This window comes from Achromobacter sp. D10 (assembly GCF_035282245.1).
Classification (GTDB): Bacteria; Pseudomonadota; Gammaproteobacteria; order Burkholderiales; family Burkholderiaceae_B; genus Achromobacter; species Achromobacter insolitus.
Window position 1 is genome coordinate 1 of sequence record NZ_JAYJLE010000014.1, and the last position, 54659, is coordinate 54659.

Genomic DNA, 54659 nt, shown 5'->3' on the forward strand with positions numbered 1-54659 from the left:
CGCCTCTCTTAGCAGCTATCGAAATATCAGGGTTAACCCTAAGTTTTCGGCAACTGCCAAGCCTGAAACTTTAACACAACTTTTGCAGATTATGCAACCGGCTTTTGCCTGACTTGCATTCTTTCCTGCAACATCGCAGCGGCTTTCGCCAGAGCGCTGATCCTGAAATCCAGGGGTTGGTTATTGCAACAGCTGGTTGGCGACATAAGGGTAAACCCTTTGTTTACATCGCCAGCCAAGCCCAAGACTATAGCACGATTTTTGCAAATTGCGCAACTGGCTTCTGCCTGATTTGCTGCAATTCATGCAATAACCGCATCGCTTTCATTTCTGACCGCTTGCGGCAGGCCGGCTTGGTTGCCCGTGTCGCCCTGTGTGCTTGCTTGGCCTTCGCGCCTCAAAAACCGACCGAATCGCGAAGGAGCGAGACTATAGCACGGAAATTTGCCCATTCCATGAAGATGGCACCCATTTTTCAAAAAGATGAAGTTTTCTGGGGACGGGCTTAAGTGAGGGGCGCTCCTTCCCTATATATAGAGAGCCAGGCAGGAGAGGAGGAATCCAACAGAGGCCGGCGGCAAGTTGCCACTCGCGGCACGCACGCTTATATATATAGAGCAATACGCAAGCCTCCGCGGCCACACCAAAAGATCAGAGCCTCAGCTCTGTCGTCTCTTTGATCTGCTGAAGCGCGAAGAACGAGCGCATGTCGACTACTGCGGGATGGCGCATCAAGGTGTCCATGGCGAATCGGGAGAAATGCGCGAGATCGGCGACCTGTATGCGCAGCAGGTAATCCATGTCGCCAGACATGGCATAGCACTCGACCACCTCCGGCCACAGCTGCACGTCGCGGGCGAAGTCGCTCATGGGCGCGTGACTGGATCCGCTGTGCTTGTTCAAGCGGATGTTCACGTACGCAAGCAGGCCCAAGCCAACCTTCTTCGCGTCGATAAGCGCCACGTACTTCTTGATGAAGCCCTTCTCTTCCAGCCTCCGGACTCGTCGCAGACAGGGACTGGGCGAAAGCGACACACGGTCGGCCAGTTCCTGGTTGCTGAGCCGCCCATCCCGCTGCAACTCGGCCAAAATCCGTATATCTGTCCTATCTAGCTCAATGTCAGACATTTTTAGCCCTGAATATTTTTTCTACGGCAATATTATTGCTCAACCAGCTAGCTTTCGCGACACGTTTGCAATTGTCTGCCCGTCGTTCCTTCCTACAATCTCCGTCTAGACTTGAAGAACAAGTCGTCCTTAAAAATGATGCAAGGGAGCAGACTTATGAGCAGCGCTTTCCAACCCTGGGACAACCCGATGGGCACCGCCGGGTTCGAGTTCATTGAATACGCCGCGCCGGACCCCGCCGCACTGCGCAAGGTGTTCGAGCTGCTGGGCTTCAAGGCCATTGCCAAACACCGCCACAAGGATGTGACCCTGTATCGCCAGGGCGGTGTGAACTTTCTGATCAACGCCGAGCCGGATTCTTTCGCCCAGCGTTTCGCGCGCCTGCATGGACCGTCGATCTGTGCGATCGGTTTTCGCGTGCAGGACGCCAATGCCGCCTACAAGCGCGCCCTGGAGCTCGGCGCCTGGGGCTTCGATTCGCATAGCGGCCCGATGGAACTGAACATTCCGGCCATCAAGGGCATCGGCGATTCGCTGATCTACCTGGTGGACCGCTGGACCGGCAAGGACGGCCATGGCGGTATCGGCGACATCAGCATCTATGACGTGGACTTCGTGCCGGTGGACCCGCAGAACGCCCAGGCCGACCTGAATCATCGCGGTGCCGGCCTGACCCTTGTGGATCACCTGACGCACAACGTGCACAAGGGCCGCATGGCAGAGTGGGCGGAGTTCTACGAGCGCCTCTTCAATTTCCGCGAAGTGCGCTACTTCGACATCGAGGGCAAGGTGACGGGCGTGAAGTCCAAGGCCATGACCTCCCCCTGCGGCAACATCCGCATTCCGATCAACGAAGAAGGCACGGAAGAAAAGGGCCAGATCCAGGAATACCTGGACCTGTACCGAGGCGAAGGCATCCAGCATATCGCCATGGCCACGGAAGATATCTACGCCACTATCGAGGCGTTGCGCCAGAATGGCGTGGTGTTCCTGGATACGCCGGAGACCTATTACGAGTTGCTGGACCGCCGCCTGCCGAACCACGGCGAGGACGTAGCGCGCCTGCAAAAGAATCGCATCCTGCTGGACGGCGCCCCCGGCGGCGGACTGCTGCTGCAGATTTTCACTGAAAACCAGATCGGCCCGATCTTCTTCGAGATCATCCAGCGCAAGGGCAACGATGGCTTCGGCGAAGGCAATTTCAAAGCCTTGTTCGAGTCGATTGAACTTGACCAGATGCGCCGAGGCGTCGTGAAGACCGTCGAGTAAAGACTTCCCCCGCCAGCGTCCGGTGCTCGGGCATCGACGCTGGCCTTGAAACCTCACCCCAGGGTGAGGTTTTTTTTGCCTGCTACTTCTGCAGTCGGTCCTGGAATTGCTTACGGAACTTGGCGACCTTCGGCGCAATCACGAACTGGCAATAGCCTTGCTCTGGATGCAGGGCAAAGTAATCGCGGTGATAGTCTTCAGCCGGCCAGAATTTGGCGGGTGCCAGCAGGTGCGTCACGATAGGCGCATCGTAGATTTTCTGGGCTTCGACTTCGGCGATGACCGCTTGAGCCTGTTCGCGCTGCGTTTCGTTCTGCCAGAAGATGGCCGATTCGTACTGCGGACCGACGTCGTTGCCCTGACGGCCAGGGGTGGTGGGATCGTGGGTCGCGAAGAACACGCGCAGCAGATCGCTGTAAGACAGTTCGGCGGGATCGAACTCGACGCGAGCCACTTCGATGTGACCTGTATCCTTGCCGCAAACCTGTTCATAGCTGGGGTTGTCCACATGCCCGCCGCTGTAGCCGGGCAGCACGCTCCTGACGCCGCGCAGATCGGTGAACACCGCTTCGACGCACCAGAAGCAGCCGCCGCCGAGTACGGCGACTTCATTGCCCGGAGAGGGTTGTTCTGACATGACGGTTCCTTATTGATAGGCGGCCGCGAACTGCGGCCAGACGCCCGGATTTCATGCGTGGGCGCAGAAGAATAAGACTACTGCTTGGGCGGCGCCAGCGACAAGATCCATTCAGCAAGCGCGCGGGCATCATCCTGGCTGACCTGGGTTTGCGCAGGCATGGGCACCGCGCCCCAGGCGCCTCTGCCGCCCCCGCGTATCTTGCCGGCCAGGTAATCGACCATGGCGTCGCCCTGCCCCGCATAGCGCTCGGCCACACTCTTGAGGGGCGGCCCCACGCGCTTGGCTTCGACTTGATGGCACGCCATACAGGCCTTGTTTTTGGCCAGGTCCAGCCCGGTGGTTTGCGCTTGCGCCGCCCCCGCGCCCAGGACGCAGGCGGCGGCCAACAACAGACTACTCTTCAAATGCATCGGTAACTGCCCCACGGCTCGCGGTGCTGGCGAGCTTGCCGAACTTGGCAAGCACACCGCGTGTATAACGCGGCCGGGGCTGAACCCAGGCCTGGCGACGAGCCGCCATCTCTTCGTCGCTGATATTGAGCTGCAACAGCAGCTTGTGGGCATCGATGGTAACCGAATCGCCCTCGCGGATCAGCGCGATAGGCCCTCCGACGAAAGCCTCCGGCGCGACATGGCCAACCACCATGCCCCAGGTTCCGCCCGAGAAGCGTCCGTCCGTGATCAACCCTACCGTTTCACCCAGCCCCTGGCCGACCAGCGCGGAGGTGGGCGCCAGCATTTCGCGCATGCCTGGGCCACCCTTGGGGCCTTCGTAGCGGATGACCACGACATCGCCATCGCGGATCTCGCGCGCCATGATGGCCGTCATGGCGTCGTCTTCCGAGTCGAAGACACGCGCGGGTCCGGTGATGACCGGGTTCTTCAGACCGGTGATCTTGGCGACGCAACCTTCTGGCGAGAGATTGCCTTTCAAGATGGCGAGATGGCCCTGGGGATACAGCGCCCGATCCAGCGACATGATCACGTCCTGGTCCGCCCTGGGCGCGTCAGGCACGGCGGCCAGCGTTTCCGCGATGGTCTTGCCTGTGATGGTGATGCAGTCTCCATGCAGCAGGCCTGCATTGAGCAATAGCTTCATGACCTGAGGAATGCCGCCGGCGCGATGCAGGTCCGTGGCGACGTATTTGCCAGAAGGCTTCAGGTCGCACAGCACGGGCACGCGCTCGCGGATACGTTCGAAATCGTCGATGGTCCAAGGGACTTCGGCGGCATGGGCTATTGCCAGGAAGTGCAGGACGGCGTTGGTGGAACCGCCCGTGGCCATGATGACGGACACTGCATTCTCAATGGATTCGCGCGTGATGATGTCCCGCGGCCGCAGCCCTTGCCTGACGGCCTCGACCAACACACGCGCCGACTCCGCGGCGGAGGCGACTTTTTCCTCGTCCTCGTTGGCCATGGTGCTGGAGTAAGGCAGGCTCATGCCCATGGCCTCGAACGCGGAGCTCATGGTGTTGGCCGTATACATGCCGCCACAGGATCCCGAGCCCGGAATTGCGCACTTTTCGATCTGCTTGAAATCTTCTTCGGGCATGCGGCCCATGGTGTATTCGCCCACGGCCTCGAACACGGAAACGATGGTCAGGTCGTTGCCCTTGTAGTGGCCAGGCTTGATGGTGCCGCCATAGACATAGATGCCGGGCACGTTCGTGCGCGCCAGGGCAATCATGCCGCCGGGCATGTTCTTGTCACAACCACCGATCACCACCACGCCGTCCATCCACTGGCCTTGCGCGGCTGTTTCGATGCAGTCTGCAATGACTTCGCGGGACACCAGCGAATACTTCATGCCCTCGGTGCCCATGGACATGCCGTCTGAAATGGTGGGCGTGCCGAATACCTGCGGATTGGCGCGGGACGCGCGAATGGCATCGATGGCGGCATCGGCCAGGCGCTGCAAGCCGCTATTGCACGGCGTGATCGTTGAATGGCCATTGGCCACGCCGATCATGGGATTTTCGAAATCCGTTTCCTGGTAACCCAGCGCGTAATACATGGCGCGGTTGGGCGCGCGCGCGACACCGTGGGTGATGTGGCGGGAACGTTCGTTATGCGGCATGGTCTGTCTCCTGTCGGCCGTCGGGGCTCGGACGTGGCGACCGCCCCGGGAAGCTGGCTCGCTTGCGCGCGAATCTTCAATGCTCGCCGGTTATTATCATTCAACTTTATTGTGTCGGGCAGAACATGCTGCAATATCCCCAATTTGATCCCGTCGCCCTGCAGATCGGGCCGCTTGCCATCCACTGGTACGGACTGATGTACCTGGTGGGCTTCGCCCTGGTGTACCTGCTGGGACGCCGGCGCATCACCTCCGGCCACACTACCTCGCTGAACGTGAAGGACCTGGAAGACCTGATCTTCTACAGCGTGCTGGGCGTGGTGCTGGGCGGGCGGCTGGGCTATGTGCTGTTCTACAAGCCCTCGTATTACTTGTCCCACCCGCTGGAAGTGCTGTACCTGTGGCAAGGCGGCATGTCGTTCCACGGCGGCCTGATCGGCGTGATCGTGGTGATGCTGCTGTTCGCACGCAAGAAGAAGCTGCCGTTCTTCGCGGTGAGCGACTTCATCGCGCCGCTGATCCCGCTGGGGCTGGGCTTTGGGCGCCTGGGCAATTTCATCAATGGCGAACTCTGGGGCCGCCCCACCGATGTGCCGTGGGCAATGGTGTTTCCGGGCAGCGGCGATGGCCTGCCGCGCCATCCGTCGCAACTCTATGAGCTGGGCCTGGAAGGCATCGTGCTGTTTGCGCTGCTGTGGTGGTTTTCCAGCAAGCCGCGCCCCCTGGGGCAAGTGAGCGGGCTCTTCCTGATGGGTTACGGAACGTTCCGCTTCCTCGTGGAATTCACCCGCGAGCCTGACAACTTCCTGGGCCTGCTCGCGGGCGGATTGAGCATGGGACAGTGGCTGTCCCTGCCGATGGTCGCCTTGGGCGCCATCATGTTCAGCCTTACTGCAAAACGATCGTCCCGTTGACCGCAATGCTGACCGTGACGTTGCCCGCTTCCAGCGGCACGTCCGGGCTATAGCCGCCGGAGGCGTCCTTGGCCATGGCGGCGGCGCCCATCATGCGCGGCACGGGCACTGCGCCGCCCGAGCCGCCCAGTTCGAGCTTGGACAGGCGGTAACCCGAGAAGCCGAAAGCGTTGGCCGCGGCCAGCGCGCGGTCCTTGAAGGCCTGCGCGGCTTCCTTGAGCAGCTTGCGCTCTTCGGCCTCGCGCGCCTCGCGCGACAGCAAGAAGCTGATGTTGGAGATGGCTGTCTTGTCGGACAGCTTGGAAGCCAACGCAGCCGCGGCTTCGAAGTTCTTGGATTCCAGAATCACCTCGCCCTGGCCACGCCAGGAACTGATCTTGCCTTTGCTGGAGGTGTTCGGCCAGACGTTGTAGCCGCCGGTACGCACCTCGACGTCCTTGACGTCGCGCGCGCGCTTGATCACGTCATCCAGGGCGGCAGTCAACTTCTTGCCCGCGGCCGGTTGATCCTGCGCTTCAACTTCGGCCGACAAGGAAATGCGGACCGTGTCTTGCTTGACCTCGGAAGACGCCGTGGCCTGCAGGGTCAATTCCGGAGCGCGGCTGGCAGAGGCTTCGGCGGCGGCGGGAGCCGGGGTCTGCGCGTGGACGAGCGGCGCAGCACTCAGAGCGGCCACGGTTGCGCACGCCGCGCCGAGTTTGGTCAGCGAGAAAACAGGGTGTTTGAACATGGACTGGTCCTAGGAGGGAGGACGGAGGGGAGAGATGAGGCGCCCGAGGCGGACCTGCTCTTGTGGCAGGCCCGCTGGGATAGATGCCCCGCCTGTGCCGTCAAGGCCGGCATCTCGAACCCTGAGGTTCAAGGTGGTCGCGTTCCGAAGAGCGTCGGGTTCGTCTACAGGAGACGATCACTCCAGCTCTGCACTCCCGCAACCAATATGCCATAAGACATAGGTTCAGAGAATGTATGGCCTAGTCACGAACACGGCAGGGACAAACTGAAAATACTTGAGTACTGCTTCATGAACTGTCAGAGCAGTTTTTCCTGACCCGACAAGGCGTCATCGAGTACTGCGTTCATGTCCTCGATTCTACGCTTGAAGTCGCCGACCGCCAAACCGCCCAGCGGACCATCGGGTGCTTTCATGGCGAGCAGCTCGCCCGCGACTTGCAACGCGGCCATCACGGCGATGCGTTCATTGCTGGAGACCTTGCCCGTGCCCTGGATGCGCAGCATCAGCTGGTCCACATGGCGCACAGCGGCCAACAGGGTCGGCTTTTCTTCGGCGGAACACGCCAGGGAATAGTCGCGTCCCAGTATGGTGACATCTACGCGTTCCATCAGTGTTGCTCTCCAGACGGTGCGCCCGGCAAGCGGGCCAGCACGGCGTCAATGCGCTCACGGGCCGATGCGGCGGCCACGCGCAAGCGCTGTAATTCGGTGTCGCGGGTCTGCAAGTTGCCTTGCAATTCGGTCTCGCGGGCGGAGAAACGCGATTCGAGCGATTGGCGCTCGGCGGTTTCGCGGGCCAGTTGCTCGCGCAGCGCAGCCTCGGCCTGCTGGGCCTGCTCGAGCATGGCGGAGACCGCGCCATCGTGATCCTGAAGCTTGCTCTGCAGCGTGACGATTTCGGCCTCGCGCTCGGCGGCGCGTTGCTTGAGCACGCGTTGCTCAGCTTCGGTTTCATTCAGGCGTTGGCGCAACGCGTCACGCTCTGCGTGGAGTTGGCGGGTGCGTTGCACCAGTTGCCCTATGCGGGCGGCGAGTTGGTCTAGATCTTGCAGCATGGGCGCTATCGTAAACCATCCTGAGTTGAACGGGGTCCCTTCACGCAAGGTGAGAAACCCGGCAATATTCAGTAGGATTTATCCCTCCCTCATCCGAACGCCACGCATCCGGCCGATCCTGCTTTCGTCTTTCTTTCTATAAACTTTCACTTAGCTTTCAAAAAGCCCTCAAACTTCCTGGCCCGTTACAACTCGGGGTCGGGAGTTCCCGAATTCTAGGGAAAACCCCAGCCTTTCACCGACCTTACAGGGTTTGCAGCGTGCCGGGCGTCCATTACCATTCGCCCTTTCAAGAATCCTAGCCTTACCTTTCATAAGAACAAATGGCACCCTGAAGTGCCTTTTTTGTGCCTGTCACTCGCCTGTCGGCGGGATTGGCCACAGACCTTTTTATCTACATGCTGTAAACAGGAGCCAACCAATCATGCAGCTACGCAATCGACAGGACTTCTGGTCGGGGGTGATGTTCATCGCCCTTGGACTGGGATTCGCCTGGCAGGCCAGCAGCTACCAAATGGGTACTGCCGCCCGAATGGGCCCAGGGTATTTTCCTTTCTGGCTAGGCATTGTTCTGGCATTGCTGGGCGCCATCGTGCTGCTTGGCTCGCTGTCCAAGAAGGCCCACGAGACCCACGTCGACAAGTTCGACTGGCGCATCGTTTTCCTGGTGGTCGGATCGGTCGTGCTCTACGGCTTCATCCTCAAACTGCTGGGCATCTACATTTCGGTATTCGTCCTGGTTGTCGTCAGCAGCCTGGCCAGCCATGAGTTCAGCTTGAAGGTCGCCGTCGCCAACGCGATCTTCCTGGTGGTGTTCTCGTATCTGGCATTCGTCAAGGGGCTGGGGCTGATTTTCCCGCTGTGGCCGTCCTTTCTGGGCATGAACTAAGGAGCCTTCGGTCATGGAATTGTTTGACAACCTCATGCTGGGCTTCTCGGTCGCGTTCACGCCCGAGAACCTCGCCTACGCCTTGCTGGGCTGCATCCTGGGCACGCTGATTGGCGTGCTCCCGGGCATCGGCCCCGTCCCGACCATTGCAATGCTGCTGCCGATCACGTACGTGCTGCCCCCGGTGGCCGGTCTGATCATGCTGGCGGGTATTTATTACGGCGCCCAATACGGCGGCTCCACGACGGCAATTCTTGTGGCATTGCCAGGGGAAACGTCCGCGGTGGTGACCGTGCTGGACGGTCACCAGATGGCCCGCAACGGCCGCGCTGGCGCAGCACTGGCAATCGCCGCGCTGGGTTCGTTCTTCGCAGGTTGCGTGGCCACGCTGCTGCTGGCCGCCTTCGCGCCCCCGCTGGCTGAAGTCGCGTTCAAGTTCGGCCCCGCCGAGTACTTCTCGCTGATGTGCCTGGGCCTGGTCGGCGCCGTGGTGCTGGCCTCGGGTTCGCTGCCCAAGGCAATCGCGATGATCCTGCTGGGCCTGCTGCTGGGCATGGTGGGCACCGACGTGAACTCGGGCGTCGCCCGCTTCGACTTCGGCATCCCCGAGCTGCAGGACGGCATCGACTTCGCCATCGTGGCCATGGGCGTGTTCGGCTTCGCCGAAATCATGACCAACCTCGAGCAGAAGGAAAACCGCGTCGACATCACCGACAAGATCGGCACGCTGTATCCCAACAAGCAGGAATTCAAGGAAGCTGCTCCCGCCGTGCTGCGTGGCACGGCCCTGGGTTCGGCCCTGGGCATCCTGCCGGGCGGTGGCGCCGTGCTGTCGTCGTTCGCGTCCTACACGCTGGAAAAGAAGATCTCGAAGAATCCGGAACGCTTCGGCAAGGGCCACCCGGCCGGCCTGGCTGGTCCGGAATCGGCGAACAACGCTGCCGCGCAGACTTCGTTCATCCCGCTGCTGACGCTGGGTATCCCGGGCAACGCCGTGATGGCGCTGATGGTCGGCGCCATGACCATCCACAACATCCAGCCCGGCCCGCAAGTCATGACGAGCCACCCCGAGCTGTTCTGGGGCCTGATCGCCTCGATGTGGATCGGCAACCTGATGCTGGTGGTGCTGAACCTGCCGCTGATCGGCCTGTGGGTCAAGCTGCTGAAGGTGCCCTACCGCATCCTGTTCCCGGCGATTCTGGTGTTCTGCACGATCGGCGTGTACTCGTTGAACTACAACACGTTCGACATCTTCACCACCGCCATCTTCGGCATCATCGGCTACGTGTGGTCCAAGCTGAAGTGCGAAGGCGCACCGCTGCTGCTGGGCCTGGTGCTGGGTCCCATGATGGAAGAGAACTTCCGTCGCGCCCTGCTGCTGTCGCGTGGCGACTTCACGACCTTCGTGACGCGTCCGCTGTCGGCCTCGCTGCTGGCCGTCGCCGTCTTCCTGGTGATCCTGGTGGCCCTGCCTGCGATCCGCAAGAAGCGCGAAGAGACCTTCGTCGAAGAAGACTAAAGCGCAGCCTGCCGCTGCATCGCGGCAGCCTCGCCCTGAAAACCCCCGGGTTCCGCCCGGGGGTTTTTCTTTGCGCGCGCAAAATGCCTCCCTCAAATGAAACCAGGCAATACAAACCGATACGGGTTATGTTCAAAGGCCGTTCAGCTACGTTAAGCTAGGGGTTTACCCCACGCGACGATTCGAGATGAATTTCAACTGGAACAACCCCTATCCCTCCACCCGCCGCCCCGTCTTCGCGCGCAACGTGGTCGCCACCTCGCAACCCTTGGCCGCTCAGGCCGGCCTGCGGATCCTGGCGCAGGGCGGAAACGCCGTCGATGCGGCGATCGCCGCGGCCGCCACGCTGGCACTGACGGAACCCGTCAGCAACGGACTGGGATCGGATTGTTTCGCGATCGTCTGGGATGGCTCCAAGCTGCATGGCCTGAACGCGTCGGGCACGGCGCCCGCGGCGTGGAACATGGACTACTTCCGGCGCAAGCATCAGGGTGCCATTCCGGCCCGCGGCTGGGACAGCGTGACCGTGCCGGGTTGCGTGGCCGGCTGGGGCGCACTGCATGAAAAGCTGGGCCGCCTGGCTTACGCCGACGTCTTGGCGCCCGCCATCGAATATGCCGAGCGCGGTTTTGCCGTGTCGCCGATCGTGCAGGAAAAATGGGCGGCGCAGGCTGACCTGTTGCAGCCTCAGCCTGGCTTCGCCGAGCATTTCCTGCCTCGTGGCCGCGCGCCTCAGGTTGGAGAGCACTTCGTCCTGCAAGGCGCGGCGGCCACGCTCAAGCGCATTGCCGCCAGCGGCGGCAGGGACTTCTATGAAGGCGAGACCGCGCACAAGCTGGTGGCGCATGCCCAAGCCCACGACGCCGCACTGACGCTGGCCGATCTGCGCGATTACGCGCCGCAGTGGGTCACTCCGATCAGCCAGGCCTACCGCGGCCATACGCTGCACCAGATTCCCCCCAACGGCCAGGGCATTGCAGCCTTGATCGCCCTGGGCATCCTGCAGAACTTCGACGTGGCCGCCCGCCCAGTGGATCACGCCGAAACGCAACACCTGCTGATCGAGGCGATGAAGCTGGCCTTCGCCGATGTGTACGCACACGTGGGCGACGCGCGTCACATGCGCGTGACGCCCGAACAGATGCTGTCGCCGGACTACTTGGCGCAACGCGCACGCCTGATCGATCCCAATGCGGCGCAGGCCCACGCCAGCGGCCATGCGCCGCGCGGCGGCACCGTTTACCTGACGGCCGCAGACAAGTGCGGCATGATGGTCAGCTTCATCCAGTCGAACTACATGGGTTTTGGCTCCGGCGTGGTGGTGCCCGGCACGGGCGTCAGCCTGCAGAACCGCGGCCATTGCTTCAGCACGGACCCGGACCATCCCAATGCGGTAGCGGGCGGCAAGCGTCCCTTCCACACCATCATCCCCGGCTTCCTGATGCGCAACGGCGCGCCTGTCATGAGTTTTGGGGTCATGGGAGGCAATATGCAGCCCCAGGGGCAGGTCCAGGCGCTGGTCCGGATGCTGGACTACGGGCAGCAGCCACAGGCCGCCTGCGATGCGCCTCGCTGGAAGTGGAACCATGGGCTGTCGCTGGATGCGGAGGCCGGCCTGGCCTCCACGGTTGCCGAGGGGCTGCGCGCCCGGGGCCACGTGCTCGAGAGCATGGCGGATCCCTACATGGACTTCGGCTCGGGCCAGTTCATCTGGCGTCTGGGCGATCCGGCCGTGGACGGCTATGTCAGCGCAAGCGACAGCCGTCGCGACGGACTCGCCGCAGGCTTTTGATTGCGTTAAGGTTAGGGCCTGTTTACAGGCGCCAGCGCCCCTGATGCCCCTAACCTCATAAAGCGGAGTCCCCTGCATGGCAACGATCGGTACCAAGAGCTACGACGCTGTCGTAGCCCAGAAAGTCACTTTCCTCGGATTGGGCGTCATGGGCCTGCCCATGGCCGGCCACCTGGCGCGCGCAGGGCATGACGTCACGGTCTACAACCGCACGCCTGCCAAGGCCCAGGCCTGGGTCGCGGAATTCGGCGGCAAGAGCGCCGCTACGCCTCGCGAAGCGGTCGCTGGCGCGCAGATCGTCTTTGCCTGCGTAGGCAACGATGACGACCTGCGCAGCGTCGTGCTGGGCCCGGACGGCGCCTTCGCCGGCATGGCGCCCGGCGCGGTATTCGTGGACCACACCACCGCGTCGGCCGACGTCGCGCGCGAACTCTATGCGCAAGCCAAGGACCTGGGCCTGAATTTCGTGGACGCTCCGGTGTCGGGCGGCCAGGCCGGCGCAGTCAATGGTGTGCTGACCATCATGTGCGGCGGCGAACAGGCCGTATTCGACGCGATCAAGCCCGTGGCGCAGAGCTTTGGCCGCGCCGTCACGCTCGTCGGGCCGCCGGGGGCTGGGCAACTGGCCAAGATGGTCAACCAGATTTGCATCGCCGGCGTGGTGCAGGGCCTGTCCGAAGCCGTGGCTTTCGGCCAGGCGGCCGACCTGGACATGAAGCTCGTGTTGGACGTGATCAGCAAGGGCGCGGCGCAAAGCTGGCAGATGGAGAACCGCGGCGGCACCATGGTCGATGACAAATTCGACTTCGGTTTCGCGGTGGACTGGATGCGCAAGGACCTGGGCCTGGTGCTGGCCGAAGCCCGTCACAACGGCGCGCGCCTGCCCCTGACTGCGCTGGTGGACCAGTTCTACGGCGACGTGCAAAAGATGGGCGGCGGCCGCTGGGACACTTCCAGCCTGATCAAGCGGCTGCGCGACTGAGCCTGACGCTTGCAGCAAGAAAAAAGGCGAGCCGCCAGGCTCGCCTTTGCTTTTGACGCCCGCGCTTACGCGGCCAGGCTGTCCTGCTGCGCGGCAGGCAGCAACGCATCGATGCGTTGCTTGGCTTGCGCCATGCCTTCCAGCGCGGCCACTTCACCCATGGCCATGCCTTCAGCGGCAATGAAAGTGACGTCATCCATGCCCAGGAAGGCGAGCATCTGACGCAGGTAAGGAGTCAGCGTGTCAGACGGCGTGCCCTCGGCCTTGCCGCCGCGAGCCGTCAGCACGAACACCTGCTTGCCCTTTACCAGGCCTTCCGGCACGCCTTCGGCGGTGTAGCGGAAGGTGATGCCGGCGCGGGCCAGATGGTCAAGATAGCTCTTGAACTGTGCGGGCATGTTGAAGTTGTAGACCGGAACGGCGAAGACGATGCGATCGGCTTGCATCAATTCGGCGACCAGTTCGTCGCTCATTTCAACCAGGCGTTGCTGTTCCACCGTACGGGCATCAGCCGGGGTAAACAGCGCGCCGGCAGTGTCGCCGTCGAAGTACGGAATGGGCTGCGCGCCAATGTCGCGGACCTTGATGACCGCGGCCGGATTGGACGCCTTGACGCAGTGGATCAGGTGATCGGCCAATTGCTTGCTGTTGGAACGATCGCCGAGAATAGAGGAAAGGATAACCAGGGTCTTCATTGCAAATTTCTCCAGTGATGGCCCGCTCACTGCGGGCGGTCAGGATCCGTAAGCGTTAGTCAGATCCCGAGTGCATGGACGTCACTGTAGACCGCTTAATTGTTCACATAAATCCGGTTATGATGAACTATTCGTTCCAGGAATAGAACAATCATGCAAGATCTCAATGACCTCTATTACTTTTCCCAGGTCGTCGAACAGGGGGGCTTCAGCGCCGCAGCCCGGGCGCTGGACATTCCGAAATCCCGCCTGTCGCGCCGGATCTCGCACCTGGAGGAAAGCCTGGGCGTGCGCCTGCTGCAACGCACGACGCGCCGCTTGCGCCTGACCTCGGCTGGCGAACGCTACCTGCACTATTGCCGCGAAATGGCCGCCTCGGCGCGCGCGGCGGACGATGCCATGCGGCAATTGCAGGCGGAGCCTACGGGCCCCGTGATCGTCAGCTGCCCCGTATCCATCGCGCAGGATGTGCTGTCGCCGCTATTGCCCGAATTCCTGGACGCCTGGCCGGCCGTGTCGGTGCAGTTGCTGGTGACCAACCGCCGCGTGGACCTGATCCGTGAAGGCGTAGACCTGGCGCTGCGCGTGCGCACCAAGCTGGATACGGACGCCGAGCTCGTCGTGCGTCACTTCGGTACGGCTCGCGGCACGCTGGTCGCCAGCCCCAGCTACCTGCAACGCCACGGCACGCCCGACACTCCCCAAGACCTCGCCACGCACACCACGCTGAGCTTCAGCGACCCGCAGAACGAGGTGCGCTGGCCCCTGCGCAACGACAAGGGCGAAGAAGTCCACGTGGAATTGAAGCCGCAATTGTCATGCAACGACTTCATCGTGTTGACCGAAGCGGCGGTGCGCGGCCGCGGCATCGCCCTGCTGCCTTCGATTGCCACGCACGAACAATTGCGGCGCGGCCAGCTGGTACAGGTTCTGCCCCAATGGCAATCGCCCGAAGGCATCGTGCATTGCATCTATCCGTCACGGCGGGGCATGATGCCCGCCGTACGCGCCCTGCTCGATTTCCTGTCTGAGCGCCTGCCCGCGATGTATCAACGGCTGGAAAAGGCGCCGCCGCTTCCGGCTCAATAGCCCCGCGAACGGTCCACCACGCCAGTGATGGCTTCGCCGCGCCGCAGTTGCTCGACCTTGCCCGCGATCTGCCGGATGCTTTCATCGCGCAAGGTGCGCGCCGCGATGTGCGGCGTGACGTGAACGCGCGCATCGCGCCAGAAGGCATGGTCCTTGGGCAGGGGTTCGGTATGGAAGACATCCAGCGTGGCGCCGTCGATCTCGCCTTCTTCGAGCATCTGCACGAGGTCGTCCTCGACCAGGTGTTCGCCCCGGCCCACGTTGACCAGATGCGCATGCGGCAGAAGCTGGGACAGCGTGTCGCGATTGAGGATGCCGATGGTGTCCGGCGTAAGCGGCAGGACGTTCACCAGGAAGCGCGTGCGGGCCAGGAATGCCGGCAAGGCGGCTTCGCCCGCAAAGGATTCCACGCCGGGGATGTCGCGCGGCGACCGCGACCAGCCCGCCACGGGATAACCGAACTCGGCCAGAGTCTGCGCCACGCGTGCGCCCACCTGCCCCAACCCCAGCACGCCCACCGGCCAGTCGGCCTGCCGTGAACCTTCGCGGGTGTCCCAGTGCTGGCGGGCCTGTGCGTGGTCGAAGGCTTCGAAATCACGCGAGACGCGCAGCAGCGCGTACAACGCATATTCGGCCATCTGCACCGCCATGCCTGCGTCTTCCAGGCGGACGATCCGCACCTGCGGCGGGATCTCGGGCATTTTCAGCAAGGCGTCAACGCCGGCACCCAGGTTGAACAGTGTCGTCAGGCCGGTCTCGTGCTTGAAGAGTTCGGCTGGCGGCTTCCAGACCAGGGCGGCTTCTGCGCCCGAGGGCGGCCCGTCCGGGTTCCACACGGAAATGCGGCATCCGGGCATCGCGGCTTCCAGTAACGGAACCCAGGTGGCGGGATCGTGGTGGGGACAGGCGAAGAGTAGGTGCATGATGGCTATGTATGCTGGCTCGGGAAGCCTAAAGCATGAGGGATGCCGCCGCACAAATCAAACGGCCCGGCATGATGCCGGGCCGCTCGCAAACCTGCAGAAAAGCGCTTATGCCGCCTGCGGTACCTCCGGCTTGCCTTTGCCCTTGTTCTTGTTGCGGCGCAGGAAGGCCCACACCTGCAACAGGACGAGCAAGGCGCTCGCGCCGATGAACCAGGCGCTGATCGGGCGTTCCACGAATACCGCGAGGTCGCCGCGCGACAGCAACAGCGCGCGACGGAAGTTCTCTTCCACCATCGGCCCCAGCACGAAGCCGAGCAGGATGGGCGCTACCGAAAACTCCAGGGTCATCAGGATGGCGCCGATCACGCCGAATGCCAGCACTTCCCAGATCTGGAAGAGGCTGTTCTGCGTGCTGAACACCCCCACCGCGATGAAGAACAGCGCGGACGGGAACAGGTAGCGGTACGGCACCTGCAGCAGTTTCACCCACACACCGATCAGCGGCACGTTCAGCACCATGAGCAACACATTACCGACCCAAAAGCTGGCGATCAGGCCCCAGAAGATGTCCGGATGCTCGGTGATGAGCTGGGGACCGGGCTGGATGCCCTGGATCAGCAGCGCACCCAGGATCAGCGCCATCACTGCGTCGCCGGGAATGCCCAGGCTCATCGTCGGAATGAAGTCGACCTGCGTCTTGGAGTGCGACGACGCTTCGGGCGAAGCCACGCCGGCGATCATGCCGGTGCCGAACTTCTCGGGCGTCTTGGATATCTTGCGCTCCAGCGCATAGGCCACGAAGGTGGTGATCGTGGGCCCCGTGCCGGGCATCGCGCCAAACAGGGTGCCCACGGCCGTGCCGCGGACCATCGGCCAGAACGCGGTCTTGAGCTCCTGTTTGCTGGGCCGCATATCGCGCAGGCGCAGCTTGGCGCCGCTGCCGATGATGGTCATCCGGTTGACGCTCATCAGGAAGTCGGCCACGCCGAACAAGCCCATGGAGATCGCCACGAGTTCCAGGCCATCGGACAGATCCAGCAGCCCGAACGAGAATCGGATGGTACCGGTGTTCACGTCCGTGCCCACGACACCGCACATCAAGCCGAACAAGGTCATCGCCACGCCCTTGAGCGGAGAACCGCGCGACATCGTAGCGCCGGCCAGCAGGCCCAGCAGCATGATCGAGAAGATCTCGGTAGGGCCGAACTTGAAGGCGACTTCGACCAGCAGCGGCGACGCGAAGATCATGACGATGATCCCCACCGATGCGGCGAAAAATGAGCAAATCATCGTGATGCCCAGCGCCGTGCCTCCCTTGCCCTGCTTGGTCAGCGGATAGCCGTCCAGGCAGGTAACCGCGTGCGGCGGATGCGAAGGCAGGTTCAACAGAATTGCACCGATGGCGCCGCCGTACTGCGAGCCGTAGAAAATACCCGCCAGCATCAGGATGGCGGGCACCGGATGCATCACATAGGTCAGAGGCAGCAGAATGGAAATGGCCGACAGCGCGCCCATGCCGGGCAGCACGCCGATGAGGTTGCCCACCAGCACGCCGAAGAACGACCACATCAGGTTATGCCACTGGAAAGCGACGCCGAAGCCGTACCAGAGGTCCATCAAGGATTGGGAAATCATGGCGCATCAACCCCAGCGAAACAGCGGAAGCTGCAGTTGCAGCGCCCACCAGAAGACAACGACCGCGATGACGGTCATGGCGATCGAAAGCAGCAGAGCCTGCTTGATCGTGTTGTTGCGGTCGCCCAGCGCCGAAATGAAAACGATGGCGAACGTGGCGGGCAGCAAGCCGCCGTAATGGCCCAGCAGCAGGAACGCCAGGATGCCCAGCAGGATGCAGGCACCGCCCCGGAAATCAGGCAGGCCGTGGGCATGGCCGTCGCCAGGCGCAGGCGCCGCCGATTCGCCGGAGCGCGCGGAAATGGCGATCAGCACGCCGGTCAGAGCCAGCAGGCCTCCGAGCGCAGCTGGGAAGAATCCTGGACCCATGTGACTCAGGGTCCCGATGTGATAGTCGGTCCCGCCGTAAATCGCCCCCAGCCCGATGAGGACCATCAGCGCTCCGCCGTAATAGTCCTTTCTATTGATTGTCTTTTGCACTTCATCCTCCTTCATGGTGCGGCACCGCGCCTGACCAGGATGCGCAGCTCGAAACGAGCGCCACCCGGTGCCCGGCGACAGGCCCGGACGCAGATTACGGAAGGAAGCTGCTAATCCGCTTTCTGTGCGCTGTCGCGTTCCTGAATTCGGGGGTTATCCCTGAAAGGAAGCCGGACCACGCGTGAAAAAAGAGGTTGAAAGCGGAAATGCGGAGAAGTTATTGATCGCCCTTGAGGTCGACATCGACCGGGCGCGGATACTGCGACACCGTGGAAGCTAGCGGCAGCCACAGTACGGACGCAAGGCCGACGCCGCCTTGCGCGTTCGGCTCGCCATCGCGTAGTTCGATGTCTCCGTCATTGCGGCGCGCATAGGCGCGAGCAATCGCCAGGCCCAAGCCCGAACCGGAGGAGGCGACCGGTTTGTCGGTACCGACACGCTCGAAACGCGCGAAGGCGCGCTGGCGCATGATCGGATCCAACCCCGGTCCGTTATCGGAAACGGCCACCTCGGCTCGATTGTCGCGGCAGCAGACCGACACGGTGATGCGCGCGCCCACGGGCGCGTAGTGGATGGCGTTGTGCACCAGGTTGGACAGAGCCTCGTGCAGTTCGGCCTCATTGCCCGACACTGGCGCGGGCATTTCCTGCCCTTCTTCCGAGCCTGCCTGCACCCAGCCCAGGTCCTGCTGCTTTTCGTGCGCCAACGGCAGGTATTGCAGCACCACTTCGCGTGAGACCGCGTTCATATCCAACAGTTGGCGCGGCTGCTGATCGGCCTGGTTGGCGTGCGCCAAGGCCAGCAATTGCTCGGTCAGGCGGCGCGTGCGGCCCAACTGGTCGACGATGCCCCGCAAGCCTTCCTGCGCGCGGGCGGGATCACGTTCACGCAGGGCGTACTGCGCCTGCGTCAGCATGATGGCCAACGGGGTGCGTAGCTGATGTGACGCATCGGCCAGGAACTGTGATTGCTCGTCAAGGACGCGGCGGTAGCGCGCGATATGGTGGTTGACGGCATCGACCAGCGGCGCCACTTCGCTGGGCACGCGCGATGCATCCAGCGGCGTCAGGTCTTCGGGGCGGCGCGCGCGGATATCGTTGCGCAGCCGGCGCAAGGGCTTCAGTGCCCATGAGACGCCCCACCAGACCAGCAATGCGACCAGCGCCAGCATGCGCGTGTCGCGCAGGATTTCCTGGCGCCGCGCGTTGTTCTCGGCTTCGATGCGCTTGCCCGTGCTTTCGGCCACGACGACCAGCACCTGGCGGTGTTGCCCCTGGTAATACAGATCCCGCACCACCGACACAACGCGCACGGGGTCGTTGCGATACACGCTGTCGTAGAAAACCGGCTGGCTGTTGGACCGCGGCCAGGTAGGCGGACGCGGCATTTCCGGCATGCCCAGCAAGGTCTTGCCCGGCTCCGTCGGCACCGCGGCGCCGTCAGGCAGCGGCGGGTCGATCTCTTCGATGCGGAAATACTTGCGCAGGCCCGCCCGGGACTCGAGCATCACCTGCGCGTACAGCGGCGTGGCGACCTGCAAATTGCCGTCAGGCGTGAATTCCAGACTGCTTTCCAGCACCCGGGCCGGTTCCACCAGGGCGCTGTCGTAGGCCTCGTTGGTGATCTCGGCCAGCGTGCGGTAGTCGTTCACGCTGTCCACGACCAGCAGCATGATCACGCCCGGCAGCAGCAGAATGATCAGCAGCGCGCGGATGCCCACGCGCGGCAACTCGGATAGCCGCAGCCTCACTCAGGATTCCGTGGACTCGCTGGCAACGCTTTCCAGCATATAGCCCAACCCGCGCACGGTAACGATGCGCACGTCGCTACCAGCCAGCTTCTTGCGCAGGCGGTGCAGCACAACCTCGATAGCGTCCGGATTGGCTTCGCTGTCATGGGTGAACACCTTGCCGAACAGCTGGGACTTGTCCACCGGATAGCCGCTGCGGGTCAACAACGCGGCCAGGGCGGCATGTTCGCGCGGGGTCAGGAACAGCAGCGAGCCGTCCAGCGTGAAGGCGCGGCTTTCGCTGTCGTAGGACAGCGAACCGCACTGCAGGCGCGGATGCTGGCGACCGCGGCTGCGGCGCACCAGCGCCGTCAGGCGCGCTTCCAGTTCTTCGAGTGCAAACGGTTTGGTGAGGAAGTCGTCCGCGCCCAGGTTCAGGCCGCGCACGCGGTCCTGCAGGGCGCCCTGGGCGGTCAGAAGCAGCACGGGGGTGCGGTCGTCACGGTTGCGCATCTCGCGCAGGACCACCAGACCGTGCTTGTCGGGCAGGCGCAGGTCCATGACGATAGCGTCGTATTCCGTGCCCGCCATGAAAGCTTCAGCGGTGCGCGCGTCGGCCGCGTGATCGGGCACGAACCCGCTCTGGGCGAGCGCGCGCATCAACCAGGACGCCATGTCCCGTTCGTCTTCAACCAACAATATGCGCATGACCGTCCGTTCCTTCGGGCAGATTCTCTGCCGCCCGTTGCCCGTGCACCCGCTGGCGCAGGTAGCGGGTTTCGTGATGGCGCCGGAAGAGGATAGCCGACAGCTCGTTCAGCGCCTGGGTGTAGACATCGCGCTTGAACTCGATCACCGCATCCAGGGGCACCCAATACTGGCTCCAGCGCCAGGCATCGAATTCCGGATGCTGCGTCGCGCGCAAGCAAACGTCACTGTCACGTCCTACCAGGCGCAACAAGAACCAAATCTGTTTTTGTCCTTTATAGTGGCCGCGCCACTCACGCCGGACGAAGTGATCGGGCACGTTATAACGTAACCAATCGCGTGTACGCCCCAAAATACGGACATGCTCGGGCTTCAGGCCCACCTCTTCATGGAGCTCGCGATACATGGCCTGCACCGGGCTTTCGCCGTACTTGATGCCGCCCTGGGGGAACTGCCAGGCATGTTCCCTGATACGCTTGCCCCAAAAGACCTCGTTTCTACCGTTGACGAGAATGATGCCGACATTGGGGCGGTAGCCTTCGCGGTCAAGCATGGGCCACCCCCACCGAATTCAATACAATTACGGTCGATTATACGTATCTGCTGCCACCTTTAAACATGCGCGCATCCAACTACCACATCAACACCCTCAAAGAAGCCCCTTCCGAAGCCGAAGTCGCCAGCCATCAGCTGATGACCCGCGCAGGGATGATCCGCAAGCTCGCGGGCGGCATCTACACCTATATGCCCCTGGGGCTGAAAGTCATCCGCAAGGTCGAGGCCATCGTCCGGGAAGAAATGAACGCCGCGGGTGCGATCGAGCTGCTGATGCCGGTGGTGCAGCCGGCCGAGCTCTGGCAGGAGTCGGGCCGCTGGGAGCAATACGGCGCCGAACTGCTGCGCATCAAGGACCGACACCAGCGCGATTTCGTGCTGCAACCCACGTCCGAGGAAGTCATCACGGACATCGCGCGCAACGAAATCCACAGCTATCGCCAACTGCCGGTGAACTTCTACCACATCCAGACCAAGTTCCGGGACGAGCGCCGCCCGCGCTTCGGCCTGATGCGCGGCCGTGAATTCACCATGAAGGACGCCTATTCCTTCGACCGCGACGAAGCCGGCGCCCAGGCCAGCTACGACAATATGTTCAACGCCTACATGCGCATTTTCGGCCGGCTGGGCCTGGAATTCCGCGCCGTGGCCGCTGACACGGGCTCGATCGGCGGCACCCGCAGCCACGAATTCCAGGTGATCGCCGACACCGGCGAGGACCTGCTGGTCTACAACGCGGATTCGGAATACGCCGCCAACATCGAACTGGCCGAGGCTCCCGGCCTGTACGCCAGCCGCGCCGAACCCGCCCAGGCCATGGCGGAAGTGCCCACGCCGGGCGCCGCCAAGTGCGAGGACGTGGCCAAACTGCTGGGCCTGCCGCTGGAACGCACGATCAAGTCGATCGTGCTGGCCACCGATGGCGAAAAAGGCGCCGACATCTGGCTGCTGCTGCTGCGCGGCGACCATGAACTCAATGAAATCAAGGCCGGCAAGCTGCCCGGCCTGGCCGGCTTCCGCTTCGCCACGGAAACCGAGATCGTCGAAGCCTTCGGCTGCAAGCCCGGTTACCTGGGCCCGGTCAAGACCGCGCGTCCGGTCCACGTCATCGCCGACCGCACCGTGGCCAACATGGCCGACTTCGTCTGCGGCGCGAACAAGGAAGACTTCCACATCCAGGGCGTGAACTGGGGCCGCGATCTGCCGGAGCCGGAACTGGTGGCCGACCTGCGCAACGTGGTCGCCGGCGATCCCTCGCCGGATGGCAAGGGCACCCTGTCGATCCAGCGCGGCATCGAAGTGGGCCACGTTTTCTACCTGGGCAAGAAGTATTCGGAAGCCCTCAAGGCCACGTTCCTGGACGAGACCGGCAAGCCCGCCGTGCTGGAAATGGGCTGCTACGGCATTGGCGTGACCCGCATCGTGGGCGCGGCCATCGAGCAGAACCACGATGCCCGCGGCATCATCTGGCCGCGCGCAATCGCGCCCTTCGAAGTGGTAATCTGCCCGGTCGGCTGGGGCAAAAGTGAAACCGTGCGTGACACCGCGCAGAAGCTGTATGAATCCCTCCTGGCGCGCGGCGTGGACGTCATACTGGACGACCGCGATGCCCGCCCGGGCGTGATGTTTGCTGAATGGGAGCTGATCGGCGCGCCGCTGCGTGTAACAGTTGGAGAACGCGGCTTGAACGATGGTGTGGTGGAATTGCAGGCCCGTCGGGAAACCGAAGCGGCCAAGATTCCGGTAGAGTCCGCGCTTGAAGCCGTGCTGACGAAGCTCGATACGCTGTAAACCTTATAGTAACTACGGACTTTTCGCGTCCCGACCGCCCTTTCCTATTCATCGTGACCGATCCGAAGTCCGCCGAATCCGTCCTGCAGGTCCGCGTCTACTACGAAGACACGGACGCAGGCGGAGTGGTTTTTTACGCCAACTACTTGAAATTCCTGGAGCGCGCACGCACCGAATGGCTGCGCGCCCTGGGAGTCAACCAGTCCAATCTGGCGGTCAGCGAGCAACGTTTATTCGTTGTCCGCTCTCTGGACATGTCCTACCGCAAGCCGGCCAGGCTGGACGATTTACTTACCATACGCAGCCGGGTCACACGACTGGGCCGCGCTTCGATACACTTCGCGCAACGCGCGGAACGCGACGGGGAACTGCTTGCCGAAGGCAACATCCAAGTCTGCTGCGTCGATGCCATTCACATGCGGCCGGCGGAGTTGCCGGCTGACGTTCGCGCCAAACTGGAATTCATTCAGGAATAACCATGCAAGTCACCAACGACATGTCGTTGCTTTCGCTGATTTCGCACGCCAGCGTGCCGGTCCAGCTGATCATGCTGATGCTGTTGGGCATTTCGATCATGTCCTGGACCTACATCTTCGCCAAGCGGCTGGCGATCAAGCGGGCCCATGCCCAGACCCGCCGCTTCGAAGATGATTTCTGGTCGGGCGGCGACCTGTCCATGCTGCAACAGGCCGTGGCCTCGCGCCGCGATGAGCAGGGCGCGCTGGCCCGCATCTTCGATGCCGGCATGACCGAGTTCCTGAAGGCCCGCCGCGGCAACTCCTCCGGCGATGCCACCGCCCTGCTGGATGGTCCGCGCCGCGCCATGCGCGCCGCCTATCAGCGCGAAATGGATTCGCTGGAATCGCACCTGAACTTCCTGGCCTCGGCCGGCTCCGTGTCCCCCTATATCGGCCTGCTCGGCACGGTCTGGGGGATCATGCACGCCTTCATCGGCCTGTCGAACATGCAGCAAGCCACGCTGGCCTCGGTGGCTCCCGGTATCGCGGAAGCGCTGATCGCCACCGCCATCGGCCTGTTCGCGGCAATTCCCGCCGTGGTCGCCTACAACCGTTTCACGAACGACATCGACCGCATCTCGATCCGTTTCGACAGCTTCGTCGATGAATTCCTGAACATTCTGCAACGGCAGGTGCGCTAATGCCCTCGGTAAGCTCACGCGGCAGGTCCGGCCGCCGCATGAAGGCCGACATCAATGTGGTGCCGTACATCGACGTGATGCTGGTGCTGCTGGTCATCTTCATGGTGACGGCCCCCCTCATCACGCCCGGCCTGATCCAGCTGCCCTCGGTAGGAGCGGCCTCGGACGTGCCGGTCAAACCGCTGGAAGTCCAGATTTCGGAAGACGGCAAGATCGCCCTGCGCGTGCGCGAACCCGGCGCCACCATGCAGGACATCGCGCGCCCCGAGCTGGTGGCGCAAGTGCGCTCGCGCATTACCGCGGAAACCCCGGTGGTCATTGCCGCCGACGGCAAGGTGCCCTACGAGACGGTCGTGAAGGTCATGGACGAACTTCGCACCAATGGCATCACCCGCCTGGGTCTGCTGGTGGACCAGTCCGCCGGCGGCGCTTCCCAGCCCGCACCCGCGAAAAAACGCTAACGCGACGCCTTCCGCCGGCGCTGCCGGCATGCAACGCTCATGACGCCACCCATAATCCGACACCGCAGCGGCCCACCGGCCACCCCGCCCAATAACGACAACCGGAAAGCATTGATTCTGGCCGTGGCGGTGCACGTGCTGCTGCTGATCGTCTTGATCTTTGGCGTGAACTGGCGCTCGGAGAACCCTGGCCCCGTGCAGGTGCAACTCTGGGCCGACGGCAATTCGCCCGACTCCCCGCCGCCCACGCCCCAACCCGAACCCCAGAAGCAACAGCCCAAGCCGGAGCCAAAACCCGAGCCCAAGCCTGAGCCCGAGCCCGAGAAGGCCCCGGAGCCGCCGCCTCCGCCGCCTCCGCCGCCCAAGCCTGAGGTCCAGGCCCAGCCCAAGACCGAAGAGGTCGACCCCGAGATCGCGCTGCAGGAAGCCAAGAAGAAGCGCGAGCAAGAGGAGAAGGCACGCCAGGCTGCCGAAGCCGCCAAGGAAAAGGCGCGCCTCGAAGAAGAGCGCAAGCAGGCTGAATTGAAGGAAAAGAAGCGCCTGGAGCAGGAACGCCAAGCCGCCGAAAAGGCTGCTGCCGAGAAAGCCGCCCAGGAAAAGGCCGCGGCCGACAAGGCTGCCGCCGAAAAGAAGGCCAAGGACGACGCCGCCAAGAAGGCCGCGGCGGAGAAGGCTGCCGCCGAGAAGGCCGCTGCCGAGAAGGCAGCCCAGGAAAAAGCCGCCGCCGAAAAGGCCGCTGCCGAGAAGAAGGCCGCCGCCGAGAAGGCTGCTGCCGAAAAGAAAGCCAAGGAAGAAGCTGCCAAGAAGGCCGCCGCCGACAAGGCCTTGAAGGACGCCTTCCGCAATGACGCCCTGGGCGCTGCCGGCATCCCCGGCGGCACGGCCGACCGCAACCAGGCGGGCGGCGGACGAGACAGCGGCTATGGCGCCAAGGTCCGCGCCTGCGTGCAGCCTGGGGTGGCATATCCGCCTCCGGCCCGCAGCGGATCGGAAAATCCGACGGCACAATACCGGGTACAGTTAGGTTCTGACGGGAAGGTCAATGGCGTCACCTTGACCAGTTCTTCGGGCAACCCCGGTTTCGACCGCGCGGTCGAGACCGGCATCCGCCGTTGCAACCCGTTCCCGAAGCCCTCCACGGGCCGCTACGAACCCATTATTGACGTTGTGTACAGAATGTATGATTGACAGGAGATTGATGAATATGACTCCCGCTTATAGCCGACGAGTACCCCCCCTCGCTCTCTGGCGATCGTATGGACTCGGGCTGCTGATGCTGGCGCTGGCCTGCCTGATGGCCATCAAGCCCGCCCATGCGCAGCTGCGCGTCGACATTTCCGGCACCGGGGCCACCCAATACCCCGTGGCCATCGCCGATTTCGCCGTCGATGACACCCATGGCCGCGCCTTGGCCGAAGTGATCCGCGCCGACCTGACCCGCACCGGCCAATTCCGTCTGATCAACGCCGCCGGTTCGGGCCTGAACGTCGACTCCCCCATCGCGCACGACGACTGGCGCGGCAAGGGCGCCGACTTCATCGCCTATGGCAGCATCACGCGTGGCGCCGACGGCCGCTACGATGTCCGCTACCGCTTGGCCGACACGGTCAAGAAGAGCCAGCTGGACGGCGTGGCGTTCTCGGGCACGGAGCAGGAACTGCGCCGCGTGGCGCACCAGATCGCCGACCGCATTTACGAGAAGATCACCGGCGTTCGCGGCGTGTTCTCGACCCGCATCGCCTACGTGCTGAAGAAGGGCGCCACCTACGAATTGCAGGTGGCTGACGCCGACGGCCAGAATCCCCAGGTTGCCCTGCGTTCGCGCGAACCCATCATTTCGCCGTCCTGGTCGCCCGATGGCTCCAAGCTGGCCTATGTGAGCTTCGAGTCCGGCAAACCTGTCGTCTACGTGCACAATCTCGCGTCCAGCGCGCGCGCTCCGGTTGCCAACTTCAAAGGTAACAACAGTGCACCGGGCTGGTCCCCGGACGGCACCAAGCTGGCGGTGGCTTTGACCCGCGATGGTTTGTCGCAAATTTACATCGTTGGCGCGACCGATGGCTCAAATCCGACGCGAGTTACGCGTTCTCCCGGGATTGACACCGAACCGAGCTTTACGCCAGACGGGGCTTCCATTATCTTTACGAGTGACCGCAGCGGCGGGCCGCAGATCTATCAGACCGGCTCGAGTGGCGGCGAAGCTCGCCGCCTCACGTTTAATGGTGGTTACAACATATCACCCCGAATTTCCCCCGACGGATCGACGCTACTGTACGTTGCAAGACGCGACGGCGCGTTTCGCATCGCGTCGTTGAACCTGTCCTCAGGCGCCGAGACCTTGTTGACTGATGGTCGTGACGATCAGTCCCCGAGTTTTGCGCCGAATGGAATGCAAGTCCTTTACGCAGCCATCCAAAACGGCCGTAGCGTGCTTGCAGGTGTCTCGAGCGATGGCCGCGTACGGCAGACGCTTTCGGTACTGAACGGGGAAATACGTGAACCGACTTGGGGCCCATTTACCCGATAACACGTGTGACTCTCTTTGCAAAGGAACTATCATGAAGTCGCGCATTGCCAAAAGCCTAACCATCGCCGCTCTGGCTGCCGCCCTGGCAGCTTGCAGCTCCGTCCCTCTCGACGATAAAGCGGGTCAGGGCGGAGGCGCTGGCCAAGGATCCTCGGCCTCTGGCCAGATCCTTGATCCCTTCAACCCCCAAAGCATCCTGGCGCAACAGCGCTCGGTGTACTTTGACTTCGACAGCTACACGGTGTCGGACCAGTACCGCAGCTTGGTCGAAACCCATGCCAAGTACCTGGCTTCGCATCAGCAGCAGACCATCAAGATCGAAGGCAACACCGACGAACGCGGCGGCGCTGAATACAACCTGGCCCTGGGCCAGCGCCGTGCCGACGCAGTGCGCCGCATGATGACCCTGCTGGGCGTCAGCGACAACCAGATCGAAACCATCAGCTTCGGTAAAGAAAAGCCGAAGGCGACTGGCACGTCGGAAGCTGACTTCGCGGAAAACCGCCGCGCCGATATCGTTTATCGCCGCTAAGCTTTTTCGTATAGTCTAGAGCCCTACCACGCGTCGGGACGGTCAACCGGCCGTCCCGACGTTTGTTTTTATACCCGGGAATTTTCATGCGCGATAACGTTCTGTCCCTGCGTCCTCTGATTGCGGCCACCGGCCTGGTGCTTGCAGCCCTGACGGCGCCCGCCCACGCTTTTTCCGACGATGAAGCCCGCCGGGCCATCCTGGATTTGCGCCAACAGGTGCAGCAACAGAACGAACAAAGCCAGCGCGCCAAGCTGCAACTGGCCGACCAGATCCAGGCCCTGCAACAGGAAGTCGCCCAATTGCGCGACCAGTTGGAACTGGTGTCGCGCCAGCAACCTTCGGCCAAGCCGGGCGGCGGCGCTGGCAGCGCGAATCCGCCGGGAGCGGCCGCTGGAGATGCCCAGGAACAAGCCGCCTATGACGGTGCGATCGACTTGTTCCGCAAGGGCCAGTACAAGGAAGCCTCCGAATCGCTGGCCGCGTTCACCGCCCTGTACCCCGCCAGCCAGCTTGCCCCCAGCGCCCAGTTCTACCTGGGTAGCAGCCGCTATGCCCTGAAGGACTTCAAGGGGGCCATCGAGCAGTTGAACGCCATGGTCCAGAAGGCCCCGGACAACGCGCGCGCGCCGGACGCCCTGCTGGTCATCGCCGGCAGCCAGATCGAGATGAACAATCGCGCCGGCGCCAAGACGACGTTGCAGCGCATTGTCCGCGACTACCCGACCACGCCGGCCGCCAATACGGCCAAGAGCCGCCTGCAGCTGTTGCAGTAATGCCGCCAACCGCAAGCGCGGTTGCCGCCTACCGGCACATCCTGCGCCGCCGGGCAGGGCTTATGGCCCTGCTTCTGGCGGCGCTTTTCATTGCGCTGCTGGCGGACTTCACGGTGGGGCCTGCGGGCCTGCCCTGGGGCGAACTCTGGCAGACCCTGACTGCCCCGGCGGCAGCCGACCCGACAACGCGCGTAATCGTATGGGACATCCGCCTGCCCTCCGCGCTGATGGCCGCGCTGGTCGGCATGGCGTTGGGAATGGCCGGCGCCGAAATGCAGACTATCCTGAACAACCCGCTGGCCAGCCCCTTCACGCTGGGCGTATCGTCCGCCGCCGCTTTCGGCGCCTCGCTGGCCATCGTGCTGCAGCTGGGGCTGCCGGGCATCCCGGCAGCCTGGCTGGTGGCTGGCAACGCCTTCCTGTTTGCCATGCTGGCGGCGCTGATGCTGGATGCCGTGACCCGCTGGGGCGGCATGAATACGTCGGGCGTGGTGCTGTTCGGCATTGCCATGCTATTCACCTTCAACGCCCTGGTATCCCTGGTGCAGTTCATGGCCAGCGCCGAGGCTTTGCAGAACCTGGTGTTCTGGACCATGGGCAGCCTGTCGCGCTCCAGCTGGACCACCGTTGGCGTGCTGGCGGCGGCCTATGCCCTGGCGCTGCCGTTGGCCATGCGCCAATCGTGGAAACTGACTGCGCTGCGCCTGGGCGAGGACCGCGCCGCGAGCTTTGGCGTGGACGTGCGCCGCGTGCGCGTCGCAGCGCTGGCCCGCGTCAGCCTGCTGTCGGCGCTGGCGGTGGCCTTCGTTGGCACGATCGGCTTCATCGGGCTGGTTGCACCGCACATTGCGCGGCGGCTGTTTGGCGAGGATCACCGATTCTTCCTGCCGGGTAGCGCGCTAGTGGGCGCGGTGATCCTGTCCCTGGCGTCCATTGCATCCAAGAACCTCATGCCGGGCGTGATCGTGCCGGTCGGCATCGTGACCGCCCTGGTCGGCATTCCCTTCTTCGCGTCGGTCGTGCTGCGCCGACAGATGCCATGACCGCACCCAGCCCCTCACTTGCGCCGGCGCTGTCCGTGCAGGGTCTCACGGCCGGCTACGGGCGGGCGGAAGTGCTGCATGCCCTGTCTATACCCGAGTTGCCCGCAGGCCAGGTAACCGCCCTGCTCGGTCCCAATGGCAGCGGCAAATCCACCCTGCTCAAAGCGCTGGCGGGACTCGTGCGCGTGCGCGCGGGTAGCGCGCCGCTGGACGGCCGCGACCTCGTCCGGCAAAGCTTCGGTGAGCGCGCGCGCCAGGTCGTCTACCTGCCCCAGGGCCTGCCTGCCGCCGTACACCTGCGGGTATTCGAATCCGTGTTGGTAGCGGCCAAGGCGGGCGATGGGCTGGCCTCGCCGGTGGACATGCAGGCCATAGACCGGTTGCTGGAGCGGCTAGGTATTGCCCACCTGGCCTTGCAGTATCTGGATTCACTGTCTGGCGGACAGAAGCAATTGGTGGGACTGGCCCAAGCCCTGATTCGGCATCCACGCGTGCTGCTGCTGGACGAGCCTCTGTCGGCGCTGGACCTGAACTACCAGTTCCACGTCATGCGGCTGCTACGGCAGGAAACCCGGGAACACGGCTTGATCAGCATCATCGTGCTGCACGATCTCAATGTAGCGCTGCAGCACGCCGACCGGGCCGTCATGATCCATGACGGCCGGCTGCATGCGGCGGGTTTGCCGGCGGACGTGATTACTCCCGCCTCGCTGGCGGCAGTGTATGGGGTTCAAGGCCGTGTGGAAGCGTGTTCGCGCGGCTTGCGGCAAGTGCTGATCGACGGGCTGGAAGCGCGCCCGCACTGATCCGCGCAATTCAGGCGCGCAAGGCCACGTCCACGACCGGCGCGCCGGTCATGTCCGCCAGCTGCCGCGGGGTCAGGTTGAACACCGCATGCGGATGGCCTGCGGCGGCCCACAGGCTGTCGTAGTTGAAGAGATCCGCGTCCAGCAACATCACCGGTTTGACCGCGTGGCCGATGGGGCACACGCCGCCGATCGCATACCCGGTCATGTCGCGCACGAATTTTGCGTCCGCCTTGGCAAGCTCGCCCACTTGCGAGGCCACCTTGGCCTCGTCCACGCGGTTTGCGCCGCTGGCGATCACCAGCACCGGCGCATCGTCGGCGGCGCGCCGGAAAATGATGGATTTGGCGATCTGCGCGACTTCACAACCCAGGCCGGCCGCAGCTTCCGCCGATGTCTTGCCGGTCTGCGGCAGGACGACCACGGGTTTGTCATGCCCCAACTCCAGCAGCAGACGCGCAACGCGCTGGGCGGACTCGGGCAAGGCGGCAAGAGACTCGGGGGACATCAGGGCGGCTCCGTTGAAAGAGGGAATCCGGCGCGGATAGCGCGCCGGCATGTCGGAAAACGAGTTTATCAGCGCCGGGGCGAAGCGCCAGCGGGCTAGAATGCGGACCTGGCTTTCCCATCCGACACCCATGCGTTCCGAACCCGTCCTGCCCCTGCAAACCGCCCTGATCGACGGCTACGCCATGTCCTACACCGAGTATGGCCGCGGCACGCCTCTGGTACTGGTGCACGGATCCTTGTCCGACTGCCGGTACTGGAAGTCGCAAATGGCGCCCCTGGGCAAATCGTTCCGCGTACTGGCGGTATGCCTGCGTCGCTACTGGCCCGAAACCTGGAACGGTGAAGGCGAGGGCTTTTCGATCGAACAACATGCCAAGGACGTCTTGGAGTTCATCGATAGCGTGGCGGGCGGACCTGCCCATCTGGTGGGCCATTCCCGCGGCGGCCGCGTCGCGTTGGAAGCGGCACTGCGCCAGCCCGATGCACTGCGCACCCTGACCCTGGCCGATCCCGGCTTGCCTCTGCCCGGCGACGACGACCTGCGCGGCGGCTTTCGCCAGCGGGCGCTCGCGCTCATCCGCGACGGCGAGATCGAAGCGGGGCTGGCGCTCTTCGTCGATACGGTAACGGGTCCCGACACCTGGCAGCGCATGGTGCCTTGGTTCAAGGAAATGGTGCGCGACAACGTCGGCACCCTGTTTGGCCAGGCCGAGGAAAAGCCCGAAGCGCTGACGCCGGCGCAGATCAGCACGCTGAAGCTGCCGACCCTGCTGATCGGTGGCGCGCTCAGTCCCGCGCCCTACCCCGCCGTGTTGGACGCGCTGTCGCAATGGTTGCCGCAAGCAGAGCGGGTAACCATCACCGGATCCTCGCACGGCATGAACCTGGGCAACCCGCGCGCCTTCAACGGCGCCATCGAAACATTCATCGGCGGCTGAACCGCGCCTGGCCGCTGGGCCGAGACCGGGCCGAAGACGCGTGTATTCAGGGTTCGACCGAAGGCGTGTGCTTGAGGCGACGCAGCACGAATGTGGATCGGCTGTGCCGCACGCCGCGCAGCTTGTAGAGCCGCTTGCGCAGGAATTCCTCGTAGCCTTCGGTGCCCGCCACCGCCACTTTGATCAGATAGTCGTATTCGCCCGTCACGAGAAAGGCCTCGACCACTTCCGGCAGCCGGGTGATTTCTTCGCCGAAACGCGCCAGCGTATCGTCGTCATGGTGCTCCAGCGTCACTTCGATCATCACGGTGTCCGGCAAGCCCAGCGCTTTCTGGTTCAGCAGGGCGGCATAACCCTCGATCACGCCGGCCTCCTCCAGCGCCTTGACCCGGTTCCAGCATGGCGTGGGCGATAGGCCCACCTGTTCGGCCAGCTTCAGATTGGTAAGGCGTCCGTCCGCGCGCAAGGCGCGCAGGATCTTGCGGTCGGTTTCGTCGATTTTGGGCGGCATGGACATGGAACGCGGCGGGAAAAGAGAATATCCCTAAAAATTCGAATTTTACAGGATATATATTTTTCAAATTCGGCCGATTTGGCGTGAATGAGGAAACCTATTTTGCGTCCCTGCCCGTAGACTTTCCTGCAAGACGGCCAACTATCCCGGCTGTCCGATTTCGGTGTCAACGCTGCGGCACAACCCGGCGCAGGCGCCGGTAGTTCCAACGCAGCACGCCGCGCGCCGATCCGCGCGGCAGGAAACCATGTCTCTCGCAGCAGCACCCGCAAGAACCGGCCTGGGCCTCTCCGGCGCCGCCATGCTTTTCACCGCTCCGGCGCTATTCGCCTCCAACATGGTGGCGGCCCGCTGGGCCCATGACGCCAGTCTCCCTCCCGTCTTCCTGGCCTTCGGCCGTTGGCTGATCGCCCTGCTGATCCTCCTGCCGCTGGCCGCGCCCGCCTTGCGCTCGCACCGCAAGGCCCTGCGGCGCGCCCTGCCGTCGTTGGCGCCACTGGCCGTGCTGGGCATGGGGGTGGCGGTAGCGCCGCAATACATCGGCGCCCAGAGCACTAGCGCTACCAATATCGCGCTGATCTTTTCGTGCAGCCCCATCCTGGTGGCGCTGCTGGAGGCCGCCATCTGGCGCAAGCCGTTATCCGCCCTGCGCGGCGCCGGCCTGATGCTGGCACTGAGCGGGGTGCTGGTGGTGCTGGCGCGTGGCGACGCGCAGGCACTGGCCAAGCTGGCATTCGGACAAGGCGATCTGTGGGTATTGCTGGCCGCGACCGGCTGGGCCTTCTATACGGTGCTGCAAAAACGTTTGAGCCTGCCGGCGGTGCCGGACAGCGCCCGGCTGGCGACCATGATGCTGGGCGGCGTGCTGGCGCTGGCCCCCTTTGCCGCCATCGAGACCGCCGCCGGCGCCACGCCGCCTTGGGGCGATCCGCGCCTGGCCGCCGTGCTGCTGTTCCTGGCGGTGGTGCCCAGCCTGGGCGCGTATTACGTGTACGGCCGTTTGATCAGCCTGGCCGGCCCCGCTACGGCAGGGCTGTCCATGTTCCTGGTGCCGGTGTATGCCGCGCTGCTGGCCTGGCCGCTGCTAGGCGAGACCCCGCAGTTGTTCCACGCCTATGGATTCGTGATGATCCTGCTGGGCGTAAAGCTGGCCTCGTCGCGCATGCGCGCGGCGGCCCCGACGGCCGCCGCCCCCGCCTGACACGCGCCACGCAGGCTCAGCGGCCCGAGCCCTGGGCCGCCATCACTTCCTGCGCGACCTGGCGCGGCGCTTCCGCATAGTGCTTGAACTCCATGCTGTAGGTCGCGCGCCCCTGGGTCAGGGACCGCAGCGACGTCGAATAGCCGAACATCTCGGCCAGCGGCACTTCGGCGCGCACCAGCTTGCCGCCACCGCCCGCGATGTCCTCCATGCCCTGCACCATGCCGCGCCGCGACGACAGATCGCCCATGACGTTGCCGGTGAAGTCCTCGGGCGTTTCCACCTCGACCTGCATCATCGGTTCAAGCAACACAGGGTCCGCGCGGCGCATGCCTTCCTTGAACGCCATCGCGCCCGCCATCTTGAAGGCGTTCTCGTTCGAATCCACATCGTGGTATGACCCGAAGAACAGCGTCGCCTTCACGTCCACGACGGGATAGCCCGCCAACACGCCGGCATTGAGCGCTTCGCGTATACCCTTGTCGACAGCCGGGATGAATTCGCGCGGCACCACGCCGCCCTTGATGGCATCGACAAATTCGTAGCCCTTGCCCGGTTCCTGGGGCTCCAGCTTAAGCACCACATGGCCGTACTGGCCCCGCCCGCCGGACTGCTTGACGAATTTTCCTTCGACCTCGTTGCAGGTCTTGCGGATGGTTTCGCGGTACGCCACCTGGGGCTTGCCTACGGTGGCCTCGACGCCGAACTCACGCTTCATGCGGTCGACCAGAATTTCCAGGTGCAACTCGCCCATGCCGGAAATAATGGTCTGGCCGGACTCTTCATCCGTGCGCACGCGGAAAGAAGGATCCTCTTGCGCCAGGCGGCCCAATGCAATGCCCATTTTTTCCTGGTCGGCCTTGGTCTTGGGCTCCACGGCCTGGGAAATGACCGGCTCGGGAAAGACCATGCGTTCCAGGATGATGACGTGCGCAGGATCGGTCAGCGTGTCGCCGGTGGTGACGTCCTTGATGCCCACCGCCGCGGCGATGTCGCCCGCATAGACCTCGGTAATCTCGCGCCGCTCGTTGGCATGCATCTGCAGGATGCGCCCCAGCCTTTCGCGCTTTTCCTTGATGGGATTGAAAACCGAATCGCCCGATTTCACCACGCCAGAATAAACGCGGAAGAACACCAACTGGCCCACGAAGGGATCCGTCATGATCTTGAAGGCCAGGGCCGAGAACGGTTCGTTGTCGGCGGGATGGCGTTCGATTTCATGGTCGCGCTGATCGTGGCCCTTGATGGCGGGCACGTCCACGGGCGACGGCATGTAATCGATCACCGCGTCCAGCATGGCCTGCACGCCTTTGTTCTTGAATGCGCTGCCACAGAGCATGGGCACGATTTCGTTGGCGATCGTGCGCATGCGCAAGCCTTGCTTGATCTCCTCTTCGGTCAGCGGTTCGCCCGACAGATACTTTTCAAGCAAGGTTTCATTGGCTTCCGCCGCCTTCTCCACCATCTTGTCGTGCCACTCCTGCGCCTGCGCCTGCATCGCGGCCGGGATGTCGCGATACTCGAAGCGCACGCCCTGGCTGGCCTCGTCCCAGATGATGGCTTTCATCTTCACCAGGTCGATCACGCCCTCGAAGTGGTCCTCGGCCCCAACAGGCAGCTGGATGGGCACGGCGTCGCCCTTCAGGCGTTCGGCGATCTGCCTTTGCACGCGCAGGAAATCCGCGCCGACGCGGTCCATCTTGTTGACGAAGGCCAACCGCGGCACTTTATATTTGTTGGCCTGGCGCCAGACGGTTTCGGATTGAGGCTGCACGCCGCCCACGGCGTCGTAGACCATCACCGCGCCATCCAGCACGCGCATGGAACGCTCGACCTCGATGGTGAAGTCCACGTGGCCCGGCGTGTCGATGATGTTGATGCGATGTTCCGGGTAGTTGCCGGCCATGCCCTTCCAGAAAGCCGTGGTGGCGGCCGACGTGATGGTGATGCCGCGTTCCTGCTCCTGCTCCATCCAGTCCATCACGGCGGCGCCATCGTGCACTTCGCCGATTTTGTGGGTGATGCCGGTATAGAAGAGGATGCGCTCGGTGGTGGTTGTTTTGCCCGCGTCGATATGGGCGCTGATGCCGATATTGCGGTATAGCTCGATACGCGTCTTGCGAGTCATGGCCTCTTCCCTTGCAGTGAACTACGGGGCGAAGACGGCAAGCCCGACCGGGCCTTGCCGCGGCGGGCGCCATGCCGCGCAGGGTGTTTGGGAATGGCGAAATCGCGCCCGCACTGATGCATAAATATTACGCGCCATGCGACAAGTTATATAGGCCCCCACGCTTCGCCACTACGTGGCTCTCTGCCCGCCGAGGAGGCTTTTTTTCCTTGGGGCGGCCCGGCGGAAAAAACATTCTTGCGAGCAAAAAAAAACCCCTCGCGAACGAGGGGCTTGTCTGCCTTGCACCTGTTTGGGGCAGGCTATTTCTTTTCTTCCTTGACGCGGTACACCAGCACAGCGGTGCTGGCCAGCGACAGGACCTTGGCGGTGACGCTGCCCAGCAGCAGGCGCGACAGGCCGCTGCGACCGTGGCTACCGATGAAGATCAGGTCGCAGCCGGCGTCGGCGGCGGCTTGCACAATGCCATCGGCCACGTTGAAGTTCGACACGGCGCGCGACTCGGACTTCACGCCGGCGGTGTCGGCGCGGTCGGTAATCTGCTTGAGATACTTGTCAGCCTGCTCGGCGGAAGCCTTTTCGTAGTCTTCGTCGGTAATGGCGTATGCGGCGGCCATGCCGTCGAAACCGATCGTGGCTGCGAAGGGCTGCGTCACGTAGAGCGCGACGATTTCCGCGCCCACGGAGCGCGCGAAGCAAATGCCGGCATTGGCGGCTTGGGCCGAGAGCGGGGAACCGTCGGTGGGAATCAGGATCTTCTTGAACATCTTGCCTGCTCCTGTTTGTGAGGTAGCTCCATGCTACCGGAAACGCGCCAGGTTCACATCAATTGAACCGGGCGCGCCTTGACGCGCATCAAGCGTTCAGCCCAACTGCTGGGCGGCGGCGAACAGGTTGGTGCAGCGGGTGCCGGTGCGGCAGTACGCCAGGACGGGGCCCGGCAGCGTGCGCAGCAGCTCCGCGAAGCGCACCACGTCGGCGGCGGTCATGGCGCTGCCCACCACGGGTTGATATTCGATCTGCAGGCCGGCGGCCAACGCGGCCTTGGAGACGTCGGCTGCGGTCGGCTGGTCAGGGCCGCCTTCGAAATCGGGACGGTTGATGATGACGCTTTTGTAGCCGGCGGCGGCGACGTCCGCCATGTCGTCCGGGCCGAGCTGCGGCGCGACGGCGAAATTCTGGGTCAGGGGCTTGATGGGTGCGGACATGGCGATTCCTTCAATGGCTTCAACGAGATAGCTCTCTATTATTAATTGCTGGCGGCGTTTTGCGCGAAGATTTTTTCCAGATCCGTCCAGACGCCGCGATGATCGACGATCGTGACCGAAAAGCGCAGCATGGTCGACGGCGCCTGGGAGGGCGAAAACAGCGTGCCCGGCGCCAGCAGCATGCCGTGGTCGGCCGCAACGCGCGCCAACGCCTCGGTATCGCGGCCGTAGTCTGCCCACACGAACATGCCCGCATGCGGCTCGTGGTGCACTGTCAAACCCAGCTTCAAAAGCCCTTTCAGGCAGCGTTGCCGGGCGTCGTCCACCCTCAGGCGCACACGCTCGATATGGCGCCGGTACTGCCCTTCCATGAGCACGCGGTGAATGACCCGTTCACCCAGTTCGGGCGAAGTCAGGCCGGCGAGCATCTTGAGGTCCGCCAGTTTTTGCAGAATCTCGGGATTCGCCGCCAGATAGCCCACGCGCAGGCTGGCCGCCAGCATCTTGGAGTAGCCGCCCACCAGGATCACCCGTTTGAGGCGGTCCAGGGCGGCCAGTTTCATGGCCCCGCCCGGATGCAGTTCCCCGTAGGTGTCGTCCTCGACCACCAGGAAATCGTGGCGCTCGGCGATGCGCAGGATGTCATAGGCGGCGCCCGCCGACAGGCTGTGGCCGGTGGGGTTGTGCACCGAACCATTGATGATGAAGAGCTTGGGCTTGTGCTGCGCCGCCAGTTGCTCGAGCAGCGCCGTGTCGGGGCCATCGGGCCCGCGGGGCACGCCGATCAGGCGCGCGCCGAATGCGGCCAGCCGGCCAAAAATGACAAACCACGCGGGATCTTCGACCAGCACGGTGTCGCCCGGCTTGACCAGATGCCTCGCGATCAGGTCCAGGCCGTGTGTCACCCCGTTCGTGGTCAACAGGTTGAGCTCCGGATGCGCCGGCACGCCATCGTTCTGCAGGAACGCGGCGATCTGCTGGCGCAGCGGCGCGAAGCCCTGGGGATGCCCATAGCTGACCAAGTGGCCGCGCACGGAGCGCCCCACGGCGCGCACCGCCCCCGCCACCATCTCGGGATCCAGCCAATCCGCCGGCAACAGGCCCGCGCCGCCCGGCATGCCTGAAGGATTGGCGTCGCGGAACATGCTGCGCAGCAGCCAGGCGACGTCGATCCGCGCGGGAGGCGCCAGGGACACGGGCGCCGCGCTGGCAACGGCGGCCAGTTGCCCGCTGCGCGCCCGGACGAAAAAGCCGGCGCCCCGGCGCGACTGCACCAGGCCACGGGCGACCAGGCGGTCATACGCCTCGACGACGGTGAAACGGCTGACGCCGGACTGTTCTGCCATCTTGCGGATCGACGGCAGCCGGGTGCCGGGCCGCAGGCCCTGTTCGTCGATACGGCGCGCGAGCCCGTCGGCCAACTGTGCCACCAGAGTGGCATCGGCCTGGCGCACGGGCTGCCAGGGCATGGAGGTGGAAGCAGCGGCAGAAGCAACTGTCATGGAGATTTCACCAGGCCAGTGATTAAAGTGACATGCAAAAGTGTACCGGTACTGTACCGATGACTATGCGTAGAGTGACAGCAATGCCGAAAACCCGCAATAGCGGGTAGCCCTGGCGTTCCCCTTTCTTGGTGGCTGTGATGACCCGTCCCGCTTTCTATCCGACCTCCCAGGGCGCGCCCGCCGCGCCTGCCCCGCTCTGGGAGGGCTACGGCTATGGCTTTCTGGGCGTAATGGTCTTTTCCCTGACACTACCCATGACCCGCCTGGCGGTCGGCGAACTGGCGCCGCTGCTGGTGGGGCTGGGCCGCGCGCTCCTGGCGGCCGTGCCAGCTGTCGCCGTGCTCTGGTTGACACGCGCCCGCAGGCCGAACCGTGAGGAGTGGCCCGGCGTGATCCTGGCCGCGCTGGGCATCGTGGTGGGCTGGCCGTTGGCATCCTCGCTTGCCATGCAATCCGTGCCGGCGGCGCAGGGCGCCGTGTTCAATGGGCTGCTGCCGTTGTCGACCGCCGCCTTTGCCGCGTTACGCAGCGGCGAGCGTCCGTCGCCTGCGTTCTGGACATGGGCGGTACTGGGTGCAGCGCTGGTCACGGCCTACGCCTGGCGGCAAAGCAACGGCACGCTGGAACCGGGCTATCTGTGGTTGCTGGCGGCCGTGCTGCTGGGCGGGATGGGCTATGCCGAAGGCGCCCGCGCCTCGCGCACCCTGGGCGGCGGACGCACAATCTGCTGGGCGCTCGCGATCAGCGCCCCGGTGGTGGCGGCGCCTGTGGGCTGGATGGCCGCGCAACAGGCCAGTTGGCCCAGCGCCCCGGTGATCTATGCCTGCGCCTATCTGGCGCTGGGCTCCATGTTTCTGGGCTTTTTTGCGTGGTATCGAGGCCTGGCCGTGGGTGGAATCGCCCGGGTCGGCCAAGTGCAGTTGCTGCAGCCGTTCCTGACGGTCGTGGCGGCCGCCATGTTGTTTGGCGAGTCCGTGGAACCGGCGACCTATTTCTTCGCCGCTGCCGTGATCGCCGTTATCGCCGGCGGACGCCGCGCCATCGTCAGGACCAAAAAATGAATCTGTTTCCCGCCAACTGGGCCGACGTGCCCTTGATGTCGCTGTCCCTGCTGGGCCCCTTGGCGATGTTCGCGCTCGTCAGTTCGATCACGCCCGGACCCAACAACGTAATGCTGGCTTCGTCCGGCCTGAATTTCGGGTTCCGGCGCAGCGTGCCTCACCTGCTGGGCGTGAACCTGGGTTTCACGCTGATGATTTTCCTGGTTGGCATCGGGCTGGGCTCGGTATTCCAGCAAGTGCCGCAGCTATACACCGTACTCAAGTACGCAGGCGCGGCCTATCTGCTGTACCTGGCCTGGAAGATTGCGAATTCCGGCGAAATGGACGACGGCGAGGCCCGCGGCAAGCCCTTCACCTTTCTGCAGGCCGCCGCGTTCCAGTGGGTCAATCCCAAGGCCTGGGTCATGGCCGTGGGCGTGATCGCAACCTACACGCCGCAGAACGGCTTCTTCGCCAACCTGATCATTGCCACGGTCGTCTGCGGCATCGTCAACCTGCCCAGCATCGGCATCTGGGTGACTTTCGGCACGGCGCTGCGCCGCGTGCTGCACAAGCCGTGGGCAATCCGCGCCTTCAATGTGGGCATGGCGCTGCTGCTGGTGGCCTCTCTGTATCCGGTAGTACTGGAACTGGTGCACTGACACGGCCGTCAGGCAAGCAATCCCACCACCACGGCGGGCGTGACCAGCACGTTGAACAGGCCCGCCATAACCATCACCAGGCCGGCGACGGCGCCCTCATCGGCCGCCAGTTCGCGGGCCTTGGCCGTTCCGGCGCCATGTGCGCCCATGCCAAACAGCGCCCCGCGCGCCAACGCCGAACGCAACGGCAACCAACGCCTCATTAACTGGCCGAGCGCGGCGCCGAACACGCCCGTGACGATCACGAAAACGGCGGTAAGGTCAGGCACTCCGCCCACATGGGACGACACGGCCACGGCGAACGGCGTGGCCACCGAGCGCGGCAACAGGCTCAGCCGCAGGTCTGGCGATAGGCCCAGCAGACTGCCTAGCATCCAGGCGCTGGCACCCGCGATCAGGCTGCCCACCGCCACGCCAGCCACCAGCACGGGCCAATAACGCCGGATGAGCGCGCGCTGCTCGTATAGCGGTAGTGCGAAGGCGACGATGACCGGGCCCAGCATCGCCATCAGCCAATGCGACCCTGCCATGTAGTCCCGATACCCGGTATGCAGCGCAATGGCCAGCGCCAGCAGCAGCGCGGGCGCCACGACCAGGGTCGATGTGCACCAGTAAGCGTAGCGCCGGTAAAGCAGGCGCGCGCACACATATGCCAGCACGGTCGCGGCAGGCCAGAACAGCAGGTTGAAATCAGCCGGCATGGCGGTTCATCCAGCGGTAGCAGAGATCGATGGTCAAGGCGGTGCCGGTCATCACCAGGGCGGTGCCCAGCAGGATGACGGCCAGCAGCTTCAGCCCCAGCAGGCCAAGGAATTCACGATGATCCAGCAGCGACATGACGGCGGGCACGAAGAACAGCAGCATCTCGCCCAGCAGCCAACTGGCCCCCCGGTGCACATTGCGCACGCGCAGCCGGCGCGTGGCCAACAGGAACAGCACCAACGCCATGCCTATGACGCCGCCCGGCACGGGCAGGCCCAGCACTTGGGCCAGCGCCTGGCCCAACAAAGAGAAGAGAACCAGCAGGCAGATCTGCAACACGCGGCTGCGGCGCAGCCAGCTGCGTAGAAGAATGGCGAGGGGTAGGCGAGACATCGAATGGGTTCCTGCGGGCAGTAGATGTTTTACGCCTCCGCGCCATATAGATAAAATGAATTCATTGAATTCAACCTATTCCAACTGGGAATACGCATGGAACTGCGCCCCTTGCGCGCCTTGGTCGAAGTGGTCCGCCAGGGCGGTTTCTCCCAAGCGGCCAAGGCAGTCTTCGCCACCCAGCCCACCGTGAGCAAGGCGGTGCGTCAGCTGGAAGACGAACTGGGCATGCCGTTGCTGGACCGCCACGCCCAGCCTCCGCGGCTGACGGCTGCTGGCGAAATCGTCTACCGCCGCGCCGTGGCCATGCTGGCGCAGCGCGACGACTTGTATGCCGAACTCGACGAATTGAAGGGGCTCAAGCGCGGCGTGCTGCGCCTGGGCCTGCCGCCGCTGGGCAGCAGCACCCTGTTTGCGCCGATGTTCGCGCGCTTCCGCAGCCGCTATCCGCAGGTCGAGATCAGCCTGGTGGAACACGGCAGCCGCCGCCTGGAAGAAATGGTGATGGCCGGCGAAATCGAGCTGGCGGCCTCGCTCAAGCCAGTGCCCGACATTTTTGAATGGCAGCCCGTGGCCCGCGAACCGCTGGTGGCGCTGATGCCCGCGGACCATCCCAAGGCGCGCGCCGACAGCGTGGGGCTAAGCGAACTGCGGGACTCGCCCTTCGTACTGTTCGAAACGGGCTTTGCCCTGAACCGCATCATTTACGACGCCTGCCAGCGTGCCGGCTTCGCACCGTCCATCGCCGCGCGCAGCGGCCAGATCGACTTCATCGTGGCGCTGGTGGCTGCAGGGCTCGGTGTCGCTTTCCTGCCGCGCCTGAAGGCCCGTGAAGAGCTCCATGCCGGCGTGGCGCGCGTGCCGCTGCGCGATGCCGGCACGGACTGGGAAATGGTGCAGGTCTGGCGCCGAGGCGGCTACCTGTCGCACGCCGCCCAGGCCTGGCTGGCCTTGACGCGCGAAGTCCATCCCGAAGTATGCTGATGCCGGAACCCAGCCGCCCCGCCAGGGTCAGATATCCCATGCCCGCCCTAACCCGATTCTCTCCCCGCCGCCTGTTCGCCGTCGCCCTGCTTGCGGGCGCCAGTGTCGTGGGCTGCTCTCAGCTCGATTCCTGGCAACGGCAGACCATTTTTTCTCCCCAGTCCGAACCGCAGACCTGGTGGCGCGAGCCCGCCGCCGGCACCAAGGTCTATGACCTGACGCTGGCCGGCGGCGACAAAATACGCGCTTGGTATTGGCAAAGCCCGCAGGCCGGCGCGCCGACCGTGCTGTACCTGCACGGCGCACGCTGGAACCTGAATGGCAGCGCCTTTCGCATCGACGGCTGGACGCGCATGGGCTATTCCGTGCTGGCCATTGACTATCGCGGTTTCGGGGCGTCGACTCCGCGCCTGCCGTCGGAGGAAAGCGCGCTGGAAGACGCCATGGCCGGCTTGAAGGAACTGGCCCGGATCCAGCCCGATCCGTCACGCCGTTTCATCTACGGCCATAGCCTGGGCGGCGCGATCGCAATCGATCTGGCCGCGCGTCCGGAACAGCCCGCGTTTGCCGGCCTGATCGTGGAGTCCAGCTTTACGAGCATCGGCGCAATGCTGGCCACGCTGCGTTGGGGCAAACTGCCGGGCGCAAGCCTGCTGGTCACGCAACCATTCGCCTCGGTGGACAAGCTGGCCCGCATGCGCACGCCGATGCTGTTCATGCACGGCACCGCCGACCGCGTGGTGCCGCACACCATGAGCGACGAACTCTACGCAGCCGCCAGCAACGTCGCGCCCGAGCTCAAGCGCTTGGTCAAGATCGAAGGCGCCTCGCACTCGGGCGCGTTCCGCAGCGGCGCGCAGTACGAAACCGCGGTAAAGACCTTCATGCAGGACGCGAGCCGCGCCTACCCACGCAAGGCCGGCTAGCCTTCGCGCCCGGAGCAGGCCTTAAGGCCTGCTGCCGCTCCTCGCCCATCCTCAGCACTGCCACACGCCCGCCCGGAAGACCGGCTTCGGGATGACCCGCCCCGGGAAATCCCCGAATCAAAATATCTTCTAAATATATTTGTTAGATATTAGACTTTGCACCTGCTCGCCGCTCCGCCATTGAAGCGACGGCATCTTGAGGAGAAGCCAGTTGAGTAACGTGCATTGGCAGGGCGTCTTCCCTGCCGTAACGAGTAAGTTCCATGCCGACGAGACCCTCGACTTCGAGGCGATGCGCAAGCACTTCGGCTTCCTGATCGACAACGGCGTACACGGCCTGGTCACCTGCGGCTCGCTGGGCGAAGCCAGCACCCTCACCCTTGAAGAAAAGCTGGAAGTGACGCGCTGCGCCGTCGAAGTCAGCGCCGGCCGCATTCCCGTCCTGGCCAACGTGTCCGAAACCAGCACTCGCGAGGCACTGCGCTTCATCAAGGCTGCCGTGGAGCTGGGCGTGGACGGCTTCATGCTGATGCCCTCGCTGATTTACGTGGCGGACTCGCGTGAAGCGATGCAGAGCATCCGCACCATGGCCGAAGCGGCGCAAAAGCCCTGCATGATCTACAACAACCCCGTTGCCTACCGGGTGGACCTGAAGCCCGAGCACATGGCCGAACTGGCCGACTGCAAATGGCTGGTCGCCATCAAGGAAAGCAGCGACGACGTGCGCCGCCTGACCGACCTGCGCAATGCGCTGGGCGACCGCTACCAGCTGTTCATCGGCGTGGACGACCTGTCGTTCGAAGCGTTGGCGCTGGGCGCGGACGGCCTGCTGGCCGGACTGGTCACCGCCTTCCCGCGCGAGACGGTAGCCCTGTACGACCTGATGAAGGCCGGCAAGTGGCAGGAAGCGCTGGCGCTCTATCAATGGTTCACGCCGCTGCTGCACCTGGACGTTTCGACCAAGCTGGTACAGAACATCAAGCTGGCGGAAACCATGGCGGGCGTGGGCAACGAATACGTGCGCCGCCCTCGCCTGCCGTTGACCGGCGCTGAGCGCGAACGCTGCGCCGCCATCATCCAGGCCTCGCTGGCCAAGCGCCCCGCGCAGTACCAGTCGAAGTAAGGCCGGGCTCCGGAAGAAGCACGAATCCCTTGGCGCGTGGCGGGGCCGCGACGCGCCAGGGCCTGTCCTCCCGCAAGCCTAACGGACATCATGCAAAGCGACATCATTCTTCAGACCCGGGGCCTGAGCAAGGAATTCCGCGGCTTCGTGGCCGTCAACAATGTCAACATGAGCGTGCGCCGCGGCGCCATCCATGCGCTCATCGGCCCCAACGGCGCGGGCAAGACCACTTTCTTCAACCTGCTGACCAAGTTCCACATCCCGACGCGCGGCGAGATCCTGTACGACGGCGTGGACATCACGCAGGAACGCCCCGCGCAGACCGCGCGCCGCGGCATCGTGCGCTCGTTCCAGATATCCGCCGTCTTCCCGCAACTGTCGGTGCGCGAGAACGTGCGCGTCGCCCTGCAGCGCAAGCTGGGCGTGGACTACTGCTTCTGGCGTTCGGAAAGCACGCTGGAAAGCCTGCATCACCGCGTCGAGGAACTGCTGGACCAGGTCGGGCTGCGCACGCACCTGGACGTCGCCGCGGGCGACCTGCCCTATGGCCGCAAACGCACGCTGGAGATCGCGACCACGCTGGCGCTTGAACCCGAGCTATTGCTACTGGACGAGCCCACCCAGGGCATGGGCCACGAGGACGTGGACCAGGTCAAACACCTGATAAAGCAGGTATCCGCCGGCCGCACCATCCTCATGGTCGAGCACAACATGAAAGTGGTGGCAGATATCTCCGACACCATCACCGTTCTGCAACGAGGCGAAATCCTCGCCGAAGGCCCCTACGCAAGCGTCTCGGAAAACCCAGCCGTGCGCGAAGCCTATATGGGAGTCGAAGATGAATGAAGCCGCCTCGGGCGCAACCTCCAACATGCTGGAGATCCGCAATCTGCACGCCTGGTACGGCGAATCGCACATCCTGCATGGCATCGACCTGGACGTGAAGCCGGGCGAATGCGTCACCCTGCTAGGCAGGAACGGCGCGGGCCGCAGTTCGACCCTGAAGTCCATTCTAGGCCTGGTGGGCCGCCGCAGCGGCTCCATCCGTATCCAGGGCCAGGAAACCGTGGGCCTGCCGCCGCACAAGATCGCGCGGCGCGGCATCGGTTACTGCCCCGAGGAACGCGGCATCTATGCGTCGCTGAGCGCCGAGGAAAACCTCATGCTGCTGCCCTCGGTAGGACCGGACGGCATGTCGGTGCAAGAGATCTACGAGATGTTCCCCAACCTGAAAGAGCGCGCGCACAGCCCCGGCACACGGCTGTCGGGCGGCGAACAGCAGATGCTGGCGATGGCGCGCATTCTGCGCACCGGCGCCCGTCTGCTATTGCTAGACGAAATCACCGAAGGCCTGGCCCCGGTCATCGTGCAGTCCCTGGGCCGGGTGATCCGGCAATTGAAAGAGCGCGGCTACACCACCGTGCTGGTCGAGCAGAACTTCCGCTTCGCCCAACACCTGGCCGACCGCCATTACGTCATCGAGCACGGTCAGGTCGTAGCGGTAATCGACCGCACCGAGGTCCAGCAATCGCAAGACAAGCTGAATGCCCTGCTCGGCATTTGATTTGAGTGTTCCAGCCTCATTCCTTCCGACCGCAGTCCCCTTCCTACACGGAGCGTAGTCAGATGAAATTGAATCGAATCGCAGCAGCGCTGTTCTCTGTCGGCATGATCGGCGCCGCCCAAGCCCAGGTCAGCGACGACGTGGTCAAGATCGGCGTGCTGACCGACCTGTCCGGCGTCTATTCCGACCTGGCCGGCAATGGGTCCGTGATCGCCGCCCGTTTGGCGGCCGAAGAGATGGGCAACAAAGTGCTGGGCAAACCGGTGGAAGTGGTCTCTGCCGATCATCAGAACAAGCCCGACGTCGCCGCCAACCTGGCACGCGAATGGTTCGACCAAGGCAAGGTCGACATGATCACCGACTTCCCCACGGCGTCCACCGCGCTGGCGGTGATGGAGATCGCCAAGCAGAAGAACCGCGTGACCATGCCTTCGGCGGGCCTGTCCACCGCCATCCTGGGCGAGAAGTGCTCGCCGCTGAACGCCCAATGGACGACCAACACTTACGCCCTCGCCGCCGGCACGGCCCGCGCGCTCGTCAAGGAAGGCAAAAAGAGCTGGTACTTCATCACCGCCGACTACACCTTCGGCCACTCGCTCGAAAAGGACGGCACCGAGGTCATCCAGGAGAACGGCGGGAATGTGGTGGGGGTATCGCGCCATCCCTTCCCCGGCAATGACTTTTCCTCGTTCCTGCTGAAGGCGCAAGCTTCGAAGGCGGACGTCATCGCACTGGCCAACGCGGGCAACGACACGGTCAATGCGGTCAAGCAAGCCAACGAATTCGGCATCAACAAAAAACAGATCGTGGCGCCGCTGCTCACCTATATTTCGGACGTGCACAGCATGGGACTGGCCAAGGCGCAGGGCATGTACCTGACCGAAGCTTTCTACTGGGACTATGACGACGCTTCGCGGGCGTGGGCACAGAAATTCTTCGAGAAGGCCAAGAAGATGCCGACCGCTTCGCAGGCCGGCGTGTATTCCGCCACGCTGTCCTATTTGAAGGCGATCGAAGCCGCCGGCACCGATGACGCGCCGGCCGTGATGGCCAAGCTGCGCGAAATGACCATCAACGACCCCGTGATCCGCAACGGCAAGCTGCGCGCCGACGGCGCTCTGGTGCACGACATGTTGCTGCTGCAGGTAAAGACGCCCAAAGAATCCAAGGCGCCCTGGGACTACTACAACGTGAAGTCGGTGCTCAAGGGCGAGGACGTATTTCCCAAGCCCCAGGCCGCGTGCTCGCTGAACAAGACGTAAAGCCGCCATGCGCCGCACGCTCGACGTACGGCGCCGGCTGCCCTGGCCGTGGCGCACCGCCGCCGCGGCTTTCCGGAAATCGACGCGACACCTGTCCGCCCGCCGCCTACTATGTTCGACATCTCGCTTTCCGCCTTGCTCGCCCAACTGCTGGTGGGCCTGATCAACGGCTGCTTCTACGCCATCCTGAGCATGGGGCTGGCCATCATTTTCGGCCTGCTCAATATCGTCAATTTCACGCACGGCGCCCAGTTCATGATGGCGGCGTTCCTGGCCTGGATCGGCTTCACGCAGCTGCCGCAGCTGCTGGGGCCGGGCGTCCAGATCAACTTCTGGGCCGCGTTGATCCTGGCGCCACTGCTGGTGGGGCTGGTGGGCATCGCGATCGAGAAGACACTGCTTAAACGGCTATACCACCTGGATCACCTGTACGGTCTGCTGCTGACCTTCGGCATTGCGCTGATGATGGAAGGCGGCTTCCGCTACTTCTACGGCATCTCGGGCGTAGGGTACGAACCGCCCGAGATCCTGCAGGGCGGCTACGACCTGGGCTTTATGTTCCTGCCGGCCTACCGGGCCTTCGTGGTGGTCGCGTCCCTGACGCTGTGCTTTACGACCTGGTATTTGTTCGAGCGGACCCGCCTGGGCGCCATGCTGCGGGCCGGCACCGAAAATCCCAAGCTGCTGCAAGCTTTTGGGGTCAATGTGCCGGTGATGATCACCCTGACCTACGGCTTCGGCGTGGCGCTGGCCGGCGTGGCCGGCGTGCTGGCCGCGCCCGTCATGCAGATCAACCCGCTGATGGGTTCGAACTTGCTGAATATCGTGTTCGCAGTGGTCGTCATCGGGGGATTGGGCTCCATCATGGGCGCCATCGTCACCGGCTTGGCGCTGGGCCTGCTGGAAGGCCTGACCAAAGTGTTCTATCCCGAAGCCTCGACGGTGGTTGTGTTCATCGTGATGGCCATTGTTCTGCTGACACGCCCCGCGGGCCTGTTCGGCAAGGAGAAATAAGGTGCAGCGCATTCCCTCCTCGATCCGCATCCTGGCGCTGCTGCTGGTGCCGGCCCTGCTGGTGCCGTTCTTCCCGCAGATCGTCTACCCGGTGTTCGTCATGAAGGTGCTGTGCTTTGCGCTATTCGCGCTGGCCTTCAACCTGCTGACCGGCTTTACCGGCCTGGTGTCCTTCGGCCACGCCGCCTTCTTCGGCTGGGCAGGGTACGCGGCTGGCGAAATGATGATCCTGTTCGGCGCCCGCGGCCTGCCGCCCGAAATCGCCATGGCCTGCGGCGTGGCGATGGCCGCCGCCATCGGCTATGCGATCGGCTGGCTGGCGATCCGGCGCACAGGCATCTACTTCGCGATGATCACGCTGGCGCTGTCGCAAGTGGCGTATTTCATGGCGGTGCAGGTGGGTTGGACTCGCGGCGAGGACGGTATGCAAGGGATTCCGCGCGGCAAGTTCCTGGGCCTGGTCGACCTGAGCGTCGACACCAATATGTATTACTTCGCGCTGGCAGTCTTCGTACTGGGCTTCCTGTTCGTCTACCGGGTGATCCATTCGCCATTCGGCCAGGTGCTCAAGACCATCCGTGACAACGCGCCGCGCGCCATATCGCTAGGTTACGATACAGACCGGTGCAAGCTGCTGGCCTTCGTGCTGTCGGCGTCGGTGGCCGGCCTGGCCGGTTCGCTGAAGGCGCTGGTGCTCCAGCTGGTTGCATTGAACGACGTTTCGCTCGCCACCTCCACGGAAGTGCTGCTGATGACGCTGCTGGGCGGCATCGGCACGGTCTGGGGGCCTGTGGTGGGCGCGACGCTGGTCGTCAGCTTGCAGAATTACCTTGCCACCCTGGGCGACGTCGTCACCATCGTCATCGGACTGATTTTCGTGTTGTGCGTGTCGTTCTTCCGGCGCGGATTTGTCGGCGAATGGCTGGCCTACGCGCAGTGGCGCAAAACGAAGGAAAACAATAGTTGATGGCAGGAGCAGAATCCAAACGGCGAACCGCCGATGTGGCCTACGACCAGATCGAGAGCATGATCGCCACGCTGCAATTGCAGCCCGGCAGTGCGGTGGTGGAAGCGGATCTGGTGGAGAAGACCGGCCTGGGACGCACGCCGCTGCGCGAAGCGCTGCTGCGCATGGTGGCCGCCGGGTTGATACGCCAGGAGCCGAGGCGCGGCCTGCGCGTGTCCATGATCCAGCTCGCGGATCACATGGACCTGATCCAGACCCGCCGGGCACTCGAGCAACTGATCGCGGCCAGCGCCGCGCGCCGCGCCACTCCGGCTCAGCGCAGCCAGATCGTGGATTGCGCGGCGCAGATGATCCGCGCGGCCGAGGGCGGCAATCTCGACGACTACATGCACGCAGACCAGTTGCTGGATCACGTCTGCCACCAGGCATGCCGGAATGCTTCCGCGGTGAACGCGGTGGCGCCGCTGATCATCCAGTGCCGGCGCTTCTGGTATGCGTATCAGCACGAAGGCGACATTGCCGAAGGCGCGCGCCGCCACATGCTGATGGCCGAAGGCATCGCCACCGGCAACGAGTCCGCGGCCATCAAGGGCGCGGACTCGCTGATGGACTATCTGGAGATGTTCACGCGCAAGGTGATTGACGCGTGACGGCCGGGGCGGCCTGCCCATTGCGGCGGGCCAGCCACTGCATGACCCGGGGCCGCGAACGGTCATACGCCAGGTTATACAGGAAGGCATAGGGCAGGTAGAACAACACCAGTGCGATATCCAGCACAAAAGCCTGCCACAGGCTGATGTTCAACCACCATGCCGCCAGCGGGATCACGATCAGGATCAGGCCCAGCTCGAAGCCGAAGGCGTGCACCACGCGCAGCCGTAGCGTGCGGGTCCAGCCCATGCGGTTCTCGATGCGGTCAAAGCCGGCGTTGTAGATCATGTTCCAGACCAGCGCGATCCAGGCGATCACCGCGGTCAGCACGCCCATTTCGAACAGGGACTTGCCCATGGCCCAGGCGGCCGCCGGGGCACACAGCCCGATGGCGATGATTTCGAACAGAAATGCGTGGAGGAAACGTTCTTTAATGGATTTCTTGGCTTGCGTCATGACCCACCTGCGGGCGGTTGCTACTCAGTGGCAGGGATTCTCGACGATATTTCCGTTACTATAAAGATAGATTTCATCGGAAAAACCGATACAACCGGAGCCCCTGCCATGCGCCACTCCCTGGAATCCCTGGCGGCGTTCGCCCAGGTCGCCTCCGAAGGCACGTTTTCAGCCGCCGCCCGCAAGCTCGGGAAAAGCCAGTCCACCGTCAGCGAAACCATCGCCAACCTCGAGGTGGACCTGAACGTCGCATTGTTCGACCGCAGCCAGCGCCAGCCTGTCCTGACCGAGGCGGGCCAGGTCCTGCTGGGCCAGGCTCTGCAAGTGCTGGCGGCCAACGACAGGCTGAACCGCAGCGCCAGCCAGTTGGCCGAAGGCCTGGAGCCTCGCCTGACGGTGGTGCTGTCCGACACGTTCCAATCGGAAACCTTCGAAACCATGCTCAGCCAGATCGACCAGCGCTATCCGGCCCTGCGCTTCGAATGCCTGATCGCCGAGTATGAGGACGTGGTGGCGCTGGTGCAGCAAGGCCGCGCCCACCTGGGTTTGATGGCTGCCCAGGACAGCTATCCGCCCGACGTGGCGCACGCCACCCTGGCCGAATTGTCGGAAATTGTGCTGTGCGTGGGCCGCAGCCACCCCTTGGCCCGGCTTGCCCAGGTCACCGAAGACCAGTTGAAATCCGAGCGCGCGCTGCGCCTGAGCACTTACGAACTGGGCGACAAGGAAACGGAGCCGGCCTACGCCACGTGGTCGGCGCCGGGCTATCTGATGCTATTGGAAATGGCCAGCCGCGGATTCGGCTGGACCGAATTGCCGCGCTGGATGATCCAGCGCTTCGGCCAGGATCAGCTGGTGGAACTGAAGGCGCCGGGCTGGCCGCGCCACATCCGCGTCGACGCCGTCTGGTCGCGGCGCCGCGCGTTGGGCCCGGCGGGCGCCTGGCTGCTGCAAAGCCTGACGGGCGTCTAGGCTGCTCCCGCAGCAAGCTTCGCGCGGGCCTCTCCGCGATCAGCGCGCCGTGGCCGGCAAACGCGAAATGTGCACGCCGTTGACCGTAAGCCAGTCGCCCAGCTTGGGGCTGGCCAGAACGTCGAATTCCGCGCGGCGCTGGCGCGACATGGCGCTGCCGTCCTTGCTGCCCAGCGCGGGATGACACATAAGCAGATCGCAGTCGCGCGCGTTGAATAGCCAGTTCTGCAACAGGTCCGCGTAGCGGCGCTTGCCACCTTCGAAGCCGTAGACTCCCAGCAGCCGGCGATTGGTGCGCATGCCGTCCTTGCGCGCCTGGCGCGCCAGCGCCGCGGACCCAAGCGCGCCAATGACGCGCGCCTTGATGGCTTCCTTCCAGGGAATGCCGAACTGCATGCCCGGCGCGGTCTGGCGCAGCCATGGCATGCGGGTTCCGTAACGGCGCTTGAGCAGTTGCAGCAAACGTTCGCGGATGCCGGGCAGTTGATGCACGTGCTGGTGGCCGTCGACGTAATCCGGCGCGCGCCCAAATGCCGCCTCGAAGGCGTCGAACTGGCGTTCAAGCTGCGCCTCGATCCACCCTGTGTCCAGGCGCCCCGCGTAGGCATTCAGGATCAGACGGCTCAGCGCCGGCATGGGTTCAGCGCCGGGCGCGAGCGCTTCGGTGAAGTTCACGTGCAGACCGATGTCCACGTTCATCGGCGCCAGCCGCTCTGCGTTCGCCGCGAACGAAGGGCCCAGCGCAAGGCAGCTGACCGCGCTCAGACGGCCCATGCCGGCCAGCGCAATCATGCCTTCATCGATATCGGCATTCATGCCAAAATCATCACCGCAGACCACGATACGTTTGCTCATCGCTATACCTTTGACTTCCCTTTCCCCACTGCTTTCATGCGCGCTCTGCTGCAACAAGTAAGCACCTTCATTGCTGTCGGATGCGCCGCCGCAGCCACCCATTGGGCTGTCGCCGTGGGGTGCGTCGAACTCTTGCGCATGCCGCCCCTGGCCGCCAACCTGGTCGGCTGGCTGATCGCATTCGCGGTTTCCTTCACCGGCCATTACCGGCTTACGTTCCGACATTCCAAAACTCCCTGGACGGTAGCAGCGCGCCGTTTCTTCTTTGTGTCAGCGGCGGGCTTCCTCATCAACGAGGCCGCGTACGCCTGGCTGCTGCACAACACTGCCATCCGCTACGACATCCTGCTCGCGCTGATCCTGCTCGGGCTCGCCGTCGCGACTTTCATCGTCAGCCGGTTTTGGGCGTTCCGCCACAAACCCGCTGCCTGAGGGCCGCATCCACGTCGACGCGCCACATTACGTACTTCACGCTGCTGGCCACCGGCGCCAGGCCCTGCAACGGCAAATAGACCGGGTTATCCGCCGCGGTGCCCCATACCCAATAGCGCGCCCCTTCCTCGGCGGTGCAAAGGCGCGCGTTGAACTCCGCGGGATTCAGCAGCACCTGTCCGCCCGTCGCCGGATCGAATTGGGCCGCGTCGTACAGCTCCTTGCGCCAGTTGTCCCGCACTGGCACCTCCGGGTTGTGCCAATCGTCCACCACCCACGCAGGCCGCACAGCCCTTGCATACAACGCCAGATCGAAGGGATAGGTGTGCAGCGACACGAAAGTGTCGTCCGGCCGCGCCTGCTCCCGCACCACCTTGGCCAAGGGCCCCGCGCTGCCGCGCGCATTGTGTGCGGCGACGCCCACGGCGATGACGCAGATCCCAGCCCCCACGGCCACGCTCAGGCGCACCAGGCGAGTGGCCGAGTCCGCATCGGCGCGCCGGGCGCCCTGGATCACTTCGGCCAGCAATAGAGCCAAGGGCGCCAGCGCCGGCAATACATAGCCCACAAGCTTCGAATCCGGCAGCGAAAAAAATACGAGCACAACCGCAAACCACACCAATGCCAGGCGCCGCAGGCTACGCTGCGGACCTTCCCAGAATGCCTTGCGCAGAATTCCCCCGCCCCAAAGCGACCATGGCAGGCTGAGCCCGGCAAGGACCGGCAAGTAGAACCAGAACGGCTGCGCGTTGTTGAAGCCGCTGGCCGCGAAACGCTGCAGATGTTGATAGACGAAGAAGTAGTCGTAAAAGCCGGGATAGCGCTGCTGCATCAAGATGAACCATGGCGTCGCCACGGCGAAGAACACCAGCACCGCGGGGGGCCAGAGCAACGCGCCCAGACTGCGCCAGCGCCCCTCCCACACCAGCCAGATCAGCAGGATGGCGCCCGGCAGCACCAGTCCGATCAGGCCCTTGGCCAGTACCGCAAGCGCCGCCAGCGCGCCGGCGGCCAAAGACATGCCGCGCCAGGCCTCGCCACGCTCGAAGCGCAACGCCGCATCCGCGGCGGCCAGCACACATAACGTGATCAGGCCGGCCACCAGCATATCCAGGTTCGCGAACTGCGCGCCGCCATAGAAAAATGGCGTGGTGGCCAGGATCAGCGCCGTCAGCGCGGCGGTCGCGGCATCACGATGACGCCGCAGAAAGCAGTACAACGCCGCGGCAGCGGCCCACGCGGCCAGCCAGGAAGGCGCTCTCGCCGCCCAGGGATGCACGCCGAAAATCGAGAAAGACAGCTCCGTCAGCCAGTAAAAAAGCGGCGGCTTGTGGAAATACGGCATGCCGTCCAGCAGGGGCACAGCATGCGAACCACTGCGCAGCATGTCCCAGGCTACGCCCGCGTAGCGGCCTTCATCGGGCAGCGTCAGCGGCCTGATCCACGCCAGAAACGTGAGCCACGCACCTATCGCGAGCAGGAAGCGTCCCGCCGGCGGGGTCCAATCGGAGCGCCGCCCGAAAGTCGTGGCAAACATGTCAGCCCAGGCCTTGACCTGGCCGCGAAGCCCGGCCTTGGCGCCGGCGCACGACGAACAACGGACGCCCCTTCACTTCATCGAAGATCCGGGACACGTATTCACCCACCACGCCCAGCGAAATCAGGTTCACCCCGGCAAAGAACAGCACCGCTGTCACGATGGTCGTCCAACCGGAGACCTCGTTGCCAAAGAACAGGTACTCGCCAACCAGGTAGACAGCATAGGACAGCGCCAGCACGGCGAACGCCACGCCGACCAGGCTGACCAGGCGCAGCGGCCAGGTGGTGAAGGCGGTCAATCCGTCCAACGCCAGCCGGACCAGCCGCATGCTGCCGAAACGGCTATCGCCGTGCATGCGTTCGTCGGGCGTATAGGTCAGCGCCTCGCCCTTGAAGCCGACCCAGGCGTACAGGCCCTTCATGAAACGGGTGCGTTCGGGCAACGCGATCAATGCATCCACCACGCTGCGGTCCATCAGCCGGAAATCGCCGGCGTGCGCCGGCACGTCCACGCCCCGCGCGCCGCTCAACAGTTTGTAGAACCAGCGCGCGCCGGCGCGCTTGGCCCAGGATTCGTCGGCCCGGGTCTCGCGCACGGCGTAAACCATTTCCGCTCCGGCCGCCCAACGGGCAAGCATCTGTTCGATCAGCGCGGGCGGATGCTGCAGGTCCGCGTCCAGGCAGATCACCGCGTTGCCACTGGCCGCTTCAAGACCGGCGCTGATCGCCGCTTCCTTGCCAAAGTTGCGCGACAGTTGCACATAGCGAAAGCCGTCATGTTCCGTCCATTCGGCCATCAGCGCTTCCGTGCCGTCCGTGCTGCCGTCATCGGCCACGATGATCTCCCAGCTCGTGCACAGCGTTTCCAGGCGGTTGCGCAGCAGCGGCAGCAACACTCGCAGGTTCTCGCATTCATTCAGGCAGGGAATGACGCAGGTCACGCAGGTGTCATACGGAACGGGAGCCTCGGCCGCCGGCCATACCGCTTCCAGAGGAAACGACTTGGTCAATACTTGCGGGGAGACGGGTTCGGACCGGAACTGGATGTGCATGACTTTAAGCTCGGAATGCAGGACTATGGCGAGCAGTATGCGCAAGGGGTCGTTGAATTTTCATAAAATGCGCCGCGTCCTGAAAAGCCGGTAGTCCAGGGCGAATTCTAGGGAGCCGATCCCTGAAAACAATAAAGTCGCGTGAACCTG

Annotated in this window: 58 protein-coding genes and 1 other RNA gene; 32 read left to right on the forward strand and 27 right to left on the reverse strand. The window is 64.0% G+C overall.

The annotated features are described in order from the left end of the window. Positions 1 to 651: 651 nt before the first annotated feature. Positions 652 to 1128 carry an Lrp/AsnC family transcriptional regulator gene (locus VCS63_RS25810; protein WP_054458545.1) on the reverse strand — a complete coding sequence of 159 codons (477 nt, stop codon included), beginning with the start codon at positions 1126 to 1128 and terminating at the stop codon, positions 652 to 654. A gap of 156 nt (positions 1129 to 1284) precedes the next feature. Between VCS63_RS25810 and hppD the strand changes: the two genes are divergently transcribed. Next, the gene (hppD, locus tag VCS63_RS25815) at positions 1285 to 2397 is read left to right on the forward strand and encodes a 4-hydroxyphenylpyruvate dioxygenase (RefSeq protein WP_042796403.1); all 1113 of its coding nucleotides are present in this window, start codon (positions 1285 to 1287) and stop codon (positions 2395 to 2397) included. 82 nt (positions 2398 to 2479) lie between these two features. Here hppD and msrA read toward each other — a convergent pair whose 3' ends face one another. The 3 genes from msrA to ilvD form a co-directional block, all read right to left on the reverse strand. Further along, the gene (msrA, locus tag VCS63_RS25820) at positions 2480 to 3034 is read right to left on the reverse strand and encodes a peptide-methionine (S)-S-oxide reductase MsrA (RefSeq protein ID WP_063639708.1); all 555 of its coding nucleotides are present in this window, start codon (positions 3032 to 3034) and stop codon (positions 2480 to 2482) included. A 77-nt stretch (positions 3035 to 3111) separates the two neighbouring features. Further along, entirely contained in the window at positions 3112 to 3447 is a 336-nt protein-coding gene (locus VCS63_RS25825) for a c-type cytochrome (RefSeq protein WP_076816290.1), read from the reverse strand. After that, on the reverse strand, positions 3431 to 5116 hold the full coding sequence (gene ilvD, locus VCS63_RS25830) for a dihydroxy-acid dehydratase (protein ID WP_323881438.1): 1686 nt from the start codon (positions 5114 to 5116) through the stop codon (positions 3431 to 3433). The genes VCS63_RS25825 and ilvD overlap by 17 nt, the downstream gene beginning before the upstream one ends. A 125-nt stretch (positions 5117 to 5241) precedes the next feature. Here ilvD and lgt point away from each other — a divergent pair, with 125 nt between their 5' ends. Then, the gene (lgt, locus tag VCS63_RS25835) at positions 5242 to 6030 is read left to right on the forward strand and encodes a prolipoprotein diacylglyceryl transferase (protein ID WP_042796400.1); all 789 of its coding nucleotides are present in this window, start codon (positions 5242 to 5244) and stop codon (positions 6028 to 6030) included. On the opposite strand, the gene VCS63_RS25840 is transcribed toward lgt, so the two are convergent. The 4 genes from VCS63_RS25840 to VCS63_RS25855 all read right to left on the reverse strand — a co-directional run bounded on the left by VCS63_RS25840 (position 6005) and on the right by VCS63_RS25855 (position 7817). Then, positions 6005 to 6760 (reverse strand): SIMPL domain-containing protein, encoded by a 756-nt coding sequence (locus VCS63_RS25840; RefSeq protein ID WP_323881441.1) that lies wholly within the window; start codon positions 6758 to 6760, stop codon positions 6005 to 6007. The two genes, lgt and VCS63_RS25840, sit on opposite strands and share 26 nt — an antisense overlap. An 81-nt stretch (positions 6761 to 6841) precedes the next feature. Further along, a non-coding RNA gene (gene ssrS, locus VCS63_RS25845) (6S RNA) lies at positions 6842 to 7026 on the reverse strand. 33 nt (positions 7027 to 7059) lie between these two features. Next, entirely contained in the window at positions 7060 to 7371 is a 312-nt protein-coding gene (locus VCS63_RS25850) for a cell division protein ZapA (protein ID WP_006388757.1), read from the reverse strand. Further along, positions 7371 to 7817 (reverse strand): hypothetical protein, encoded by a 447-nt coding sequence (locus tag VCS63_RS25855; protein WP_042796399.1) that lies wholly within the window; start codon positions 7815 to 7817, stop codon positions 7371 to 7373. The genes VCS63_RS25850 and VCS63_RS25855 overlap by 1 nt, the downstream gene beginning before the upstream one ends. Positions 7818 to 8241: 424 nt before the next feature. On the opposite strand from VCS63_RS25855, the gene VCS63_RS25860 reads away from it, so the two are divergent. The 4 genes from VCS63_RS25860 to VCS63_RS25875 all read left to right on the forward strand — a co-directional run bounded on the left by VCS63_RS25860 (position 8242) and on the right by VCS63_RS25875 (position 12999). Beyond that, positions 8242 to 8706 carry a tripartite tricarboxylate transporter TctB family protein gene (locus VCS63_RS25860; RefSeq protein ID WP_042796398.1) on the forward strand — a complete coding sequence of 155 codons (465 nt, stop codon included), beginning with the start codon at positions 8242 to 8244 and terminating at the stop codon, positions 8704 to 8706. A gap of 13 nt (positions 8707 to 8719) precedes the next feature. Continuing rightward, positions 8720 to 10225 (forward strand): tripartite tricarboxylate transporter permease, encoded by a 1506-nt coding sequence (locus VCS63_RS25865; protein WP_063639711.1) that lies wholly within the window; start codon positions 8720 to 8722, stop codon positions 10223 to 10225. A gap of 187 nt (positions 10226 to 10412) precedes the next feature. Further along, positions 10413 to 12017: a gamma-glutamyltransferase family protein gene (locus VCS63_RS25870; RefSeq protein WP_104653994.1), complete on the forward strand. Its 1605-nt coding sequence runs from the start codon at positions 10413 to 10415 to the stop codon at positions 12015 to 12017. 76 nt (positions 12018 to 12093) lie between these two features. Further along, the gene (locus VCS63_RS25875; RefSeq protein ID WP_323881444.1) at positions 12094 to 12999 is read left to right on the forward strand and encodes an NAD(P)-dependent oxidoreductase; all 906 of its coding nucleotides are present in this window, start codon (positions 12094 to 12096) and stop codon (positions 12997 to 12999) included. Between the two features lie 65 nt (positions 13000 to 13064). On the opposite strand, the gene VCS63_RS25880 is transcribed toward VCS63_RS25875, so the two are convergent. Continuing rightward, complete coding sequence (locus tag VCS63_RS25880; protein ID WP_323881446.1) at positions 13065 to 13694, reverse strand: FMN-dependent NADH-azoreductase; 630 nt, start codon at positions 13692 to 13694, stop codon at positions 13065 to 13067. A 153-nt stretch (positions 13695 to 13847) separates the two neighbouring features. Between VCS63_RS25880 and VCS63_RS25885 the strand changes: the two genes are divergently transcribed. Next, positions 13848 to 14783, forward strand: a complete 936-nt coding sequence (locus VCS63_RS25885; RefSeq protein WP_042796394.1) for a LysR family transcriptional regulator — start codon at positions 13848 to 13850, stop codon at positions 14781 to 14783. On the opposite strand, the gene VCS63_RS25890 is transcribed toward VCS63_RS25885, so the two are convergent. From VCS63_RS25890 to VCS63_RS25915, 6 genes are all read right to left on the reverse strand, one after another. Continuing rightward, a complete protein-coding gene (locus VCS63_RS25890; RefSeq protein WP_042796393.1) occupies positions 14777 to 15706 on the reverse strand; it encodes a 2-hydroxyacid dehydrogenase in 930 nt (309 codons plus the stop codon). The genes VCS63_RS25885 and VCS63_RS25890 overlap by 7 nt on opposite strands. 108 nt (positions 15707 to 15814) lie before the next feature. Beyond that, a complete protein-coding gene (locus VCS63_RS25895; protein ID WP_042796392.1) occupies positions 15815 to 17344 on the reverse strand; it encodes a tripartite tricarboxylate transporter permease in 1530 nt (509 codons plus the stop codon). A gap of 6 nt (positions 17345 to 17350) precedes the next feature. Then, on the reverse strand, positions 17351 to 17779 hold the full coding sequence (locus VCS63_RS25900; protein ID WP_042797549.1) for a tripartite tricarboxylate transporter TctB family protein: 429 nt from the start codon (positions 17777 to 17779) through the stop codon (positions 17351 to 17353). Positions 17780 to 18041: 262 nt separating this feature from the next. Continuing rightward, positions 18042 to 19544 carry a sensor histidine kinase gene (locus VCS63_RS25905; protein ID WP_088607836.1) on the reverse strand — a complete coding sequence of 501 codons (1503 nt, stop codon included), beginning with the start codon at positions 19542 to 19544 and terminating at the stop codon, positions 18042 to 18044. A gap of 30 nt (positions 19545 to 19574) precedes the next feature. Further along, entirely contained in the window at positions 19575 to 20261 is a 687-nt protein-coding gene (locus VCS63_RS25910; protein WP_042796391.1) for a response regulator, read from the reverse strand. Continuing rightward, on the reverse strand, positions 20242 to 20814 hold the full coding sequence (locus tag VCS63_RS25915) for an RNA pyrophosphohydrolase (protein ID WP_042796390.1): 573 nt from the start codon (positions 20812 to 20814) through the stop codon (positions 20242 to 20244). Before VCS63_RS25915 ends, VCS63_RS25910 begins: the two co-directional genes overlap by 20 nt. Before the next feature lie 65 nt (positions 20815 to 20879). Here VCS63_RS25915 and VCS63_RS25920 point away from each other — a divergent pair, with 65 nt between their 5' ends. From VCS63_RS25920 to VCS63_RS25965, 10 genes are all read left to right on the forward strand, one after another. Then, positions 20880 to 22607: a proline--tRNA ligase gene (locus VCS63_RS25920; RefSeq protein ID WP_164793441.1), complete on the forward strand. Its 1728-nt coding sequence runs from the start codon at positions 20880 to 20882 to the stop codon at positions 22605 to 22607. Positions 22608 to 22660: 53 nt separating this feature from the next. Beyond that, positions 22661 to 23083: a tol-pal system-associated acyl-CoA thioesterase gene (gene ybgC / locus VCS63_RS25925; protein WP_042796388.1), complete on the forward strand. Its 423-nt coding sequence runs from the start codon at positions 22661 to 22663 to the stop codon at positions 23081 to 23083. Between the two features lie 2 nt (positions 23084 to 23085). Continuing rightward, positions 23086 to 23766, forward strand: a complete 681-nt coding sequence (gene tolQ / locus VCS63_RS25930) for a protein TolQ (protein ID WP_042796387.1) — start codon at positions 23086 to 23088, stop codon at positions 23764 to 23766. After that, positions 23766 to 24227, forward strand: a complete 462-nt coding sequence (locus tag VCS63_RS25935; RefSeq protein ID WP_042796386.1) for an ExbD/TolR family protein — start codon at positions 23766 to 23768, stop codon at positions 24225 to 24227. Before tolQ ends, VCS63_RS25935 begins: the two co-directional genes overlap by 1 nt. A gap of 39 nt (positions 24228 to 24266) precedes the next feature. Next, entirely contained in the window at positions 24267 to 25415 is a 1149-nt protein-coding gene (gene tolA, locus VCS63_RS25940) for a cell envelope integrity protein TolA (RefSeq protein ID WP_042796385.1), read from the forward strand. A gap of 16 nt (positions 25416 to 25431) precedes the next feature. After that, positions 25432 to 26754 carry a Tol-Pal system beta propeller repeat protein TolB gene (gene tolB, locus VCS63_RS25945; protein WP_042797547.1) on the forward strand — a complete coding sequence of 441 codons (1323 nt, stop codon included), beginning with the start codon at positions 25432 to 25434 and terminating at the stop codon, positions 26752 to 26754. Between the two features lie 31 nt (positions 26755 to 26785). Further along, complete coding sequence (gene pal / locus VCS63_RS25950; RefSeq protein WP_042796384.1) at positions 26786 to 27286, forward strand: peptidoglycan-associated lipoprotein Pal; 501 nt, start codon at positions 26786 to 26788, stop codon at positions 27284 to 27286. Between the two features lie 86 nt (positions 27287 to 27372). Further along, a complete protein-coding gene (gene ybgF / locus VCS63_RS25955) occupies positions 27373 to 28062 on the forward strand; it encodes a tol-pal system protein YbgF (protein WP_164793443.1) in 690 nt (229 codons plus the stop codon). Next, entirely contained in the window at positions 28062 to 29105 is a 1044-nt protein-coding gene (locus tag VCS63_RS25960) for a FecCD family ABC transporter permease (RefSeq protein ID WP_063639718.1), read from the forward strand. The genes ybgF and VCS63_RS25960 overlap by 1 nt, the downstream gene beginning before the upstream one ends. Further along, complete coding sequence (locus VCS63_RS25965) at positions 29102 to 29911, forward strand: ABC transporter ATP-binding protein (protein WP_323881450.1); 810 nt, start codon at positions 29102 to 29104, stop codon at positions 29909 to 29911. Before VCS63_RS25960 ends, VCS63_RS25965 begins: the two co-directional genes overlap by 4 nt. 10 nt (positions 29912 to 29921) lie before the next feature. Here VCS63_RS25965 and VCS63_RS25970 read toward each other — a convergent pair whose 3' ends face one another. Next, on the reverse strand, positions 29922 to 30419 hold the full coding sequence (locus VCS63_RS25970; RefSeq protein ID WP_042797546.1) for a YbaK/EbsC family protein: 498 nt from the start codon (positions 30417 to 30419) through the stop codon (positions 29922 to 29924). A 130-nt stretch (positions 30420 to 30549) separates the two neighbouring features. Here VCS63_RS25970 and VCS63_RS25975 point away from each other — a divergent pair, with 130 nt between their 5' ends. Further along, on the forward strand, positions 30550 to 31359 hold the full coding sequence (locus tag VCS63_RS25975; protein ID WP_042796381.1) for an alpha/beta fold hydrolase: 810 nt from the start codon (positions 30550 to 30552) through the stop codon (positions 31357 to 31359). Between the two features lie 46 nt (positions 31360 to 31405). Here the strand turns inward: VCS63_RS25975 and VCS63_RS25980 are convergent, their stop codons facing one another. Then, entirely contained in the window at positions 31406 to 31876 is a 471-nt protein-coding gene (locus VCS63_RS25980; protein WP_063639720.1) for an Lrp/AsnC family transcriptional regulator, read from the reverse strand. Between the two features lie 244 nt (positions 31877 to 32120). On the opposite strand from VCS63_RS25980, the gene VCS63_RS25985 reads away from it, so the two are divergent. Beyond that, positions 32121 to 33074 (forward strand): DMT family transporter, encoded by a 954-nt coding sequence (locus VCS63_RS25985; RefSeq protein ID WP_323881452.1) that lies wholly within the window; start codon positions 32121 to 32123, stop codon positions 33072 to 33074. A gap of 16 nt (positions 33075 to 33090) precedes the next feature. On the opposite strand, the gene fusA is transcribed toward VCS63_RS25985, so the two are convergent. The 4 genes from fusA to VCS63_RS26005 form a co-directional block, all read right to left on the reverse strand. Continuing rightward, positions 33091 to 35202, reverse strand: coding sequence for an elongation factor G (gene fusA / locus VCS63_RS25990; RefSeq protein WP_175198833.1), 2112 nt, complete (start codon positions 35200 to 35202; stop codon positions 33091 to 33093). Positions 35203 to 35504: 302 nt separating this feature from the next. Further along, positions 35505 to 35969: a universal stress protein gene (locus VCS63_RS25995; protein WP_042796378.1), complete on the reverse strand. Its 465-nt coding sequence runs from the start codon at positions 35967 to 35969 to the stop codon at positions 35505 to 35507. A gap of 96 nt (positions 35970 to 36065) precedes the next feature. Then, positions 36066 to 36410, reverse strand: a complete 345-nt coding sequence (locus tag VCS63_RS26000) for a TIGR01244 family sulfur transferase (RefSeq protein ID WP_042796377.1) — start codon at positions 36408 to 36410, stop codon at positions 36066 to 36068. A gap of 41 nt (positions 36411 to 36451) precedes the next feature. Next, complete coding sequence (locus tag VCS63_RS26005) at positions 36452 to 37912, reverse strand: PLP-dependent aminotransferase family protein (RefSeq protein ID WP_162726405.1); 1461 nt, start codon at positions 37910 to 37912, stop codon at positions 36452 to 36454. A gap of 140 nt (positions 37913 to 38052) precedes the next feature. Here VCS63_RS26005 and VCS63_RS26010 point away from each other — a divergent pair, with 140 nt between their 5' ends. Together VCS63_RS26010 and VCS63_RS26015 are read left to right on the forward strand one after the other, a co-directional pair. Next, positions 38053 to 38976: a DMT family transporter gene (locus tag VCS63_RS26010; protein WP_323881454.1), complete on the forward strand. Its 924-nt coding sequence runs from the start codon at positions 38053 to 38055 to the stop codon at positions 38974 to 38976. Next, positions 38973 to 39617 (forward strand): LysE family translocator, encoded by a 645-nt coding sequence (locus tag VCS63_RS26015; RefSeq protein WP_042796375.1) that lies wholly within the window; start codon positions 38973 to 38975, stop codon positions 39615 to 39617. The genes VCS63_RS26010 and VCS63_RS26015 overlap by 4 nt, the downstream gene beginning before the upstream one ends. An 8-nt stretch (positions 39618 to 39625) precedes the next feature. Here VCS63_RS26015 and VCS63_RS26020 read toward each other — a convergent pair whose 3' ends face one another. Next, entirely contained in the window at positions 39626 to 40318 is a 693-nt protein-coding gene (locus VCS63_RS26020; protein ID WP_042796374.1) for an LrgB family protein, read from the reverse strand. After that, positions 40308 to 40712 (reverse strand): CidA/LrgA family protein, encoded by a 405-nt coding sequence (locus tag VCS63_RS26025; RefSeq protein ID WP_042796373.1) that lies wholly within the window; start codon positions 40710 to 40712, stop codon positions 40308 to 40310. Before VCS63_RS26025 ends, VCS63_RS26020 begins: the two co-directional genes overlap by 11 nt. A 96-nt stretch (positions 40713 to 40808) precedes the next feature. On the opposite strand from VCS63_RS26025, the gene VCS63_RS26030 reads away from it, so the two are divergent. The 9 genes from VCS63_RS26030 (at position 40809) to VCS63_RS26070 (ending at position 49202) form a co-directional block, all read left to right on the forward strand. Beyond that, a complete protein-coding gene (locus tag VCS63_RS26030; RefSeq protein ID WP_323881456.1) occupies positions 40809 to 41696 on the forward strand; it encodes a LysR family transcriptional regulator in 888 nt (295 codons plus the stop codon). Positions 41697 to 41734: 38 nt separating this feature from the next. Then, a complete protein-coding gene (locus tag VCS63_RS26035) occupies positions 41735 to 42622 on the forward strand; it encodes an alpha/beta hydrolase (RefSeq protein ID WP_042796371.1) in 888 nt (295 codons plus the stop codon). Between the two features lie 211 nt (positions 42623 to 42833). After that, positions 42834 to 43745: a dihydrodipicolinate synthase family protein gene (locus VCS63_RS26040; RefSeq protein ID WP_063639727.1), complete on the forward strand. Its 912-nt coding sequence runs from the start codon at positions 42834 to 42836 to the stop codon at positions 43743 to 43745. Between the two features lie 90 nt (positions 43746 to 43835). Continuing rightward, positions 43836 to 44591 carry an ABC transporter ATP-binding protein gene (locus VCS63_RS26045; protein WP_416379211.1) on the forward strand — a complete coding sequence of 252 codons (756 nt, stop codon included), beginning with the start codon at positions 43836 to 43838 and terminating at the stop codon, positions 44589 to 44591. Then, a complete protein-coding gene (locus VCS63_RS26050) occupies positions 44584 to 45309 on the forward strand; it encodes an ABC transporter ATP-binding protein (RefSeq protein ID WP_063639728.1) in 726 nt (241 codons plus the stop codon). The genes VCS63_RS26045 and VCS63_RS26050 overlap by 8 nt, the downstream gene beginning before the upstream one ends. A 62-nt stretch (positions 45310 to 45371) precedes the next feature. Then, complete coding sequence (locus VCS63_RS26055; RefSeq protein ID WP_063639729.1) at positions 45372 to 46571, forward strand: ABC transporter substrate-binding protein; 1200 nt, start codon at positions 45372 to 45374, stop codon at positions 46569 to 46571. Positions 46572 to 46682: 111 nt separating this feature from the next. After that, entirely contained in the window at positions 46683 to 47585 is a 903-nt protein-coding gene (locus tag VCS63_RS26060) for a branched-chain amino acid ABC transporter permease (RefSeq protein ID WP_063639730.1), read from the forward strand. Between the two features lies 1 nt (position 47586). Continuing rightward, positions 47587 to 48552 (forward strand): branched-chain amino acid ABC transporter permease, encoded by a 966-nt coding sequence (locus VCS63_RS26065; protein WP_076816313.1) that lies wholly within the window; start codon positions 47587 to 47589, stop codon positions 48550 to 48552. Beyond that, a complete protein-coding gene (locus VCS63_RS26070; RefSeq protein WP_063639732.1) occupies positions 48552 to 49202 on the forward strand; it encodes a GntR family transcriptional regulator in 651 nt (216 codons plus the stop codon). The genes VCS63_RS26065 and VCS63_RS26070 overlap by 1 nt, the downstream gene beginning before the upstream one ends. Here VCS63_RS26070 and VCS63_RS26075 read toward each other — a convergent pair. After that, entirely contained in the window at positions 49177 to 49659 is a 483-nt protein-coding gene (locus VCS63_RS26075; protein WP_042796370.1) for a multidrug/biocide efflux PACE transporter, read from the reverse strand. The two genes, VCS63_RS26070 and VCS63_RS26075, sit on opposite strands and share 26 nt — an antisense overlap. Before the next feature lie 108 nt (positions 49660 to 49767). On the opposite strand from VCS63_RS26075, the gene VCS63_RS26080 reads away from it, so the two are divergent. Further along, on the forward strand, positions 49768 to 50631 hold the full coding sequence (locus VCS63_RS26080; RefSeq protein ID WP_042796369.1) for a LysR family transcriptional regulator: 864 nt from the start codon (positions 49768 to 49770) through the stop codon (positions 50629 to 50631). A 39-nt stretch (positions 50632 to 50670) separates the two neighbouring features. Here VCS63_RS26080 and VCS63_RS26085 read toward each other — a convergent pair whose 3' ends face one another. After that, positions 50671 to 51486 (reverse strand): ChbG/HpnK family deacetylase, encoded by an 816-nt coding sequence (locus VCS63_RS26085; protein ID WP_323881460.1) that lies wholly within the window; start codon positions 51484 to 51486, stop codon positions 50671 to 50673. A 36-nt stretch (positions 51487 to 51522) separates the two neighbouring features. Between VCS63_RS26085 and VCS63_RS26090 the strand changes: the two genes are divergently transcribed. Then, positions 51523 to 51918, forward strand: a complete 396-nt coding sequence (locus tag VCS63_RS26090) for a GtrA family protein (protein WP_082884516.1) — start codon at positions 51523 to 51525, stop codon at positions 51916 to 51918. Here VCS63_RS26090 and VCS63_RS26095 read toward each other — a convergent pair. Beyond that, the gene (locus VCS63_RS26095; RefSeq protein WP_063962528.1) at positions 51878 to 53455 is read right to left on the reverse strand and encodes a glycosyltransferase family 39 protein; all 1578 of its coding nucleotides are present in this window, start codon (positions 53453 to 53455) and stop codon (positions 51878 to 51880) included. The two genes, VCS63_RS26090 and VCS63_RS26095, sit on opposite strands and share 41 nt — an antisense overlap. 1 nt (position 53456) lies before the next feature. Further along, positions 53457 to 54509: a glycosyltransferase family 2 protein gene (locus tag VCS63_RS26100; protein WP_042797544.1), complete on the reverse strand. Its 1053-nt coding sequence runs from the start codon at positions 54507 to 54509 to the stop codon at positions 53457 to 53459. Positions 54510 to 54659 lie beyond the last annotated feature (150 nt).

Excerpts from the sequence above, each read along its gene's own strand:
- VCS63_RS25810 (WP_054458545.1), bottom strand. The coding sequence starts at position 1,128 with ATGTCTGACATTGAGCTAGATAGGACAGATATACGGATTTTGGCCGAG.
- hppD (WP_042796403.1), top strand. The coding sequence starts at position 1,285 with ATGAGCAGCGCTTTCCAACCCTGGGACAACCCGATGGGCACCGCCGGG.
- msrA (WP_063639708.1), bottom strand. The coding sequence starts at position 3,034 with ATGTCAGAACAACCCTCTCCGGGCAATGAAGTCGCCGTACTCGGCGGC.
- VCS63_RS25825 (WP_076816290.1), bottom strand. The coding sequence starts at position 3,447 with ATGCATTTGAAGAGTAGTCTGTTGTTGGCCGCCGCCTGCGTCCTGGGC.
- ilvD (WP_323881438.1), bottom strand. The coding sequence starts at position 5,116 with ATGCCGCATAACGAACGTTCCCGCCACATCACCCACGGTGTCGCGCGC.
- lgt (WP_042796400.1), top strand. The coding sequence starts at position 5,242 with ATGCTGCAATATCCCCAATTTGATCCCGTCGCCCTGCAGATCGGGCCG.
- VCS63_RS25840 (WP_323881441.1), bottom strand. The coding sequence starts at position 6,760 with ATGTTCAAACACCCTGTTTTCTCGCTGACCAAACTCGGCGCGGCGTGC.
- VCS63_RS25850 (WP_006388757.1), bottom strand. The coding sequence starts at position 7,371 with ATGGAACGCGTAGATGTCACCATACTGGGACGCGACTATTCCCTGGCG.
- VCS63_RS25855 (WP_042796399.1), bottom strand. The coding sequence starts at position 7,817 with ATGCTGCAAGATCTAGACCAACTCGCCGCCCGCATAGGGCAACTGGTG.
- VCS63_RS25860 (WP_042796398.1), top strand. The coding sequence starts at position 8,242 with ATGCAGCTACGCAATCGACAGGACTTCTGGTCGGGGGTGATGTTCATC.
- VCS63_RS25865 (WP_063639711.1), top strand. The coding sequence starts at position 8,720 with ATGGAATTGTTTGACAACCTCATGCTGGGCTTCTCGGTCGCGTTCACG.
- VCS63_RS25870 (WP_104653994.1), top strand. The coding sequence starts at position 10,413 with ATGAATTTCAACTGGAACAACCCCTATCCCTCCACCCGCCGCCCCGTC.
- VCS63_RS25875 (WP_323881444.1), top strand. The coding sequence starts at position 12,094 with ATGGCAACGATCGGTACCAAGAGCTACGACGCTGTCGTAGCCCAGAAA.
- VCS63_RS25880 (WP_323881446.1), bottom strand. The coding sequence starts at position 13,694 with ATGAAGACCCTGGTTATCCTTTCCTCTATTCTCGGCGATCGTTCCAAC.
- VCS63_RS25885 (WP_042796394.1), top strand. The coding sequence starts at position 13,848 with ATGCAAGATCTCAATGACCTCTATTACTTTTCCCAGGTCGTCGAACAG.
- VCS63_RS25890 (WP_042796393.1), bottom strand. The coding sequence starts at position 15,706 with ATGCACCTACTCTTCGCCTGTCCCCACCACGATCCCGCCACCTGGGTT.
- VCS63_RS25895 (WP_042796392.1), bottom strand. The coding sequence starts at position 17,344 with ATGATTTCCCAATCCTTGATGGACCTCTGGTACGGCTTCGGCGTCGCT.
- VCS63_RS25900 (WP_042797549.1), bottom strand. The coding sequence starts at position 17,779 with ATGGTCCTCATCGGGCTGGGGGCGATTTACGGCGGGACCGACTATCAC.
- VCS63_RS25910 (WP_042796391.1), bottom strand. The coding sequence starts at position 20,261 with ATGCGCATATTGTTGGTTGAAGACGAACGGGACATGGCGTCCTGGTTG.
- VCS63_RS25915 (WP_042796390.1), bottom strand. The coding sequence starts at position 20,814 with ATGCTTGACCGCGAAGGCTACCGCCCCAATGTCGGCATCATTCTCGTC.
- VCS63_RS25920 (WP_164793441.1), top strand. The coding sequence starts at position 20,880 with ATGCGCGCATCCAACTACCACATCAACACCCTCAAAGAAGCCCCTTCC.
- tolQ (WP_042796387.1), top strand. The coding sequence starts at position 23,086 with ATGCAAGTCACCAACGACATGTCGTTGCTTTCGCTGATTTCGCACGCC.
- VCS63_RS25935 (WP_042796386.1), top strand. The coding sequence starts at position 23,766 with ATGCCCTCGGTAAGCTCACGCGGCAGGTCCGGCCGCCGCATGAAGGCC.
- tolA (WP_042796385.1), top strand. The coding sequence starts at position 24,267 with ATGACGCCACCCATAATCCGACACCGCAGCGGCCCACCGGCCACCCCG.
- tolB (WP_042797547.1), top strand. The coding sequence starts at position 25,432 with ATGACTCCCGCTTATAGCCGACGAGTACCCCCCCTCGCTCTCTGGCGA.
- pal (WP_042796384.1), top strand. The coding sequence starts at position 26,786 with ATGAAGTCGCGCATTGCCAAAAGCCTAACCATCGCCGCTCTGGCTGCC.
- ybgF (WP_164793443.1), top strand. The coding sequence starts at position 27,373 with ATGCGCGATAACGTTCTGTCCCTGCGTCCTCTGATTGCGGCCACCGGC.
- VCS63_RS25960 (WP_063639718.1), top strand. The coding sequence starts at position 28,062 with ATGCCGCCAACCGCAAGCGCGGTTGCCGCCTACCGGCACATCCTGCGC.
- VCS63_RS25965 (WP_323881450.1), top strand. The coding sequence starts at position 29,102 with ATGACCGCACCCAGCCCCTCACTTGCGCCGGCGCTGTCCGTGCAGGGT.
- VCS63_RS25970 (WP_042797546.1), bottom strand. The coding sequence starts at position 30,419 with ATGTCCCCCGAGTCTCTTGCCGCCTTGCCCGAGTCCGCCCAGCGCGTT.
- VCS63_RS25975 (WP_042796381.1), top strand. The coding sequence starts at position 30,550 with ATGCGTTCCGAACCCGTCCTGCCCCTGCAAACCGCCCTGATCGACGGC.
- VCS63_RS25980 (WP_063639720.1), bottom strand. The coding sequence starts at position 31,876 with ATGTCCATGCCGCCCAAAATCGACGAAACCGACCGCAAGATCCTGCGC.
- VCS63_RS25985 (WP_323881452.1), top strand. The coding sequence starts at position 32,121 with ATGTCTCTCGCAGCAGCACCCGCAAGAACCGGCCTGGGCCTCTCCGGC.
- fusA (WP_175198833.1), bottom strand. The coding sequence starts at position 35,202 with ATGACTCGCAAGACGCGTATCGAGCTATACCGCAATATCGGCATCAGC.
- VCS63_RS25995 (WP_042796378.1), bottom strand. The coding sequence starts at position 35,969 with ATGTTCAAGAAGATCCTGATTCCCACCGACGGTTCCCCGCTCTCGGCC.
- VCS63_RS26000 (WP_042796377.1), bottom strand. The coding sequence starts at position 36,410 with ATGTCCGCACCCATCAAGCCCCTGACCCAGAATTTCGCCGTCGCGCCG.
- VCS63_RS26005 (WP_162726405.1), bottom strand. The coding sequence starts at position 37,912 with ATGACAGTTGCTTCTGCCGCTGCTTCCACCTCCATGCCCTGGCAGCCC.
- VCS63_RS26010 (WP_323881454.1), top strand. The coding sequence starts at position 38,053 with ATGACCCGTCCCGCTTTCTATCCGACCTCCCAGGGCGCGCCCGCCGCG.
- VCS63_RS26015 (WP_042796375.1), top strand. The coding sequence starts at position 38,973 with ATGAATCTGTTTCCCGCCAACTGGGCCGACGTGCCCTTGATGTCGCTG.
- VCS63_RS26020 (WP_042796374.1), bottom strand. The coding sequence starts at position 40,318 with ATGCCGGCTGATTTCAACCTGCTGTTCTGGCCTGCCGCGACCGTGCTG.
- VCS63_RS26025 (WP_042796373.1), bottom strand. The coding sequence starts at position 40,712 with ATGTCTCGCCTACCCCTCGCCATTCTTCTACGCAGCTGGCTGCGCCGC.
- VCS63_RS26030 (WP_323881456.1), top strand. The coding sequence starts at position 40,809 with ATGGAACTGCGCCCCTTGCGCGCCTTGGTCGAAGTGGTCCGCCAGGGC.
- VCS63_RS26035 (WP_042796371.1), top strand. The coding sequence starts at position 41,735 with ATGCCCGCCCTAACCCGATTCTCTCCCCGCCGCCTGTTCGCCGTCGCC.
- VCS63_RS26045 (WP_416379211.1), top strand. The coding sequence starts at position 43,836 with ATGCAAAGCGACATCATTCTTCAGACCCGGGGCCTGAGCAAGGAATTC.
- VCS63_RS26050 (WP_063639728.1), top strand. The coding sequence starts at position 44,584 with ATGAATGAAGCCGCCTCGGGCGCAACCTCCAACATGCTGGAGATCCGC.
- VCS63_RS26055 (WP_063639729.1), top strand. The coding sequence starts at position 45,372 with ATGAAATTGAATCGAATCGCAGCAGCGCTGTTCTCTGTCGGCATGATC.
- VCS63_RS26060 (WP_063639730.1), top strand. The coding sequence starts at position 46,683 with ATGTTCGACATCTCGCTTTCCGCCTTGCTCGCCCAACTGCTGGTGGGC.
- VCS63_RS26070 (WP_063639732.1), top strand. The coding sequence starts at position 48,552 with ATGGCAGGAGCAGAATCCAAACGGCGAACCGCCGATGTGGCCTACGAC.
- VCS63_RS26075 (WP_042796370.1), bottom strand. The coding sequence starts at position 49,659 with ATGACGCAAGCCAAGAAATCCATTAAAGAACGTTTCCTCCACGCATTT.
- VCS63_RS26080 (WP_042796369.1), top strand. The coding sequence starts at position 49,768 with ATGCGCCACTCCCTGGAATCCCTGGCGGCGTTCGCCCAGGTCGCCTCC.
- VCS63_RS26085 (WP_323881460.1), bottom strand. The coding sequence starts at position 51,486 with ATGAGCAAACGTATCGTGGTCTGCGGTGATGATTTTGGCATGAATGCC.
- VCS63_RS26090 (WP_082884516.1), top strand. The coding sequence starts at position 51,523 with ATGCGCGCTCTGCTGCAACAAGTAAGCACCTTCATTGCTGTCGGATGC.
- VCS63_RS26095 (WP_063962528.1), bottom strand. The coding sequence starts at position 53,455 with ATGTTTGCCACGACTTTCGGGCGGCGCTCCGATTGGACCCCGCCGGCG.
- VCS63_RS26100 (WP_042797544.1), bottom strand. The coding sequence starts at position 54,509 with ATGCACATCCAGTTCCGGTCCGAACCCGTCTCCCCGCAAGTATTGACC.